The sequence below is a fragment of the Chitinophaga oryzae genome (assembly GCF_012516375.2).
Lineage (GTDB): Bacteria > Bacteroidota > Bacteroidia > Chitinophagales > Chitinophagaceae > Chitinophaga > Chitinophaga oryzae.
Genome location: NZ_CP051204.2, coordinates 1960603 through 2018273, shown reverse-complemented (window position 1 = coordinate 2018273; position 57671 = coordinate 1960603). Strand labels below are relative to the sequence as shown.

Annotated in this window: 49 protein-coding genes (1 of these 49 running past the window's edge); 19 read left to right on the top strand and 30 right to left on the bottom strand. The window is 51.8% G+C overall.

The window, feature by feature from the left end:
• The 3 genes in view from HF324_RS08375 to HF324_RS08365 are tightly spaced (at most 29 nt apart) and all read left to right on the top strand, a layout consistent with a single transcriptional unit that may run on beyond the window.
• Nucleotides 1-671, top strand: the 3' portion of a protein-coding gene (locus HF324_RS08375) for an efflux RND transporter periplasmic adaptor subunit (protein ID WP_168811333.1). Its footprint begins 415 nt before the window's first position; 671 of the gene's 1086 nt are visible here — the last part of the coding sequence; its start codon lies beyond the left edge, outside the window; its stop codon occupies nt 669-671.
• A 29-nt stretch (nt 672-700) separates the two neighbouring features.
• Nucleotides 701-3892 (top strand): efflux RND transporter permease subunit, encoded by a 3192-nt coding sequence (locus tag HF324_RS08370; RefSeq protein WP_168862275.1) that lies wholly within the window; start codon nt 701-703, stop codon nt 3890-3892.
• 5 nt (nt 3893-3897) lie between these two features.
• A complete protein-coding gene (locus tag HF324_RS08365) occupies nt 3898-5325 on the top strand; it encodes a TolC family protein (RefSeq protein WP_168862274.1) in 1428 nt (475 codons plus the stop codon).
• Nucleotides 5326-5386: 61 nt separating this feature from the next.
• Here HF324_RS08365 and HF324_RS08360 read toward each other — a convergent pair whose 3' ends face one another.
• The 12 genes from HF324_RS08360 to HF324_RS08305 form a co-directional block, all read right to left on the bottom strand.
• Nucleotides 5387-7024, bottom strand: a complete 1638-nt coding sequence (locus HF324_RS08360) for an FAD-dependent oxidoreductase (RefSeq protein WP_168862273.1) — start codon at nt 7022-7024, stop codon at nt 5387-5389.
• Entirely contained in the window at nt 6999-8498 is a 1500-nt protein-coding gene (locus HF324_RS08355; RefSeq protein WP_168862272.1) for a polyamine aminopropyltransferase, read from the bottom strand. The genes HF324_RS08360 and HF324_RS08355 overlap by 26 nt, the downstream gene beginning before the upstream one ends.
• 13 nt (nt 8499-8511) lie before the next feature.
• Nucleotides 8512-8727, bottom strand: coding sequence for a DUF350 domain-containing protein (locus HF324_RS08350; protein WP_168811324.1), 216 nt, complete (start codon nt 8725-8727; stop codon nt 8512-8514).
• Between the two features lie 9 nt (nt 8728-8736).
• Nucleotides 8737-8943, bottom strand: a complete 207-nt coding sequence (locus tag HF324_RS08345; protein WP_168811322.1) for a hypothetical protein — start codon at nt 8941-8943, stop codon at nt 8737-8739.
• An 11-nt stretch (nt 8944-8954) separates the two neighbouring features.
• Nucleotides 8955-10223 carry a DUF4178 domain-containing protein gene (locus tag HF324_RS08340; RefSeq protein WP_168862271.1) on the bottom strand — a complete coding sequence of 423 codons (1269 nt, stop codon included), beginning with the start codon at nt 10221-10223 and terminating at the stop codon, nt 8955-8957.
• Nucleotides 10224-10238: 15 nt separating this feature from the next.
• Nucleotides 10239-10592 (bottom strand): S-adenosylmethionine decarboxylase family protein, encoded by a 354-nt coding sequence (locus HF324_RS08335; protein WP_168811318.1) that lies wholly within the window; start codon nt 10590-10592, stop codon nt 10239-10241.
• 165 nt (nt 10593-10757) lie between these two features.
• Nucleotides 10758-11828 (bottom strand): ferritin-like domain-containing protein, encoded by a 1071-nt coding sequence (locus HF324_RS08330; RefSeq protein ID WP_168811316.1) that lies wholly within the window; start codon nt 11826-11828, stop codon nt 10758-10760.
• Nucleotides 11829-11853: 25 nt separating this feature from the next.
• The gene (locus HF324_RS08325; RefSeq protein ID WP_168862270.1) at nt 11854-13722 is read right to left on the bottom strand and encodes a GMC family oxidoreductase; all 1869 of its coding nucleotides are present in this window, start codon (nt 13720-13722) and stop codon (nt 11854-11856) included.
• 43 nt (nt 13723-13765) lie between these two features.
• A complete protein-coding gene (locus HF324_RS08320) occupies nt 13766-14242 on the bottom strand; it encodes a hypothetical protein (protein ID WP_168811314.1) in 477 nt (158 codons plus the stop codon).
• A 558-nt stretch (nt 14243-14800) separates the two neighbouring features.
• A complete protein-coding gene (locus HF324_RS08315) occupies nt 14801-16405 on the bottom strand; it encodes a T9SS type A sorting domain-containing protein (protein WP_168862269.1) in 1605 nt (534 codons plus the stop codon).
• Nucleotides 16405-17682, bottom strand: a complete 1278-nt coding sequence (locus tag HF324_RS08310) for an autotransporter outer membrane beta-barrel domain-containing protein (protein ID WP_168811310.1) — start codon at nt 17680-17682, stop codon at nt 16405-16407. The genes HF324_RS08315 and HF324_RS08310 overlap by 1 nt, the downstream gene beginning before the upstream one ends.
• Nucleotides 17683-17722: 40 nt before the next feature.
• On the bottom strand, nt 17723-19273 hold the full coding sequence (locus HF324_RS08305; RefSeq protein WP_168811308.1) for a phage tail-like protein: 1551 nt from the start codon (nt 19271-19273) through the stop codon (nt 17723-17725).
• A 762-nt stretch (nt 19274-20035) separates the two neighbouring features.
• Between HF324_RS08305 and HF324_RS08300 the strand changes: the two genes are divergently transcribed.
• The 5 genes from HF324_RS08300 (at nt 20036) to HF324_RS08280 (ending at nt 25462) form a co-directional block, all read left to right on the top strand.
• A complete protein-coding gene (locus HF324_RS08300) occupies nt 20036-20869 on the top strand; it encodes a M57 family metalloprotease (RefSeq protein ID WP_168811306.1) in 834 nt (277 codons plus the stop codon).
• Between the two features lie 260 nt (nt 20870-21129).
• Nucleotides 21130-22137 (top strand): bestrophin family protein, encoded by a 1008-nt coding sequence (locus tag HF324_RS08295; RefSeq protein WP_168811304.1) that lies wholly within the window; start codon nt 21130-21132, stop codon nt 22135-22137.
• 23 nt (nt 22138-22160) lie between these two features.
• Nucleotides 22161-23738 (top strand): Na+/H+ antiporter, encoded by a 1578-nt coding sequence (locus tag HF324_RS08290; RefSeq protein ID WP_168862268.1) that lies wholly within the window; start codon nt 22161-22163, stop codon nt 23736-23738.
• Entirely contained in the window at nt 23738-24781 is a 1044-nt protein-coding gene (locus HF324_RS08285; protein WP_168811300.1) for an MBL fold metallo-hydrolase, read from the top strand. Before HF324_RS08290 ends, HF324_RS08285 begins: the two co-directional genes overlap by 1 nt.
• Before the next feature lie 12 nt (nt 24782-24793).
• Nucleotides 24794-25462, top strand: coding sequence for an NAD-dependent epimerase/dehydratase family protein (locus HF324_RS08280; RefSeq protein ID WP_168811298.1), 669 nt, complete (start codon nt 24794-24796; stop codon nt 25460-25462).
• On the opposite strand, the gene HF324_RS08275 is transcribed toward HF324_RS08280, so the two are convergent.
• Nucleotides 25459-26223 (bottom strand): response regulator transcription factor, encoded by a 765-nt coding sequence (locus HF324_RS08275; protein ID WP_168862267.1) that lies wholly within the window; start codon nt 26221-26223, stop codon nt 25459-25461. The genes HF324_RS08280 and HF324_RS08275 overlap by 4 nt on opposite strands.
• An 89-nt stretch (nt 26224-26312) precedes the next feature.
• On the opposite strand from HF324_RS08275, the gene HF324_RS08270 reads away from it, so the two are divergent.
• Entirely contained in the window at nt 26313-26966 is a 654-nt protein-coding gene (locus HF324_RS08270; protein WP_168862266.1) for a DUF1349 domain-containing protein, read from the top strand.
• A gap of 76 nt (nt 26967-27042) precedes the next feature.
• Here HF324_RS08270 and HF324_RS08265 read toward each other — a convergent pair whose 3' ends face one another.
• The 7 genes from HF324_RS08265 to HF324_RS08235 form a co-directional block, all read right to left on the bottom strand.
• Nucleotides 27043-27420 carry a hypothetical protein gene (locus HF324_RS08265; protein ID WP_168811292.1) on the bottom strand — a complete coding sequence of 126 codons (378 nt, stop codon included), beginning with the start codon at nt 27418-27420 and terminating at the stop codon, nt 27043-27045.
• Nucleotides 27421-27665: 245 nt separating this feature from the next.
• Nucleotides 27666-28121, bottom strand: coding sequence for a hypothetical protein (locus tag HF324_RS08260; protein WP_168862265.1), 456 nt, complete (start codon nt 28119-28121; stop codon nt 27666-27668).
• A gap of 680 nt (nt 28122-28801) precedes the next feature.
• Nucleotides 28802-29188 (bottom strand): type VI secretion system tube protein TssD, encoded by a 387-nt coding sequence (gene tssD, locus HF324_RS08255; RefSeq protein WP_168811288.1) that lies wholly within the window; start codon nt 29186-29188, stop codon nt 28802-28804.
• Between the two features lie 163 nt (nt 29189-29351).
• Nucleotides 29352-29876: a type VI secretion system TssO gene (tssO, locus tag HF324_RS08250; RefSeq protein WP_168811286.1), complete on the bottom strand. Its 525-nt coding sequence runs from the start codon at nt 29874-29876 to the stop codon at nt 29352-29354.
• Between the two features lie 161 nt (nt 29877-30037).
• The gene (locus tag HF324_RS08245; protein ID WP_168811284.1) at nt 30038-31213 is read right to left on the bottom strand and encodes a hypothetical protein; all 1176 of its coding nucleotides are present in this window, start codon (nt 31211-31213) and stop codon (nt 30038-30040) included.
• A 10-nt stretch (nt 31214-31223) separates the two neighbouring features.
• Entirely contained in the window at nt 31224-32036 is an 813-nt protein-coding gene (locus HF324_RS08240; RefSeq protein ID WP_246269677.1) for a TssN family type VI secretion system protein, read from the bottom strand.
• A 151-nt stretch (nt 32037-32187) separates the two neighbouring features.
• A complete protein-coding gene (locus tag HF324_RS08235) occupies nt 32188-33144 on the bottom strand; it encodes a hypothetical protein (protein WP_168811280.1) in 957 nt (318 codons plus the stop codon).
• A gap of 227 nt (nt 33145-33371) precedes the next feature.
• Between HF324_RS08235 and HF324_RS08230 the strand changes: the two genes are divergently transcribed.
• From HF324_RS08230 to HF324_RS08220, 3 genes are read left to right on the top strand one after another with little or no spacing between them, the layout of a single operon-like run.
• Nucleotides 33372-34427 carry a PKD domain-containing protein gene (locus tag HF324_RS08230; RefSeq protein WP_168811278.1) on the top strand — a complete coding sequence of 352 codons (1056 nt, stop codon included), beginning with the start codon at nt 33372-33374 and terminating at the stop codon, nt 34425-34427.
• A gap of 9 nt (nt 34428-34436) precedes the next feature.
• A complete protein-coding gene (locus HF324_RS08225) occupies nt 34437-34868 on the top strand; it encodes a GPW/gp25 family protein (RefSeq protein WP_168811276.1) in 432 nt (143 codons plus the stop codon).
• A gap of 48 nt (nt 34869-34916) precedes the next feature.
• Nucleotides 34917-36749, top strand: a complete 1833-nt coding sequence (locus HF324_RS08220) for a type VI secretion system baseplate subunit TssF (protein WP_168811274.1) — start codon at nt 34917-34919, stop codon at nt 36747-36749.
• Here the strand turns inward: HF324_RS08220 and HF324_RS08215 are convergent.
• From HF324_RS08215 to HF324_RS08195, 5 genes are all read right to left on the bottom strand, one after another.
• Nucleotides 36659-37783, bottom strand: coding sequence for a lytic transglycosylase domain-containing protein (locus tag HF324_RS08215; RefSeq protein WP_168811272.1), 1125 nt, complete (start codon nt 37781-37783; stop codon nt 36659-36661). The two genes, HF324_RS08220 and HF324_RS08215, sit on opposite strands and share 91 nt — an antisense overlap.
• A gap of 11 nt (nt 37784-37794) precedes the next feature.
• Nucleotides 37795-38610 (bottom strand): hypothetical protein, encoded by an 816-nt coding sequence (locus tag HF324_RS08210; protein ID WP_168811271.1) that lies wholly within the window; start codon nt 38608-38610, stop codon nt 37795-37797.
• Nucleotides 38611-38860: 250 nt separating this feature from the next.
• Complete coding sequence (locus HF324_RS08205; RefSeq protein ID WP_168811269.1) at nt 38861-40243, bottom strand: DUF5458 family protein; 1383 nt, start codon at nt 40241-40243, stop codon at nt 38861-38863.
• A gap of 40 nt (nt 40244-40283) precedes the next feature.
• The gene (locus HF324_RS08200) at nt 40284-40730 is read right to left on the bottom strand and encodes a hypothetical protein (protein WP_168811267.1); all 447 of its coding nucleotides are present in this window, start codon (nt 40728-40730) and stop codon (nt 40284-40286) included.
• Nucleotides 40731-40810: 80 nt separating this feature from the next.
• On the bottom strand, nt 40811-43267 hold the full coding sequence (locus HF324_RS08195; RefSeq protein WP_168811265.1) for an AAA family ATPase: 2457 nt from the start codon (nt 43265-43267) through the stop codon (nt 40811-40813).
• A 662-nt stretch (nt 43268-43929) separates the two neighbouring features.
• On the opposite strand from HF324_RS08195, the gene tssD (HF324_RS08190) reads away from it, so the two are divergent.
• The 4 genes from tssD (HF324_RS08190) to HF324_RS08175 are packed head-to-tail and all read left to right on the top strand — an operon-like array spanning nt 43930 to nt 48183.
• Nucleotides 43930-44319: a type VI secretion system tube protein TssD gene (gene tssD / locus HF324_RS08190; protein WP_168811263.1), complete on the top strand. Its 390-nt coding sequence runs from the start codon at nt 43930-43932 to the stop codon at nt 44317-44319.
• A 3-nt stretch (nt 44320-44322) separates the two neighbouring features.
• The gene (locus HF324_RS08185) at nt 44323-44922 is read left to right on the top strand and encodes a hypothetical protein (RefSeq protein WP_168862264.1); all 600 of its coding nucleotides are present in this window, start codon (nt 44323-44325) and stop codon (nt 44920-44922) included.
• A gap of 46 nt (nt 44923-44968) precedes the next feature.
• On the top strand, nt 44969-46780 hold the full coding sequence (locus HF324_RS08180; protein WP_168811260.1) for a type VI secretion system Vgr family protein: 1812 nt from the start codon (nt 44969-44971) through the stop codon (nt 46778-46780).
• Nucleotides 46780-48183, top strand: a complete 1404-nt coding sequence (locus HF324_RS08175) for a hypothetical protein (protein ID WP_168862263.1) — start codon at nt 46780-46782, stop codon at nt 48181-48183. Before HF324_RS08180 ends, HF324_RS08175 begins: the two co-directional genes overlap by 1 nt.
• Before the next feature lie 4 nt (nt 48184-48187).
• Here HF324_RS08175 and HF324_RS08170 read toward each other — a convergent pair whose 3' ends face one another.
• The 3 genes from HF324_RS08170 to HF324_RS08160 all read right to left on the bottom strand — a co-directional run bounded on the left by HF324_RS08170 (nt 48188) and on the right by HF324_RS08160 (nt 51111).
• On the bottom strand, nt 48188-49231 hold the full coding sequence (locus tag HF324_RS08170) for a DUF3137 domain-containing protein (protein ID WP_168811256.1): 1044 nt from the start codon (nt 49229-49231) through the stop codon (nt 48188-48190).
• A 30-nt stretch (nt 49232-49261) separates the two neighbouring features.
• Nucleotides 49262-49780 (bottom strand): hypothetical protein, encoded by a 519-nt coding sequence (locus HF324_RS08165; protein ID WP_168811254.1) that lies wholly within the window; start codon nt 49778-49780, stop codon nt 49262-49264.
• 95 nt (nt 49781-49875) lie between these two features.
• Nucleotides 49876-51111, bottom strand: a complete 1236-nt coding sequence (locus HF324_RS08160) for a DUF6807 domain-containing protein (RefSeq protein WP_168862262.1) — start codon at nt 51109-51111, stop codon at nt 49876-49878.
• Between the two features lie 157 nt (nt 51112-51268).
• On the opposite strand from HF324_RS08160, the gene HF324_RS08155 reads away from it, so the two are divergent.
• Genes HF324_RS08155 through HF324_RS08145 form a run of 3 tightly spaced genes read left to right on the top strand, consistent with a single transcriptional unit; the run spans nt 51269 to nt 53755 of the window.
• Complete coding sequence (locus tag HF324_RS08155) at nt 51269-52795, top strand: C25 family cysteine peptidase (RefSeq protein WP_168811250.1); 1527 nt, start codon at nt 51269-51271, stop codon at nt 52793-52795.
• A complete protein-coding gene (locus tag HF324_RS08150) occupies nt 52782-53069 on the top strand; it encodes a hypothetical protein (RefSeq protein ID WP_168811248.1) in 288 nt (95 codons plus the stop codon). Before HF324_RS08155 ends, HF324_RS08150 begins: the two co-directional genes overlap by 14 nt.
• 59 nt (nt 53070-53128) lie before the next feature.
• Nucleotides 53129-53755, top strand: a complete 627-nt coding sequence (locus HF324_RS08145) for a conflict system bpX4 domain-containing protein (RefSeq protein WP_168862261.1) — start codon at nt 53129-53131, stop codon at nt 53753-53755.
• 41 nt (nt 53756-53796) lie between these two features.
• Here the strand turns inward: HF324_RS08145 and HF324_RS08140 are convergent, their stop codons facing one another.
• Both HF324_RS08140 and HF324_RS08135 read right to left on the bottom strand, forming a co-directional pair.
• Nucleotides 53797-54822 carry a dipeptide epimerase gene (locus HF324_RS08140; protein ID WP_168811244.1) on the bottom strand — a complete coding sequence of 342 codons (1026 nt, stop codon included), beginning with the start codon at nt 54820-54822 and terminating at the stop codon, nt 53797-53799.
• A 64-nt stretch (nt 54823-54886) separates the two neighbouring features.
• Nucleotides 54887-57535 carry a 4-alpha-glucanotransferase gene (locus HF324_RS08135; protein ID WP_168862260.1) on the bottom strand — a complete coding sequence of 883 codons (2649 nt, stop codon included), beginning with the start codon at nt 57533-57535 and terminating at the stop codon, nt 54887-54889.
• Nucleotides 57536-57671: the final 136 nt, after the last annotated feature.

The following is a 57671-nucleotide window of genomic DNA, read 5'->3' as shown; positions in this document are numbered from 1 at the left end:
CAAATGCAGAACTGGCCCTCGCCAAAGTACACCTCGGCTTCACCGATATCAGAGCGCCTTTCGACGGCATCGTTGACCGCCTGCACCTGAAACTGGGCAGCCTCGTGGGCGAAGGCGACCTGCTCACCACCCTCTCGGACAACAGCCATATGTGGGTGTATTTTAACGTGTCCGAACCGGAATACCTCGACTATCAGGCCAGCTTAAAGTCAAAAGGCGAAGTAAAAGTAAAACTGCTGATGGCCAACAAACAGGTATTCAAATACCCCGGCGTGGTGGAAACCATCGAAGGAGAGTTCAACAACGAAACCGGTAACATCGCCTTCAGGGCCAATTTTCCAAACCCCGACAAACTGCTGAGACACGGGGAAACGGGCAGCATCCTCATGGACGTGCCCCTCAAAAACGCTCTCATCATCCCCCAGAAAGCAACCATGGAGATCATGGATAAGAAATATGTCTTCGTAGTGGGCAAAGACAATGTGGTTACGCTGAAAGCCATCACCATCGGCGCTGAAATGCCCGACCTGTATGTAGTACAGGAAGGACTGGCCGAAAACGATAAAATACTGCTGGAAGGTTTACGGAAGGTGAAAGACAAAGACAAAATCACCTTCGACTATGAAGAACCGGCAAAGGTGATCTCTCACCTGAAGTTACCAACGGAATAACGTAAGCATCCACCTAAAGAAAAAGAGACATGTTTAATATATTCATGAAACGGCCCGTCTTTGCGATAGTGATATCCCTTGTCATTATCTTCATGGGCGTACTGGCCATCAATACCCTCCCTACCTCACAGTTCCCCTCCATTGCGCCGCCAAGGGTGATCGTGAGCGTAGCCTACCCGGGGGCCAGCGCAGACGTGCTGGTAAAATCCGTGCTCATCCCGCTGGAGAAGTCGGTCAACGGCGTTCCGGGCATGAAGTACATGACCTCCGACGCCACCAGCGCCGGTGAGGCCAACATACAAGTGGTCTTTGACCTCGGTACCGATCCCAATCAGGCCGTGGTGAACGTAAAGAACCGTATCGAACAGGTGACCAACCGTCTCCCCGAGCTGGTACAACGCGAAGGTATCGTAGTAAACATCCTCCAGCCCAACATGCTGATGTATGTGAACGTATACAGTAAAGATCCCAAAGCGGACGAAAATTTCCTGTATAACTACTCCAACGTAAACATCCTCCGTGAACTGAGCAGGGTGAAAGGCATCGGCAGCGCCCAGATCCTCGGTAGCCGCCAGTACGCTATGCGTATCTGGCTGAAGCCCGACAGGATGCGGGCCTACAACGTATCCACCGACGAAGTGATGGAAGCCCTCGGCAGCCAGAGCATCATCGGCTCCCCCGGCCGCCTCGGCCGCAGCGACGGTAAACGTTCGGAAGCCCTCGAATACGTGCTCACCTACCAGGGACGATATAATCAGCCCGAACAATATAAAGATGTCATCATCCGCGCCAACGCCAACGGCGAGATCCTCCGCCTGAAAGACATAGCAGACGTGGAACTGGGCAGCGAATTCTATGACATCTATTCCAATCTGAACAACCACCCGTCTTCGGCCATTGTACTGAAACAAACCTACGGCAGCAACGCCAGCGACGTTATCAGGGAAGTAAAAGCCAAACTGCAGGAAATGAAAGCCGATTTCCCGCCGGGCATGGACTACGAAATCAGCTACGACGTGTCCACCTTCCTCGACGCGTCCATCGAAAAAGTGATCCACACCCTCGGCGAAGCCTTTGTGCTGGTGGCAGTAGTGGTATTCCTCTTCCTCGGCGACTGGCGCTCTACGCTCATCCCCACCCTCGCGGTACCCGTATCGCTGGTGGGCGCCTTCTTCTTCATGCAGGTCTTCGGCCTCACCATCAACCTCATCACCCTGTTCGCCCTGGTACTGGCCATCGGTATCGTGGTGGACAACGCCATCGTGGTGATAGAAGCGGTGCACGCCAAAATGGAAGAAGAACACCTCTCCCCTTATGCAGCCACCAAAAAAGTACTGCATGAGATCAGCGGCGCCATCGTGGCCATCACCTTTGTAATGGCGGCGGTGTTTATCCCGGTGTCGTTCATGCCAGGCCCCGTAGGCATCTTCTACCGGCAGTTCGCCATCACCATGGCTACTTCCATCGTGCTATCCGGCGTGGTAGCCCTCACGCTCACCCCCGTGCTCTGCGCCATCCTGCTGAAAAACAACCACGGCCAGCCGAAGAAAAAAACGCCCATACAGTTTTTCCTCGACGCGTTCAACAACGGCTTCGAAAAACTTACCGGCCGCTACACCCGCCTGATGGAAAAAATCGTCAGCCGCAGGGTGATCACCTTCGGCGTCCTGCTGGCATTCGGCGCCGGCATCTTCGGCGTAAGCCAGGTGCTGCCATCCGGCTTTATCCCCAGCGAAGACCAGGGCATGATCTACGCTATCATCCAGACGCCCCCCGGCTCCACACTGGAACGCACCAACGATCTCGCCAAAAAAGTACAGGAAATCGCCGAACACGTGGAAGGCATACAGTCCGTTTCCGCGCTGGCAGGCTACGAAGTGCTCACAGAAGGCCGCGGCTCTAATGCCGGCACCTGCCTGATCAACCTCAAAGGCTGGTCTGAAAGGAAACATTCTGTCAACCAGATCATCGCTGAACTGGAAGAAAAATGTAAAGAGATACCCGGCGCCACCATCGAGTTCTTCGGTCCCCCCGCCGTACCTGGCTATGGCGCTGCCGGTGGCTTCTCCCTCCGCCTGCTGGATAAAACCAACAGCGATGATTACAAGGAGATGGAAAAAGTGAACGATGAATTTATGGCCGCGCTGAAACAACGCAAAGAGCTGACCGGCCTGTTCACCTTCTACAGCGCCAACTATCCGCAATATGAACTGCAGATAGACAACCAGGCAGCCATGCAGAAAGGCGTCTCTATCGGCAAAGCCATGGACAACCTCTCCATCCTCATCGGCAGTACCTACGAACTGGGCTTCATCCGCTTCGGCAACTTCCTGAAAGTATATGTGCAGGCCGCACCGGAATACCGCAGGCTGCCGGACGACCTGATGAACCTCTACGTAAAAAACAACCGGGATGAAATGGTGCCCTACTCCGCTTTCATGAGCATCAAAAAAACACACGGCCTCAATGAAATCACCCGGTACAATATGTACAACTCCTCCGCTATCCGCGGAGAGCCCGCAGCAGGCTACAGCAGCGGCGAAGCCATCAAAATCATCCAGGAAGTGGCCGCCAAAACACTACCGCATGGCTACGGCATCGACTGGGAAGGCCTCTCCAAAGATGAAGCAGGCCGCGGCAACGAAGCCCTGTACATCTTCCTGATCGTACTGTTCTTCGTATACCTGATCCTCGCCGCTCAGTATGAAAGCTTCGTACTGCCGCTGGCGGTAGTGCTCTCCCTGCCCGCCGGCGTATTCGGTTCCTTCTTCCTGATCAAACTGATGGGACTGTCCAACGATATCTACGCACAGGTAGGCCTGATCATGCTCGTAGGCCTGCTCGGTAAAAACGCCGTGCTGATCGTGGAATTCGCGGCACAGAAACACCGTTCCGGCGTACCCGTATTTGACGCAGCCATCGAAGGCGCCAAAACCCGTTTCCGCCCGATCCTGATGACCTCCCTCGCGTTTATCGCAGGGCTGATACCGCTGATCTTCGCCACCGGTCCGGGCGCTATCGGCAACCGCACCATCGGTGCCTCCTCGCTCGGCGGTATGCTGATAGGCACCATCTTCGGCGTTATCCTCATCCCGGGACTATATTACATATTCGGCACCATCGCCGCCAAACGCAAGCTGATCAAAGATGAAGATGAGAAACCGCTGACAGAACGCAAGATCATCATCATGGAAGAAGACAGCTTAAACCCAAGAAACTGATCATCATGCCAGGAAAAAAATCATATATAGGTATTATCTGCCTTTCCCTCACCTATGCGGCCTGTAAAGTGCCGGAGCTGACGGGAAAGACAGCCAGCAAAGAAGTGCCTGCCAGTTACAACAACACGCAGGACAGCACCAACACCGCACAGATAAGGTGGAAGGAATATTTTACCGACCCTCACCTGGCAGCGCTGATAGACACTGCGCTGAAGAATAACCAGGAACTGAATATCACCCTACAGGAGATAGAGATCGCCCGCAATGAAGTAAGGGCGAAAAAAGGCGAATACCTGCCTTCTGTAGGACTAAGGGCCGGCGCAGGGCTGGACAAGGTAGGCCGTTATACCAATATCGGCGCACTGGAAGAAACGACAGAAATCAAGCCGGGAAAAGAAATGCCCGACCCGCTGCCCGACTACCTGTTAGGGGTATACGCCAATTGGGAAGTAGACATCTGGCACAAACTGCACAACGCCAAAAAAGCAGCCGTGGCCCGCTACCTCTCTACCGTCGAAGGCCGCAACTTCGTCATCACCAACCTGGTGGCCGAAGTCGCCAACTCCTACTACGAGCTGCTGGCGCTGGACAACCAGCTGGAGATCGTGAAAAAGAACATGGAGATACAGCAGAACGCCCTCGATATCGTGAAGCTGGAGAAAGAAGCCACCCGTGTAACGGAACTGGCCGTACGTAAATTTGAAGCGGAAGTGCTGAAAACACAAAGCCTGCAATACGATATTCAGCAGAAAATCACCGAAACGGAGAACAGGATCAACTTCCTGCTGGCAAGGTATCCGCAGCCCGTCCCAAGAGACGGTCAACATTTCGATGAGCTGGTGCCCGCCTCTATCCATGCCGGCCTGCCCTCTCAACTGCTGGCCAACCGCCCGGACATCAAACAGGCGGAACTGGCCCTGGCAGCAGCGCAGCTGGATATCAAAGTCGCCAAAGCGCAGTTCTACCCATCGCTGGGCATCTCCGCCGCTTTTGGCTACAACGCTTTCAGCCCGGGATACCTGCTGAGAACACCGGAATCCATGCTGTACTCCGTGGCAGGGGAACTGGTAGCGCCGCTGGTCAACAGGAACGCGATAAAAGCCACCTACTATAGCGCCAACGCCAAACAGTTACAGGCGGTCTACAACTACGAACGCACCATCTTAAACGCGTATGTAGAGGTAGCCAACCAGCTGGCCAAAATCAACAACCTGGAGAAAAGCTACGACCTGAAATCCAGGCAGGTAGCAGCACTCACGCAGTCCATTACTATCTCCAACGACCTGTTTAAATCTGCAAGGGCCGACTATATGGAGGTGCTGATGACACAACGCGATGCACTGGAGTCAAAATTTGAACTCATCGAAACCAAAAAACAGCAGCTGAATGCGATGGTAAATATTTATCAGGCGCTCGGCGGCGGCTGGAACTGAGTATTTATCTGCATATCCATGACGCCCCGGGAAGCATACTGCTCCCGGGGCGCTTTATTGTTCAGCAACGCGCCAGCACAGCTTCCGCAGCCCTGTTGCCATGATAAAAAGCTTCTTCGAAAATAGAAATACCGCTGAGGTCAGCATGTGCGGTAAATACATTCGGATAGGGATATTGACGCGCCGCTTTTAATACAGCGCCGCTGATAAAGCCCGGGTAAGGCCTTATCATGCCGTGGCCCCACACCTGTATGTCTATCTGCCGGATCAACCGGTGGATGCCCTTGTGCGCCACTTCCAGTTCATCTGTGATCAGTTTCACCCAATGAGCATGGTCCAGCGCCAGTGCGTATTGCCGGGAAGCGACCGGCTCCAGGTGATCGAGCGGCAGGTACCAGGTGATGACCTGCTTTTTGGGAGCCGCTGTAGACAACGTCTGTTGTTGCGCATTGACATACCCCAGCGACCGCCCTTTATACACCACATTATCCCAGCTCAGCGGATAGCCGCTGGACGAGGGCACTTCGTCCAGCGTCACGTTGGCCACTAACCACGGAGAATATACGAAACCGGAGGCAGGCGCCATGTCCGGCAACAAACGATGCGCCACAAACTGCGGAATGGCCAGGATGCAATGGTCTGCTATTATGCGTTTAGCCCGGTGTTCCTTCACGTCATAATAATCCACGTATACCTTGTCGCCCGCAGGCGTTACACGGTACACCAGGCTGTTGGGTAACAACGCGTCTTTGCTGAATTGCAGCAGATGTTGAATCAGCCGCCCATTGCCCTGCGGCCATGTCAGCACCTGCGATGGCTCCGCATTTGCCGCCCTGCCTTTACGGCCGGCAAAATAGTGAATGCCGGCCCAGGCGCTGACAACGTCCGACGCAGCGCCATAGTCATCGCGGCAGCAATAGTCGATATACCAGTGCAGCTCTTCGGAAACATAACCCTGCTGCTGCATCCAGGCTTTCATGGTGAGCCGGTCGAGCGCGGTGAATTGCGGGTCCGTGGAGCTGCAGGCGACGGGAATATCAAAGGCAAACCGCTGATCGGCGCCCTTCACACCGCGCAAACGCTCCATCTCCGCCAGAAAACGCTGTATTTCAGCGGCCGTGTCGCTGGAAATACCCAGTTGAGGTATCAGTCCTTCCTGCCACCGGTGATGAATAAACAGCCGCTCCTCCGGATCAAAACAGAGGTCCGTTTCATTATACACCGGTACCCCGGCAGCATCGTAACCGGTAAGGATACCTGCTTCCTCCAGTAACGCCAGCAGTGGCTTGTTTTCCAGGTTAGGCAACGGCAGGTAATGCGCCCCCAGCGGATAAGCGGAATAGGTACTCTCTCCCCAGCCGGCGTTTCCGCCCACCCCGGGTTCCAGCTCCAGCACTTTGAATGGGATATTGTGCTGCCGCAGCTTCCGTGCGGCGGTGAGCCCGGCTACGCCGCTGCCGGCAATCACCGTATTCGTATGACCAACAACGGCAGGTTCAGGAAAACCGCCCTCACGCAAACGATGGCCCACGGCGGCAGACGCACCGTTTATCTTGCCTGTGATATGAGCGTATTTATCAGTCTTATTGGTACAGGCCAGGTACTGCCCGAGGGTCACCGTTCCTCCGGCCACCAGCGCCATGTACCGCAGGAAGTCTTTCCTGCTCAGTGGTTTACTCCTGGTATCTCCCCCATTCATCTTCAAAATATTGTACCAATACCTGGTTATTCAATTGATTGGGACGTACCTCCCTTTTATCCATATCTGCTGTAAACAACCGCATCTGCGGGAATACGCCCGCTGCAAAATAACGCAACCCTTCCGGTACGCTATCCTGTTGCTGATGCAGTGCGCCGGGAGAAGCCATCACATATCCCCACTCCCCGAAGGAAGGCACATAGGTGTGATAAGGGATCGTCTGATAGCCGCAGGCCCGCAGGGTGGTGTCTACACACCAGAAAGCGCGGGGAGCCACATAAGGAGACGTTGACTGTACTACCACTACGCTGTTATTATTGAGAGAACGCCGCAGGTGGCGGTAGAAAGCAGTGGTGTATAACTTCCCTACGGCATAGTTGCCCGGATCGGGGAAATCGATGATCACCACATCGTAAGGGTCTTTGTTCTCTTTGATCCACTGGAAAGCGTCTGCGTTGACGATTGACAGTTTGGGCGACTGCAGGGAGTGCGCGTTGAGTTTTGTCAGCAAGGTATTGCCTTTGAAAAGCCGCGTCATGGCCGGGTCCAGGTCTACCAGCGTAATATGCTCCACATCGGGGTACTTCAGCAACTCCCGGGCGGCCATGCCATCGCCACCGCCGAGGACCAGCGCCCGCTGACGGCGCCCGCTGTACATCATCACCGGGTGTACCAGCGCTTCGTGGTAACGGTACTCGTCTGATGAACTGAACTGCAGGTTGCCATTCAGATACAACCGCAGGTCCGATTTACCGCTGGTCAGTACAATCCGCTGATAGGGAGAAGTATGCGCAAAGATAACAGGGTCGCGGAAAGCCATCCCCTCCGCGAAACTCATAATAGCGTCTGCCTGAAAGAAAATACCTGCCAGGCAAACGATCACCGCTACCGCCTTTATCTTTAAATATGCCGCCCATTTGATTTCCTGCCGGAATTTTACCAGCACGATCAGCGCCACCAGTACATTGAGGATACCAAAGAAGCAGGATGTGCGGATGAGGCCCAGGTGAGGCACCAGGAGCAAGGGAAATACGATCGACGCCAGCAGCGCCCCGATATAATCGAAGGTAAACACCCTCGACACCAGGTCGCGGAACTCGTACCGGTTCTTCAGGATATTCATCAGCAACGGCAGCTCCAGCCCTACCAGCGTACCGGTAAGCCCTACCAGCAGGTACAGCACCAGCCGGAAAGACAACGCATGTTCAAACAACAGGAACAGCGCCGCGGAACTGATGCCGCCCACAAAGCCTACCAGTATCTCCAGCTGAATAAACCAGCTTAATAATTCCTTCTTAAAAAAGCGCGATAACCAAGCGCCTATCCCCATCGCAAACAGGTATACACCGATAATGGTGGAAAACTGCGTCACGGAATCACCCAGCAGGTAACTCGCCAGCGTGCCGGCCACCAGCTCGTAGATAAGCCCGCAGGTAGCGATGACAAATACCGAAAAAAGTAATAATACCTCCACTCGCTCCCGATGTTTAACCGTGAATCGCTGAACTGATAATAAGCCCCATCGCAATGATAAAGGCCCCTACCACGATCGCCAGCGCTACATTTTTGTTATGCACAATTTCTTTCCAGGCATTCTCCGGGGTGATCCGGTCCACCAGCCAGAAAGCCACGACCAGGATAATCACGCCCAGCAACGAATACACAATAGAGGCGAGGATGTACTTAAACTGCAATACTTCCATAAAAGGATGTTATTTATGATGAAAACGATTAATACCGCCATGTGACCGGCTGTTACGGCTTTCGCCGGGCTGCCATTTGTCGGTGCTGGTACAGTTGCAGATCCGGTAACCATAGTGGTTACTCAGCAGCAGTGCCGCCAGGAATAAAGTAAACAGGCAGATAAGCAATTTATCTCTCTGCCAAAATCCCTTCATTGTATGGATGATGGTGTTCATTGGTAGCAATGTTAAAGATTACTTCCCGCCCATCGGCGGGCTTCGAATGACCGGCGGATGGCCCATATAATAACGGCGACGATCGTCATCAGCACAGACAGCAGTACGGCATTCCACCAGGAAGGCACATCCCACCAGGCCGTCAGCCCGATGTTCACCGGCCGCCGGTCGTCGCCCTTGCTGAAGGTGGTCACAAAATGGTAGCTGCCCTCCGGAACGCTGCATACAAACTCTTTCTGCATACGGGAACCCTCGCTCCAGGACTCTCCCTCGGATACGCCGCTGTAAAATTCAGCGCCCACCACAAAGGCCGTTTCTTTTCCGGTTTGTTCGTTGACCAGGTTCACTTCCACTTCGCACCAGCTGTTATCCACATCCGTTTCCAGCTGCACCTCCAGGTTGGACGTTTTCCCTTCCAGCTTAAAAGAAGGAGACACCACCGGTTTACTGACATTGGCGGTATCCAGATAGATACGGTCGCTGAATACCGGTACCTTTTTGCTGTTAAAGGAATAGACCGTCTGAATGATAAGGGCGAGGATACAGAATACCAGCGTACCTTTCAGGAAACGCTGCGCATCCACGTTAAAGCGTGCAGGCTGGGCCGGCGCCACGCCTACAGGCGCAGGCAGGTATCCTCCTTTAAGGAATGATTGGCTGATTTCTTCCCGTTGTATATAGGTGCCGAGGTAATAATCCTTTTGCTGCTGATAGTCGGCCTCCCTCTCTTCCGCCAGCAGTTGCGGCGGACGGATAAACTCTTCACAGTGCTTCGACTTCTGCAGGTTGTCCAGCCAGTGGAACTCCCCCTCGGCATAGCGGTAGTTGGCCTTATAAGCGCTGAAACGCTCAAAGAAGCGATCATTCACCGTAAGACCGGTCGCCCCGCCTTTACTGGCCGGCTGCGGCAGCTGATGGTCCGGTAAAGGCTCCAGGAAATTCCAGTGGCCGTCGTAGCTGGACAAGTAAGCGAGCTGGTGGTCATTGTCCCGCAGCAGGGTATATTCAAACCAGCTATAGGGTGTATTCACTTCATACCGCTCCGCTACGGCGATCACCGTATAGGCATGACCGTTTAGCGTGCCACGCTGCCATGTCTGCAACTTAGGCTTCCCCTTGGGCCGGTGTAACTTATACGCCGCAAAAAGGCCCCGCGGACCGGCTTCAATCACGGTATGGCACTTGCCGCACACGTACATTTGTGTCTTTTCCGCGTCAAACAGGTGATGGTGCCGCTGGCAGGCAGGACAATTAAAGGAAGAAGGAAAGTGGTCGCTCATGAATGTATAGGGATTCTATCTTCTGATACAATGGGATTCCTGACGGTCGGCCATAAAAAAGCGTTGCAATGCTTCCATGATAGCCGCGGTGATGGTATCATTGTTTCTTCTGAAATTGGACAGGAACACATCGCAGGTACACAAACCGTACTCCGGCCATGTATGCACGGAGATGTGGGATTCTGTCAGGCAGTGGACCGCCGTATAGCCGCCGGTGGGGAAGTCATGTACCGTATTACCTACCTCCGTAAGTTCGTGGCGTTTGATCTGGGCATCGATAAACGTGCGCCAATGGCTGCTCTCCAATAACAAATCAGTTCTTTGGGTATACAATGTCGCTAACAGGTGTAATCCTGGTTGGTATTCCATATAGGTCCGTAAAAAATTCCAGCCGGCAAAGTAATACTATAAATTGAAATATCCTCGGACTGGCAAACGGCCCGGGTGCCTACAAGATAAAAAAAGGGAACCTCTTACGGTTCCCTGCAACCGGTAAACCCGGTCGTGGTTATGGATGTTACGCTTACTGAACCATTATTCTACATACTCAAAACTGGGCGCTGCGTATAAACCATTGCCCATGGGCACGTTCATCAGTCCCTGTGCGAGGTATTTAAGCTCATACATCATCAGTACCGCATCCTTCAGTTTTTCCCGCTTGCCGTTGGTGGTAAGGTGCAGCATCTGCAACATATCGCAATAACGCTTGTTGAACTGGTACATCATGTCCCACTCCTCGGTACCTTTTTTAAAATCTTTCATTTTGATGTTCTCTTTAATATTATGCACCTGTGTCCAGTCTACCGGGAACTTCTCTCCTGTAGGACCGCTTTTGGGTGTATCCGTAGGTTTATAATACTGCTCTTTGTAGATCTCATTGAAACGGAAGTAGTGAGCGTATTCCACTTCTTCGCCGAAAAGCTTATGATTGCTGTCTTCAATGGTATCGTCTATCCCTTCTCCCTGTCCTACGATTTCGGAGATGGCTTCTTCAGCGGTAGCGAGGTCGTACACTTCTATCAGTCCGCCTCCGCCGCCGTAAAACTGCTCGGGCCTGATTTGCAGGGAACGGTCTCCGGTAAAAATGTTCCCTTTGGCGCTCAGTCTTTTTAAGCCATCGACAATTGCTTCATAAAACTGGCCGATGGAAGCGTAGCGGTCCGACTGCGGTGGCGCATCTCTCCCGCCGGGCTTTTCTATTTTCAGGAATGTTTCTATGGCCGGCCGGGAGAACTTCTCCAGGTTCACCTTAAACGCCTCGTTGCTGTGCGGCAGGTAGGTAGGATATTCCGGGATAAATTTCGGAGACGATATATCCGGTTTTCCGCCGATGGCGTTGAGGATGTTGCAGGCCAGTATCATGTGCAGCATCTCTTCCATGACCACGCCTTTGATGACCCGGGAAGAGGCGTCGTTGGTGCGGTCGCGTATGGAGTATAGAGCATACAGGTAAGGCGGTATGGTGGAGTGTTCCAGTTCTATCGCCACCTGAAGGTGCTCTCGCAGTCCTTCTATTGTAGTGATGCTGTTAAACTCTTTGAGGGAGGGTTCCCCGCTTCGTATCAACCGGTGACGTACGCCGGAAATAAGTGTATTGGCTTCCATAAGGATGATGAATTAAGATGAGTGATTATTTGAGTGCCTTTAAAATGTTTTCCGCTGCGGCAAATGACAACGCCGCCAGCGTAAGCGTGGGGTTGGAAGTACCCAGCGTGGCCATATTGCCGGCGCCTACCAGGTACAGGTTCTGGTGGTCCCAGGCTTGCTGCTGGCTGTTGACCACAGAATTCTGTTTGGTGGTGCCCATACAATGCGTGCCTACCACATGGCCGGCGCCGCGGAACACAAACCCATCAACATAGTCGGGCTCGTCAGACGGGTAGTTGGTGAAATCCTGTACGCCCATACCGGCAAATATCTGGTCAGACACGCTTTTGGCGGCTTTAAAGGCTTTTAACGAGTAGTCGTCCACGTCATATTTGATGACCGGGCGGTAGTTACCGATATTATCCCGGTATTTGTCATCGATGGTGACGCGGTTAGTCTTCAGGGGCAACTGCTCACATTCGAAATGCAGCAACAGCTGCCTGGAGAGCGTATCGCCGATGTAGGTGCGCAGCTCTTTGCCAAACAGGTTGAGCGTAGACACGGCGTGGTCCAGGTCCGTATCCGGCGAACCGGTGGGCCAGCCCCAGCCCCAGTTGTCAATCGGCGATATCCAGGCGGCGTGTTTTTTTCTGAAATCGCCGTCGCGGAAAGTGGGAATATTGGTCGTGGAGCCCGGCCCTCTGAAAGGGAACACTTTATCTTTCATGAGTCCCCAGGTGAGCAGCACGGTATGGTCCATGAGGTTGCATCCTACCTGGCCGCTGGTTTTACAGGCTCCTGACGCCAGCAGTATTTTAGCATTTTCAATGGCGTTGGCTGCCAGCACGTATATTTTCCCTTTGGCTGTACCGCTCTTATAATCCTTACTGTCAGCATGCGGATACTGCTTATAGGACACGCCGGTGATATTACCGTTGCCCGTGTCAATGTGTATCTCAGTGGCTACCGCCTGGCTGAGCAGCGTCAGGTGTTCCTTTTTGGCGCTTTTCAGCGTTTTCAGCGCGTTGTATTTCGCCTGCACGGGGCAGATAGGCACGCAGCTGGCGTTGCCTTCACAGCGCTGACCGGAGTAAGGGTCCCAGATGGCGCCTACCGGCACGTATTCATCGCTCTCTTTGGCGAAAGGCTGCAATTCGAGCTTTTGTTTGGCAGCATTCCATGCAGTATTCGCATAACGGTATTTTTTGTTGGGCGTGGAGTTTCTGCCTTGCGGCGTGCTGGTGCACCAGGGCGTATATACGTCGCCGTTGAGCGATACTTTCAGGCCTTCCATGCCTTCTATAAAAGATTTATCGATGTAGCTCTGGGGAATTTTGAGCATGGGAAACACGTAGTCTTTACCGAAGAAGTTATTTCCCATATTCGGATACTTTTGTTCGCTTACATCGCAGGACACGCCTATTTCCCGTTCCGCCATTTCGTAGTAGGGTTTCAGGTATTCATAGTCGATAGGCCAGTCTACAGCCTGTCCGTATTTACTGTGCATTTTAAAGTCGTTGGGCAGCATACGCAGGCAGGTGCCCAGCCAGTGCAGGGTTGTACCGCCAGCGGCGCGGGCATAGTCGCTGGCAAAGGGTAATTTGCCTTCCTGTACAAAATACCCTTTTGTATCAGGCTTGCCGTTGATCTGTGTCATGTCCAGCACGTTGGGCGATTGCGCGTCTTTCACATTGGGGTAGGGCGCATTGGGTACTTTGGCCTGCGCCATAAAATAGGATTTCATATAATCCTGGTAATTTTTATAGGCGCCTTCTTCATCGAAAGCCATGCCCGCTTCCAGCCCGGCATCCAGCAACAGTACCTGTTTACCGGCCTGTGTCAGCATTTTGGCCACAATAGAACCGGCGATGCCGGAACCTACGATGACTACATCATATTCTTTGTTTTCCATAGTTGTGGGGGTTTAATGAGATGTATCCGTTTATACCTGATCGTTATGATACCATTGGCGCAATGCTCCAGGAGCCGAAGCCCGGCTGTTTGGAGCCCTGCGGATGGCTGCCCATGGCATTCCATATCAGTCCCTGCTGATAAGCTTCCGGCGTTATAAAGTGGTTATCATTTCCTTTGATGCCTTTGCCGTATTTCGCTACCCAGTCAGGCGGCAGCTGAAGCCAGGAGCCCCAGTACCACAGCTGGATAATGTTACGGGTGATGGGCCCGTATTGCAGGCTTGCCAGCAGCTGTTGCCTGATGGCGCGGTCCAGCGCCGGTTCTTTGCCGCCGGTGTCCTTTAGTATGCGGTCCGTCAGGGCCAGGTATTCGTCCGTCATCGCGGAGCCGATGATGCGGTGAAGGGCGTCCAGGTATAGCTGCGCCATCCCGGTGGCTAACAGGGCGACCCTGGTATAGCCGGTAAGCGGTACTGAGATGGCAAGGAATGCATCCAGCCCGGCAGTTGTTTTCTCCATAGAGTGCTATTTAGAGGGTTGAAATTTTCAGGGAGCAGGTATTTCGCAGGCTACCGGGCATGACTATCCCAATGGCTGCCTGTCATCAGCACATGACGTTACAACAACAGTAATGCATCATTATGCATCCGTCCATTCATAAGGGACAATCCTGTGAAAACATGTATGGTCCATGTGTTTACCATGGCAACAGAAAAAAGGGCTTCCTTCCTTAAAGATCTTTGTAGACATTTTATAGTCGAGCATTTGAGGGATTTACCTGGAATTATCTGAGGGCTTTATTTGATAACTGTTACGGCTATACTTGTGGCTATTGAGTCCTGGTTAATGGTGATGTATCCGGAATAGTAGTCGGTGCTAAATATAGAATAATTTTTCAAAACAAAGAAATTGATACATTTATAAATTGTCAGGATGCAGAACAATATTAAAAAACACAAAGCCTGTGGCGCTGCACAGGCTTTTGGGATTTGTTGTTTACGGAAAACCGGGTTTATCGTTTCTCCAAAGGCACGCCAGGCGATGGCTCCGCGCTACGCTGGTCACGCGCTTGTCTGACTAATGTACAATTTCCACTTTGGCGGTCACCACTTCACGGTTATCATCTTCAATGTCATAAAATGTCAGGATATATAATCCTGCAGGCAGGTCTGCTCTCGATATTAAAGTACTGTTGCTGCTGATGATGCGGCTGTCCCGTTCCCTGCCGGCTGCATCGTGCATCACCATGCGCAGCTGATGATGGATGCCTACCAGGTCAATCCGGAAATTGCCGCTATTGGGATTGGGGGATATATTGACCTGGATCAGCCACGGCACAGGCTTAACGGCGCTGTAAGATATCTTTCCGTCGCGGCCGAATATTTTAACCCGGTAATAAGTCCAGTTGTCATACGGATTATCATCCCGGTAATGGTAATCCAGCGGCCCTGTACTGTTGCCATTCAGGCTGTGCGGCGCCATTCGTGCCACGGTATAAAAACTGTCTTCCCTCTCCCGCCGCCGCTGTAATTCGTAATGGTCCAGGTTCCGTTCTTTGGTGGAACGCCAATGGGTCCCTACCCATTGTACCGTTTCCCGGTAGGCCTCAAAGAACAGCGCCACTTCGGAAGTCATATTTTTAAAGGCGGCTACCGACAGGAAGGTGTTGGTTTCACCGCCATCAGCGATCGTACGGCTGTTCATGTAGGAGTTACGCCGTTGCGTCCCGCTGGTGATCCTTCCGGGGCGTTCCGTTCCTGAAGGCTTTACGGTGTCCCATCCGCCGCCACTGCGGTAGCGGGTGACATAACTGCTGTCGCGGTTAAAAGAGAAATCACGGCCTTCATCTGCCTCCTGGTGCTGGAGCACGACGGTAACATCTTTCAATGCCGTCTGGCCTTCTTTCAGGTGCCAGGTTTTCAACACAAAGCCGGAGGCGTCCATATTGCCGGAAAGCGCGTACCGGTATACGCTGTCAAACACCCTGGCCTGTATGGTCTTTGCGCTGCTGCCATCGTTTTTCAACGCCATGGGAGCGTAACCTCCGGCAGCGGTACCAATGGGGAACACCACCATATCATCTGCTGTGCTGATCATCTCCCGGAACAGGAAGCCTCCGCCCGGCGCTGAACCTGTTACAATGAAAGACTTGTCTGAATAACCGGTAATGTCGCCGGGACTGCCGTCTCCCACCACCAGGTTCCAGCCGTTCAGCTGCAGATGTCCTGTTTCGAAATGCAGCCGGCTACGCACTTTCAGATCGCTGAGATCATCCAGGTACACATCGCCCGCATTACCGATGCTAAGGTTGGGGAAGCTGGCGCCGGTGCCTGCACTGGCGCTGTATCCCCCATATATATGCTGTGCTCCGCTATTAATACCTTTTACCTGCAAAAAGCGAAAAACACCGCCCGCCTGTTGCAGGTGAATACTGTCATATTCATTTTCATCCGGCAAAGCTGCACCATTGGCGTTCTCCCACCTGCTACCATAGAAATTTACCACGCTTCCCTTCAAAGATCCAAACCGTCCTTCATTCCGCACATCGCTAAAGATAGCGACAGTATCTTTTCCATGCACGCTGACATCGCCGCCCTGCGGCACATATACGCCTGTCTGCGCAAAGCATACATTCGCCCCGATGATGAGCCAGGCAGCCATATGGATGATATGTTTATGCATCAGGGATTGATAATGGTTACATCAAAGGTGATATTGCCCAGTTTCTGAGCACCGGCGGTACCCGCGCCACTGTTGATAATATTGACAGTGATAGTGTTGGCCGCACTTATAAAAGCGTAAGCAATGGCCAGTCCCTGCGGGAGCGCGCTCCTCGGGTTTACAATAACAGAAGCGTTGAGGCTGGCGCCGGTAACACTGGCTGTTTTCGTCAAACTACTGGTATTGGTAATATTGGTGGTGTTGTCCGACAGCGAAAAACTGGATTTGATCATGCTGCTCATGACGGTACCGCTGGCGCCCAGCTTGAAATTACCACTCACATCCAGCTTGGCTGACGGAGTGGAAGTGGCAATCCCCACTTCGCCGCTGGCATCTATCCGCATCACTTCATTGGTAGTGGCAATTCCCCCGTTGATAAATATCACGTTCTTGTTGCTGCTGGCATTACCGATCACAAAGTTGTTGCCAGTGGAATACAGGTAGGCTGTATTGGTGGTACCAATGATGGTAGCATTGCTGTACCCGCCGGAGTTAATGCCCATGTCGATGAAATTATTGGCGCTGTTGCCGTTGTTGGCATAGGCCACAATATCCGTTCTGGCGTTTTGGCCGCCATGGATATTCGTGATACTGAACTGCAGGTTGTTATTGATGTTGCCCTGCCCGCGTATCAGGTTATTGGAGGTGGATGTTCCTCCGTCTACCAGCAGCCGTTCCGGATTGGTGGCGTTGAAGGCGGAAGAACCAATGCCTACGCTTCCGGTGGTATTGATGCGCATTCTCTCGGTATTATTGGTGATAAACGGCAGGTCAAAAGCGGTGGTGGTACCAAGGTTTTGCGCGGCGGTCACCACGTTGCCTCCCAGCAGCCAGGATCCTCCCGCTGCCCCTGAGACTGAAATGGTGCCGGTGACGTTGTCATAGACAATCCCATTACCGGCACTAAAAAGGGACCGGACCTTGAGAAAAAAGCCTGTTATATCTGTAGTGTCAACAGCGAAAAGCGCTTTTCTCCAGGCGCCGCTGCTGCGTACGCGGAGACTCTTATCTCCCTGGTAAAAAAGGATGGAACCATCCGGCGCGGTGGTCAGCGGCGCCACCGCCGTATCAGGTATCCTGGTCAGCAACAAACCCTGTGACTGGCTTTCCAGTTCAAGCACAGATGATTTATTGATCACCGCAGGATTCTTGCCCAGCTTTAGCTGCTGCGCAACGGAAGACAGCGGAAGCAGCAACAGGAATATGATCCAACGGCACAAATGACTTGTACTTCCCATAACAGCTAGTTGAATGATGAAAGGAGCAGGAAAAAAATCACTACTTCTTAATCACATACCAGTCTGTGCCATCTGTCTGCAGCGTCACAAACGTCCAGTCGTTGTAGATAATGTAGTTACCGGAACCATCTATCGTTCCTCCGCTGGTGGAGATAGTAACCTCTTTATCAATTCCGCCGTTGCCGATTTTCTTGATGGTATAAATACGGCCGGCAATAGCGCCGGGGCTGGGAAGCGTGATGGTCAGCGCGCCGCCGGTGGCGTCAGCCAGTATCGTATTGTCACCGGCTGTGACGGTATAGCTGCTGGTTACTTTGGTGAGATTGGTAGCCATAGAGCCGTTTACCTGGAAACTCGAATTCGCTTTTGTGCCTTCAGCTACGCCCACTGCCAGCGAATCCCTGAAGCTCTTGTAACCGGCGAAGGTCTGCCCGCTGAGCGTGTTCACTACACCTCTGACGGTGGTGGCGGCATCCGGAATATTAATTACGATCTGCGTGGCCGAACTGCTGTCGATGTTGACATCGTTGACCGCGCCGGGACTTTTACCTGTCACCAGTGCTTTGAAGGCATTACTGTTCAGCAGTTTTTCCACTACGGTGCCGTCTGTACGCCGGATCAGCACATTGTTGCTGTCTGTTGGCGACGCATTGCCAATATTGGTCAGCAGCAGATTACCGTCAATAGTGGCCTGCTGTGCCACACGCAGGTTGTTCTGGAAGGTCTTGTTTCCACCGAACGTCTGATCTGCTGTGGAGACGCCGCCGGGGTTGGTGGCATCGGCGGCATGGAGCGTAAGCGTCCCGTTGCTGACGCTGATACCGTTAGCATCCGGCGTAACGGCAAACAGCGTGTGTAATATCTGGAAGCGTGCGGAGGAATCAAACCGCAGCCAGTCAGCATAAGACAACAGCCCCCGTGAGGTAGCCCCGTTGCCTGCTTGTGTGGGGATGTTAAAAGTATGTACCCCACCGGCCGAATTAATCGTAAAATCTTTACCTGCAGCACTGTCAACGGCAAACGTCTGTGCGGTGTCTCTTAATCCGTTCAGGGAGGCGATCGCATTGTTGAAAGCCGCAGCTGCCATCGTGCGCTGCAATACCTGGCCGGTAGAAGGCTCTATGACCAGCACCTGCAGCTGGTTAGTACCTGCCGGAACGGTCCCCGCTCCCATAGTGATACTGCCACCTGCTGTAAAACGCATCCGTTCGGTATTTCCGGTTTTGAAAATCAACGGCTGCTGATCGGTGGTACCTAAAAAATTCTTCGCGGAATCCATCCCCGCATTGCCGGTGATGTTCCAGCTGTTGACACTGTCCGCCGACATCCGTTGCCACTGGCCGTATTTCCGGATGAAGAGGCTGGCAGAATCCGTCACATAGATAATCATACCGTCCGGAGCGGTATTAAGCGGTGCAGCGGTAAGATTGGCACCGGGTATCCGCGGCAGCAAAAGCCCCTGCCGGGTACTCTCCAACTCAAGAATGGAGGACTTGTTGATCTGGCTGGGATTGGCGCCAACTTTCAGCTGTGCGAACGAAGCCGACAATCCAAAAAAGAACAACATCACTGTAAAAATCCAACACTTCATAACTCACATTTTAAAGATGAATCGTAAAAGGATAAAGAGAACAGCCCAGGGAGCCGCAAGAAAGAATAAAGAGGATAATGTTATGACGCAGGGAGGGCAGTACACTACCGGTAGCAATACGCGCCCGTATGCCATCATAAGCGAAAAGAAAACCTGAAACAGGTGGAGAAAATGATACGATGAATTGGCGCATTCCGTCCAACTATCGTGTTGTTTTCAAAGAGGTCTGAGTATCCGGTTATTTTTAAATTTTAGCTTTTATAATTAATGCTGCCGGCATTTACTACATGGAGATGTTTGGATGTATGTGATACTGAGTTAAAGTTAAGACAGGTTTTCACTGCCTGCGAAAACTTTTTGCCAATAATAAAAAGTAAATAGGGAAAGTACCAATTTGCCGGTTTAACGTATACAACCCTCCGCCAACATCCGGAAAACGGCGTTCTTCCGGTCCGGCATTAACGCCTCAAACACGCCACAGCATTGATAATCACGCAATACCTGCATTAACAAAATAATAACCAAACGAATTGTTAACGGCAGCCGGCGATCTTTCCGGCCGGGTGACGGGAATGCCTGTCTGAAATAAAAAAACAGGAGGTTGCAAATTTAATGCAGTGACACTTTTTAACTTCATTTTAACGAGAGCCCTTATACATATCTGTAGCGAGCAAAATCGATAGCCTAAATCAATGATAGCAACCAAAATCTGTCAACCTGCTTCAGACTTGATGTAAAACCCAAACCCTCAAAACCTGACAAATGAAAATTACTATTAAGCAGGCCGCCGGCCTTACTTTGATGGTTGCCATTCTCTCCGGAGTGGTATACTCCTGTAAAAGAGATAACAACCAGGATCTGGTTCAGCAGGAACAAAAAACTGTTTCTGATGAAACAAAGAAACAGATTGCCAGTCTCGGTTACAACACCGATAATATTCGGAATGTCGAAGGTGGTTATGTAGTGGAAGGTGATATCTACCTGACGCACGAATCGCTGAATTACAAACCCAATTCTCCTGTATTACGCATTGCCAACGATGAGCAATATCGTACCAACTGCCTGATCACGCCGCTGCCTAAGACCATCACTGTTTCTATCAGCGGTCTGCCGTCCGGCTACGTTACAGCGACTGATGTCGCTATCGGCCGTTACAACGCACTGGGCCTGCGGCTTAAATTTACCCGCGTATCCAGTGGCGGCCAGATCCAGATCCAATATGCCAGCCTTGGCGCCGGCGTTCTGGGTCAATCCGCTGGTTTCCCTAATTGCTCTACCGGTAATCCGGCAAGCCCGATTAAACTGAACTCCGATGCAAACGCACTGGGTAGCAATCCTAACCAAAATTACCTGGCTACTGTTATTGCCCATGAAATCGGTCATGCTATCGGTTTCAGGCACACCGACTACTTCAACCGCGCTTACAGCTGCGGTTCCGGCGGTAACGAAGGTTCTGCCGGCGTAGGTGCCGTTCACATCCCGGGTACTCCCACCGGTGGAGATCCCAACAGCTGGATGCTGGCTTGCATCCCCAACGGTGTAAACCGTCCTTTCAATGCTAATGACATCATTGCATTGAGATACCTGTATCAATAACCACAACACCAGCAGGCATGATAGGGTAACTGTCATGTATACACGGCATTTTCATCAGTTACAATATATATAAAGGTTTCTCCGCGAAATCTAAGGGCCGGCGTATTGCCGGCCCTTAGCGTTTTAACGTGCAGATGAGAAAATAAAACCCGCCGCTGTTCGTCTACTAAAATAAACACCGGCAAAAACGATTAAAAGTATTAAATTTAAAATATGTAAACTTAACCCAACCACTACGTAATTAAAAATTTGTTCGAGTAATGCACACCGGAAGACGCTATACTCCGCTGGAGTTTTTCAAATGGTCCTCACGAGACACCCTCTGGCTGCTTTTAATCGCCGCTGTACCCACTGCCCTGTACGCTGCAGGTCTTCATTTCATCGCACTGCCATGGCAGCCCATTGCCATCCTGGGCACCGCGCTGGCGTTTGTCGTCGGGTTTAAAAACAATGCCAGCTACGGCCGGATATGGGAAGCGCGACAGATATACGGCGCCATCATCAACGACAGCCGCACCTTCGCCTATACGCTCCGCGACGCGCTGGGCGGTAAACAGTCGGCAACGGTAAAGCACCTGTTTAACCGCCACTTCGCCTGGCTGACAACCCTGCGGTTCCAGCTGAGGGAACCCCGCAGCTGGGAAAACATGCAGAAACGCAGCAACAGGGAGTTCCTTTCCGGCAGGTATGCCATCCCCGAATGGGAAGGCAAAGTAGCCGACGAACTGGCGAAATACCTGACGGCCGACGAACTGCAGTATATCCTGGCGAAAAAGAATAAAGCCACCCAGCTGATGGCCATGCAATCTGAAACCCTGGCGGCGCTCAGAAACGAAGGACGTATCAACGACTTTCAGTGGATGGAACTGCAAAACAGCATCATCCGCTTCACCGACGATCAGGGAAAAGCGGAACGCATCAAAAACTTCCCCTATCCGAGGAACTTCGCCTCTGTCACCAGTTACATCCTTTTTATTTTTATCGTTTTATTACCTTTCGGCCTGTTAAGAGAATACAGCAAAATGGGGGATGGCACCTTCCTGGAAGGTTATACGATCTGGCTGAATATCGTTTTCTCGGCCGTGGTAACCTGGGCGTTCCATGTACTGGACTCCGTCGGAGAAAGTGCCGTTAATCCTTTTGAAGGAAGCGCCAACGATATTCCCATCACCCAGATCAGCCGGACCATAGAAATTGACATGCGGGACATGCTGGATGAAACCCATCTCCCGGAACCTATCGCCCCCCGAAACAATATTGTGCTCTAACAATCGTCATCATAAAAGTAAATATGCTCGAACACTTTCCATTTTATCTGGCCATCATTGTCTTGATAGTGCTACTAATTATGCTGGGCAACCGGATCAAGGTCGCCTACCCGGTACTGCTGGTACTGGCCGGACTGGCCATCAGCTTCATTCCCGGCATCCCTGTTCTCAAAATAGATCCGGAACTCATTTTCATTATATTCCTTCCTCCCCTGCTGTATGAAGCTGCCTGGGCCAACTCCTGGAAGGAGCTCTGGCACTGGCGCAGGATCATCGGCAGCTTCGCCTTCGTGGTGGTTTTCCTTACGGCTATCTCGGTAGCGCTGGTGTCCAACGCCTTCATCCCCGGCTTTTCGATCGCGCTCGGCTTTCTGCTGGGCGGTATCGTTTCACCGCCGGACGCGGTGAGCGCCAGTGCCATCCTGAAGTTCGTGAAAGTGCCCAAGAGAATGTCTTCCATCCTGGAAGGGGAAAGCCTGCTCAACGACGCCTCTTCCCTGATCATCATGCGGTTCGCCATGGTGGCGGTGGGGACCGGTCAGTTTGTACTGCACGAGGCCGCCCTCACTTTCGTATGGATGGTGGCCGGCGGCGTAGCCATCGGGCTGCTCATCGGGCTGGTCTTCCTCAAAGCACATAAATGGCTTCCTACCGACGTCAACATGGATATCATCCTCACCCTTGTCACACCGTACGCGATGTACATCGGCGCAGAAGAAGCCCACGCCTCCGGCGTCCTCGCCGTAGTAAGCGGCGGGCTCTTCCTCTCCTACCACCGTCACCGCTTTTTAAGCGGCTCCTCCCGCCTGAGAGGAGAAAATGTATGGCAAAGTCTGGTGTTCGTGCTGAACGGACTGGTGTTTATCCTTATCGGCCTGGACCTCCCGGAGATCACCAGCGCCTTAAAAGCGGAAGGCATCAGCTTCTACCAGGCTACAGGATACGGACTGCTGATCACCGCCACACTAATCGTAGGCAGGATGCTGGCCGGTTACGGCGCCCTCATCTTCACCAAGATAGCCAGCCATTTTATCACCGTGGCCGATAAAAACCCCGGCGCCAAAGCTCCGTTGATCATGGGGTGGACCGGCATGCGCGGTGTGGTGTCCCTCGCGGCAGCACTGTCTATCCCGGTAGCATTCGACAACGGTGTTCTCTTCCCGCAACGCAATCTCATACTGTATATCACCTTTATCGTTATCCTGGTAACACTGGTACTGCAGGGCCTGACCCTGCCTGCCCTGATCAGGAAAGTAAACCTGCCGGATTTTAACGACCACCTGCCGGAAGAAGAAACAGAAGCCATGATCCGGGAAGAACTGGCTAAAACATCCCTGACCTACCTGGAACAACACCATCCGGCAGATATGGAACAGAACTTCCACCTCCGCAAGCTGGTCACCGTATGGCAAAAACAACTCGAGTCCGACGACAACGCTGTCGTCCCGGAAAATGTCAAATCGATCTATAAAAATATCCTGGAACAACAACGCACCTTCCTGTTGGCCAGGAATAAAGCAGAACAACGAATAGACGAAGAAATCATCAGAAAATTCCTCCATCACATCGATCTGGAGGAAGAAAAATTAAACATGGGATAATGAAGAAAAAATATGGGCTGTCGCCCAATGCAGTACGGACAACGTTTTTCAATACACTATCCAACTATAAAAACGGACAGTTCCAAAACCAAATCCTTACACCGGCATTGGTAGAAGGACAAAATATGCTGAAAGTGCTCTGGCACTTTTTCGGTAAACATACCGATACCACACCCACCGCTCCAATCCCGTTTGTCAACACAGACATCAGGGGCCTTCCTCCGGAAGAAAACGTGTTAATCTGGTTTGGGCACAGCTCCTACTTTATCCAGGTAGATGGCCGGAAGCTATTGATAGATCCGATTTTCAGTGGTAACGCCTCGCCGGTAAGAGGCTCGGTAAAAGCCTTCCCCGGCTCCAACCACTACCAGGTAGCTGATTTGCCGGACATCGATCTGTTGCTGATTTCACATGACCACTGGGACCACCTGGATTATGAAACCATACAACAGCTGCAGCCCAAAGTAAGCAAAGTGATATGCGGCCTGGGAGTAGCGCAGCATTTTGAATACTGGGGCTGGGATAAAAATAAGCTGACAGAAAAAAACTGGTATGAAAGCGTCAACCCAATGGAAGGCTTCCACATTACGCTCACACCGGCCAGGCATTTTTCTGGCAGGCTTTTTAGCCGCAACATCTCCCTGTGGACATCTTACGTGCTGCAAACGCCCACCAAAAAACTTTTCCTTGGTGGCGACAGCGGTTACGGTCCCCAATTCAAAGAAATCGGCGAACGCTTCGGCCCTTTCGATCTGGCGGTCCTGGAATGCGGACAATACAACGAGCGGTGGCCTTACATCCACTCCCTTCCGGATGAAGTAGTGAAAGAAGCCGGGGAACTGAAAGCCGCGAATTTTATGCCGGTACATCATTCCAAATTTAAACTGGCGCAGCATCCCTGGTACGAGCCGTTGCACCAGGTGACCCTGCTGGCGGAAGCTGCACATATACCCGTCACCACCCCGAAAATCGGGGAAAAAGTAGCACTCGACGATCTCGGGAAAACCTGGGAAAAATGGTGGGAGCCTTTATCACAAAAATAACAGCCGTCTGCAATGAAACTGAAAGTAATTATCACCGGCGCTACCGGGATGGTGGGAGAAGGCGTCATGCAGGAATGCATCGCCAATCCCAAAGTGGAAAAAATCCTGCTGATCAACCGCAAACCCACAGGCGTGACACATCCTAAGGTCACAGAGGTCCTCCACAGCAATTTCAGCGATATCTCCCCTGTGTTGGACCAGCTGAAAGGGTACGACGCCTGCTACTTCTGCCTGGGCGTTTCTTCTGTAGGGATGAAAGAACCCGCCTACTACGCGGTCACCTATACGCTGACGCTGAACTTCGCCGGCGCCCTCGCCGCCGTGAACCCGGGCATGACGTTCGTGTATGTTTCGGGAGCGGGTACTGACAGTACCGAAAAAGGTAAACTGATGTGGGCGCGGGTGAAAGGCAAAACCGAAAATGACCTGACAAAACTCCCGTTTAAAGCGGTCTACAATTTCCGGCCGGCGTTCATGAAAGCTACCAAAGGGGCGAAGAACACCCCGTCGCTCTATAAGGTATTCAGTGTACTGTATTTCCTCAGGAGTATTTTTCCCAACTATTTCCTTACGCTGACAGAAGTAGGCAAAGCTATGATCAACGTTACGATCAACGGCTACGCCAGGCCTACCATCGAAGTACAAGACATTGCCCTGCTTGCCAAAGAACAGGCAGACTAGGGGATCAGTTTCAGCGACTCCGCCATCCTGCAGGCTTCCATGGAATTGGCTACATGCAGTTTCTCCAGAATATTCTGCCGGTGGCGGTGTACGGTGTTAACGCTGATCGAGAGCTGCACCGCAATGTCTTTGCTCTTTTTTCCTTTTTTGATCAGCATCAGCACGTCTTTCTCCCTGGCGGTCAGGATATCGTCCACCTGGTATTCATCGTCCCCGATCACATCGCCTGTGCGGGTATTGACGATCGAACCATGGTAAGCCGCTGCCTTGCCTGCTTCAAACGACAGGTTATAGAGGCACAGCGCCAGCCAGATACTGCCGTCTTCTGTACTCTGCACATAAAACATCCGATGCTGTACCGGGATATAAACACCCTGGTTGTTCTGCATACGGAGATAACTCACCAGCTGATAGTCGGTCCTTTCCGATACCGGCAAGCTTTTTAGCAGGTGGAAAAAACGCAGCTCCAGCGCATATTTATTGATCAGGTCTTCCTCCTTTATTTTCCGGAGGATGTCCTCTTCCCAGATAGACCCGATTTCCCTCATGCCCGCCGGCCCTTCAATACCGAGCGTGGTAGCGGCGCCGCCGGTATAGATATAACTTTTATTGGCTTTCAGATCGCTTAAAACGCTGATGGAATTTTCCATCTGTGCATACACCTGTGCAATCATCTGCGACCGGGAAAGCGTCACCGAGGCCCGGCTGTCGCCGAATGGCTGCTGTAACAGGTAGTCATTCAGTGTGTCGAGGAGGTTCATGATAAGCAAATATGGTTATTTTTAACCATTGTCCCTTCATCTGCAGGGATTTACCTTTGCGAAGGTATTTATTTTATATGGTTAATTATATGAAGAAACTTATACTGAGCGTAGGAATGATGTCAGTGTTGCATACGCTTTTTGCACAGTCACTGGAGAAAATGCAGTGGTTTAACGAGCCGGCCAAATGGGAAATAAAACAAAACGCCCTGTCCATGTTTGTTACCCCCCAAACCGATTACTGGCGTATATCGCACTATGGTTTTACGGTAGATGACGCCCCTTTTTACTACGCTACCTATGGCGGGGAGTTTGAAGCGAAAGTTAAGCTCACCGGCGATTACAAGGCGCGGTTTGACCAGATGGGACTGATGATCAGGATTGACCAGGAACATTATATTAAAACCGGTGTGGAGTTTTACGACGGGAAGTTTAACGTCAGCACCGTGGTCACCAACCAAACCAGTGACTGGAGCGTGCTGCCACTGGATAAAACGCCGCCGTTTATCTGGATCAAAGCCGTAAGAAGGCTGGACGCGGTGGAGATCTATTACTCCTATGACGATAAGACCTACGTCATGACGCGCAACGCTCCGCTGAAAGACAACCACCTCGTTATGATCGGCCTGATGGCCGCATCGCCTGACGGGAAGGGGTTCCAGGCCAAGTTCGAAAACTTCACCGTCACCCATCTGCCGGACCAGCGGAGAATTAACTGGCTTCAAAAAAATGCAGAGAAATAACAGGTGTACTGCCTGAAAAAAAAGCAGCCGGTGATATACCACACCGGCTGCTTTTTGCTGACTATTATGCGGAAACCTATCTCGTACAATCAGCTCCCCATATCCTGTTATCCCTGGTAAACCCGATCACCAGTTTATCTTTGGTGATAGTAATAACACCTGTTCCGGAGGAGCCTATATTCACCATCGTGTTATCATCCTTTTTCTCAAATTCAACACCGGTAAGATCCGGGATGCCATCAGAAAACCTGAAATCATAACGGGTACCAACCTTGGTAACAAATACACTCCCATCATCCTTGGATGTATTGGTGGTGCCGTCCTTATAACTGATCTTTCCTTTAAAGGTTCCGGCAAACACGTCTACATCAGCGGGGTCAGTATCTTTGCTACAGGCGGCAAACAGGAACGCGACCATCATTAGTGCGCCAACAATTTTCAGCATTGACTTCATAACATCTGTTTTGGTTAACCGGTATTTTGCAATTGACATACCAAGTCATCCAACCAGAACACAACTAATTGTTTTTAAGGTAGTTGCACTTTAAAAAGTGGCTCTTTCCTGCCCGCAGGCACCGGGTTATCTGATCCCCAAAGTGGGTAGACAAATCCTACAATCGTTCCCGCAAATGCTCCGCAGCGGCCAATTACAGGAAAACACAATCCATTAAACATTATAACGTTGACCAATATTTGTTTTTATGTTGTTGTGGCTATGCCCGTCATCTCAAGCGGAGCAAGGTCCGGCGCCACAAATGCCTTTCTGGCCTTAACAGAGAAAAGCAATGCATGACTGTAAAACCGTAGTGGCAGTTTTTGGTCTGTATAACGCGAACGTATAAACGAATTACAGGCAGCTTCCATGGATTTGTCTTCCTGTATTTGTAAAAAACAGTCCGCCAGCCATATCCAGAAGCAGGTAATGGTTTCGTGGTATCCGCCCTGGTCGGTATTAGGTGTTCCTACGGCTTCGTTGTAGCGGCGTATATGCAGCCGTGCCTTTTCGAGGGCTGTTGTTTTACTGTAAAGCAGATTATAGGCAACCGCTACGATAAGATGCGCTTCGTGTGTCCACGCAGCCCTGGGCAGCGTACAGGATTCAAACTGATACAGTAATCCGGAAATTTCTTCTGCTGTTAGTGAAGTGTAAGTCATGCAGAAATATACATTATTATATTTTTACTTCTGAATTCTTTTCTAAGCTATCGATCACGGTAACAAATAATTATCGCCATCTCCCTGTATATCTGCAACGGATATACGAAAACTATTTACAACAGTCTCTGTTTTCAGCGAATTTTCCGCTACGATTTCATACGTAAAACCGCGGCCGCCCAGACCTAACCAACCTCAGGTAAATAAAAAATCCGTTACCGTTGATCCGGCGAAGTAATATCCGGACAACATAACATCCATGGCTATGGATTCATTCCCGGAGGCAATACAGTTGTGATTTACGGACTGTGCTCCCGGAGGGTAAATAACTACATTACCAATGCAACAGTCATTGAACAATATCCTTAGGTGCCTTACGGGCCGGTAATTTACCGATTCTGATGGGAATGAAACCACAATTGAAAATGCAGCAATACAATGTGCCATGTTATCAGGTGTGCCATGTTATCGGGTACGTTGCGCATACATACAGCACCATCGGTTTTCGAATATTAACCGTAAACAAACTGCAACAATAACGCAGTAACCGTTTACTAACGCCACGCGGCGGGCCATCAGGATAAGATGGCGGGATATCCCCGGAACGGGACCCGCTGAGAAATATAAAGGGGCTCTCTTGCGAAAGCCCCTCCTGCTAAATCAATAATGTCTGGAGTTTATCACACCCATTCATTAACATGTTTTGCGTTACCCATGCTAATTTCACGGGCAGAGATGGTGAAAGTGATGACCATCGGGTTTTTGTTTTCGTAGTCGAAAGACTCTTCAAACTTCACCAGATAGCCTTCTTTAAATTCCAACGTTTTCAGTTTGGAATCGGTGTCTCTTTTGTAGAAAGTGATGGTGCCGTCTTTTCTTTCGAAATTGTTTACCATCCATTCAAAGAGCTCTGTTTTACCAGTAGACTCTACGGTCATTCTGATGCGTCCACCGCGAGTGATCGCTGAAGGGCGGCCTGTAGCATCTGTTTCCTGGCTGAGGTCGTAGGAGACATGTTGAACATTGTAGTTCTCTCCATTTACTGTAAAGACTGATTTGAAGGACATGTTGGGTTAATTTTTAAGGTTACAATAAAGAAAAATACCTATTAAAAAGGAAAAAGTATGAGCTTCAAATATAACCCCTTTTTTTGTTTCAGTCAATAATCCTAACTACTTTTTTTCCACGTTAACAAAAAAATTTTATGACCACAACAATATACCGGAATCGTTAGTGCGTACGGCTATTAAGCAACATCATCTGGCGGCAGTTATCAAGGTCCCTGCTTTTGCTTTCAAGTTTGCTGGTGAGGTCCAGCACCTGTTCTTTCAGCCCTGCGATATTCTGCTGTGCATTCTGTAATTCACGCAGCTGTTGTTTGGTTTGCTGCAATGAAAGGCAGGCCTGCACGATGTTATCATACAATGCATAATGTGTTACCACATCTTTTGGAATGGAATTCCGCATTTCCGCCAGTGAACCGGCGATGACCTGGTCCATGTAATTGGCGTTCTGGTTAGGGAGATTAATGGAGTCGAGGTTGTGTTTCACCTTGTCCAGCTTTTGCAGGAACTCCGCCTGAAACGCCTGTTCCTGGCGGAAAGCGGTCAACTCCTTGCGCAGAGACGCATTCTCCCTTGAAGGCACCTGGTAATTAAAGAAAATGGCCAATACGAACAATGCCACGGTGACCACAAAAAATAACAGGAACCATAGGAAGGAAGCTGTTCTCTCCTGCTTGTTTAATACTTGCATACGAATCTGAGCTTTAAGCTGTTACTGATTTTTAGATAAATTCAATACCGCAGATAGTTGCCGGCTTTGGCCATGGGCGCAGCTTCGGGCGAAACCCCATCACTACCCTGTTATGGGAAAAACGCCTAAAGCTGTCTGCCAAAAGCCTGCAACTAATATGATCAATCTGTAAAGAACCAACGTTTGGTTTTATGTTTACGCAGGTATTCTGAATCTTCCGCAGATTCTTCCTTCACAAAAATATTGCTGTCCTGTTTGCGGCCGATGTAATCCAGCCTGCTGAGGCTTTCGAAGAGCTTATTTACCGCACGTACAAACGGGATCATGGGTTGCAGGCATTCCCGCACGTCCAGATGTTTGTAACGGATGTTGGCGCAATTCACCATCAGGTTTTCCAGTTCGCCCTGCCGCAGTTCACACCATTCGGAAAGATAGTTGAGCAATTCTTCTTTACCGGCGCCGGCGCGCTGGTCAATGGCGTTTTTCATGGTGCGGGCCAGTCCTGCGATCACTTCCAGCATCTGTGCCGGCGGCTGGTTAAGCGCCAGCCAGCGGAACTGTGTGATGCGCGTACCGAGGAACTGCACCATTTTCTCCGTGATGTATAATACGACCAGCGCCAGATCATTATTCTGGTTACGGCCATAGATCTTCTGCACAATGTGTACGCCATACAATTCCATCTGCCCGAGGAACTGGTCCAGTTCGTGATACAGGTCCACCAGGGCCGGATGCGCACTCGCGATGCTGCAGGGCGGGATATAATCATCATCCATCTGCGGCCGTCCGTCCGCTACCGTTATCTTGGCCAGTACGGCCTGATAACTGCCCAACTGTCCCTGTGGCAGCTGGGAAGCCGGCAATACGTACAGGCTGTATTCAGGCGTGGCGTAAGGCAACCGCGGCGGATCTTCTTCCAGCAACGGCTCTCCGCTCGGCTGACGGTTAAACGGGTTTACCTGTATCAATACATAATAAGTGCTTTCTGTATGTTCCGGGTCCCAGGTGTAGGTCGCTTCCGGGAAGGTGGTGGCATAACGCAGTGAATGCACCGTATGTTCCGGTATCTCTATGCGGGCGCCGCCGGGCGTCACTGCCCTGCATTCCGTCAGTTTGATACGCCACAGGTGCTGATTGTCGGTCACAAACCAGCAACGCAGCGATTCCTTATGTTCCGCTTTGGGAGGCAACAAACCATAGTTCAGCGCGTTCACACTACAGGCAAGGGCATCTCTGATCTGGTCCAGCATGGCATTTTCCGTATCGATAAAATGCTGCTTCTTTATCTTCATCCCGTCGACCCAGTTGACGGGAAAGTGTTTTAATGGCTCTGCCATAATAATACGTTTAGGATAACATAATTCTGTTACAAATGATCACGCTGTTCTCTTTGATCCCATTCATAAACACTGCCTTTGCAGGGTCCAGTGTCTTGGCAGCGCCAAACCACCTCGGCTTCAGGTGGAACACCCAACCATAGGCCTGACCGTTATCGTCCACAAAATCAATCGGCGTATTTGGATAGCGGTCGTTGTAGTCATTGATAAAGTGATAAAAAAGGTCGCCCAGGTCCATTTTAATAGGCGTACGGGCCCTGAAATAGGTGCGGTTACGGTCACCCCTGCCCTTCTCCATTTCCAGCCCTATAACGATCAGGTCGCGCATATCCTCGTCACTCACATCCGGCACTTCCTTGTACATAGGATACTGCCACCATTTGTGCACCTTCACCGGGATAGCCATCATCCGCTCAAATGTCTTGTATACAAAAGTGGGCAATACAAATGAAAACATACTTGTGAGCATCGGGTAATAAAGGAAGGCGTCCTTGTCGAGAAAACGGTTTACCAGTACAAATCCGACACCGCCAAACAACCAGATCGCGACGATAAAGGCCAGCTCGGACCCCAGCGTGGTTTCATTGGCCCAGAAGCGGGTATACATAAAGTGACAGTGTAGTATCCCCAGGCCTAAAAACCATACCTGGTAAAAAAGATACTGGTCCATCAGGTTTTTGTGGGTAAACAGGAAAGGGATGGAACTAATCACGGCAAATACCAGCGTCATACATGCTAAATACCACAGTGCCTTCTTTTTAAAAAGACTGAAATTTTTAATGTATCTGCTGAGCAAAGCCACTATGATTGATCCTACGGCCATAACGCCGGCCAACATCAAATAGAATTTAGCGGTGTATCTCATAGCTCTTCCGGTATGTCAGGTTTTTCTTTTTTTGGGTTTTTAACATAACAGCGTTTTTACGCGTTAACAATGTTAACAAAAATAATTCCACATCAGCATAAAAAAGTGGCTACAGGAAAAAATTATATCCCATAAGCCCGTCTTCCACCTGCTGGTCGGACAGTGTCTTCTTCTTGTCGGCCGGATCAGGCACCAGTACCGTATTAATATCCATGTCAGCCGGGAAAAGATAACCGTAACAGGTTTCCAGCAGCTTCCCGTATGCCTGCCATGGCAAGTAGTCATATATGCGCTGGCGTTGCAGCGGCCCGATCGTCACCGTGGCGCGGGGCATGTCTGTATAAAATACCTGCCCCACCATGCTGTCTACCCCCAGCCGCCATTCGCCCAACGGCACACTGGCCTCTGTTCGTACAGCCTGCGGCGTATGGTCCACTTCAATTTCCACCTCCTGCTCCAGCACCAGCTGCAGACAAAGCCGGATCATGCGGTAATTGCCGGCAATACGATGCATATATGGCAGCAGTTTCACCAGCCTGTTGGCCGCCGCTCCCGGCAGCCCCGCGGGCAGGTCCCAGAACTGGCTGAACAACTGATCGGCATCTTTACCAAACACATCAAACAATAAATGTTTCTCCCGCTGCTCTAAAAATACCCGCTGCAGAAAAAACTCATTCTCCAATGGCTGAAAAAAACGCCGGGCCTGCAATTCCTCCTGCTGCTGCCGCTTGTAACGGGCAACCATATCCGCAGTGCCCCGCACTTTCCGCTGCTCCGAAAACTCGTGGAACAACCCCTCCGGCAACCGGTCATATATGCCGTCCCGTGACAGTGATAACAATACATAGGGCTGATATGGCTGGCTGTCATCCAGTTTTACATGTAGAATATCCTTATTAAATGACCGGGTAAACACATTCTGCAACTGCACCACCACTTCTTCCCTGCGTACCTGGTTGTCCAGCAACTCGCCCACCACCACTTCCGCCCTTACATCATAAGGGAATTCCGCAACGTGTGTTATAACATCTTCCAGGACGGCAGCCTTCTGGGCGTTGTTTACCATGAGGTGATGATTTTTAGGTTTTTCGGGTCTTTCGTTGTTAGCATAACTATCTAATCTCAACTGTTCTATGGTTTTTTCCGGGCTAACGATCTGCCCCAAAAATAATATATTGCGTTTATATGTGACTCAAATTCTGAAAAAAGAAAAAACGCCCCTGACACATAGGCAAGTTATCCAAAAAAACAGTAAAATTGTAAAATCTGAAATTGTAAAAACCTGAAAAATCAATGGCCCCCCGTAAACCCGAAAATGAACACAAGGTAAATTCGTTCAGACCCTTTGGTAAAATTGCCAGTCATGTTGACCCCATGGTACTGTGGACCTTCTTTGGCTTATTCCTGATCAGCGCCGTACTGCTTGCATTCCAGCTGGACACCCGGGAAGACTGCACTACCACCGATATCGTTCTCAGTAACAAACAACATACTTCCGGCAAGGCCTACACGGTGGGCCAGGTCATCACCTTCAACGCCGAAAGCAGCGATAAAAAAAGGACGGACTACGCCTGGGAATTCGGTGACTCCTCTGCCCGCCAGACCGGCGCACAGGTTTACCATTCCTTCAACAAACCCGGCAGCTATATGGTCACCCTCGTATCCGGCAAATGCGCCTGGAACAAGGAGATCATCATCATCGCCGCACCCGCTGCGCCTGCCGAAGCCCGCCCCGACATCTTCCCCGTCATCGACGGCCCCGGTGAAGTATTTGCCGGCAGACCCGTTACCTTCACCAACAAAACACCCGGCGCCCACACCTGGACATGGCGGCTCTTACAGGATAACGCGGAACCGCATTCAGGCGCTGCCGTTACCTACACCTTCTCCTCACCGGGCGAAAGGACCCTGTCCCTGATCGTCAATGGCGACACCGCCCACATGGTGATGAAACGCATCACGGTATTCCCGGCAAGACCACAGGCTGCAGACCCGGCGCCAGACCCGGGATTCGCCCCGCCGCCACCGCCGCCGCCAGCCCCGGAACCGGAAAAACCCAAAGGCCCCACCGCTCCCGCCGTGGCCGATGACGAATTCCTGTTCATGCTGTCGCAGGTGACCACCAAACAAAAAAGCGCCGCCGATTTCTCCAGGTACCTGTGCGACAACCTGTCGGCACGCGTACTGCTCAACGATAAGGAAACAGACAACTTTGCCCACTTCTGCTCACGCATATACGGCAAAAAGAAATTCAAAATAGAAAAAGTAAACCTGATCAAAGACGCCAACGGCTGCGTGAAAGAAATCAGGATCATGTACGACCGGAAAAAAGTACTGGGTATTTTTTAAACGATTCCCATGAAAGGAAAATATTATAAGCTGCCCATGGACTTCTCCCAGCTGCTGCAAAAAAAAGACATACCGGCTGTCAACCTGGAAGAATCCGTGGCGCAACATATTCACCTGCTGATCACTACCGTACTGGGGGAAAATAAAGACGACCCCCAGTATGGCTGTCAGTGGTGGGACAGTGATTTTGATATCAAAGCCTCCAACAACGAGGTAAAGGAACAAGTGGAATCCGCCGTTAAAACGGCCGTCACACGCTATGAAAAAAGACTGGCACAGATCCGCGTGGTAGCGGCCGTCAATCAGGAAGAGCTGATGCTGGCGCCGGCCCGCAAAATGAAAAAAAAGATAAGGGTCACCGTTAGCGGCACACTGGCCAAAAACAATAACCCCTTCCAGTACACCAGTTATTTCTATATCAGCCCGTTGTCCTACGATTAATTTGGGATTTAGAAATTTACTGCGCCTTTGCGCGAAACCATCCGACACATGAAAGAAAAAAAAGAAAGGATAAAAGACCGTATGCTGAAAACCGCTGCCCGCCTGTGGGGATACCCGGACGCGGAAGTGGAAACTTCTTTTGACCCCATCGTACAATTACTGCTGGAAGCCTGTGCCAGCGAACTGGAAAAAATATCCGGCGAAGTGGACGTGTCTCACGCACGCCTCGTGGAAAGGCTGGCGCAGATCATGATGCCGGAGCCTATCACCAGCAGCCAGCCTGCCTTCGGTATACTCCATGCTACGTCTACCGAAACCAGCGCCGACATTCAGGCAGATCATCAGTTCTATCATCATACCAAAGCCGGGCACAACAGTCAGGACCTCTTCTTCTCGCCGGTCACCACGCACCGCCTCTTTAAAGGCCATGTGCAATACCTCGGCATCGGCGCCAAACTATACGAAACAAGGGACAACTGGTTCAAAGAACAAATCCTCCAGGGACAAGCCCTGCCGGACGTACCATCCAACCACCTCTGGCTCGGACTGGCCATGGAAGATGCCAGCCTCAGTTATGAAGGCATGTCCTTCTTCTTTGACCTGCGCAATATCCACCAGCAGGAAATGTTCTACCACTACCTGCCACTGGCCCGCTTTTTTATCAACGACGCAGAGGTAACCGTAAAGGCCGGCTACCACCACAGCCGCCCGGCAGACGAAGAAGAAATAGAACGCATGGTGGAAGTAGCCGTAGATACCAACGCCCGCTACAGCCAGCATGTACTGCAGCGCTTCCGCAGACACTTCCTCACCATTACGGACAACCGCGTTCATAAAACAGGAAACGCCTCCCTCCCAGCCGCACTGGCCAGCCTCTTCGGACAGGATGCGGAGAAACTGCAGAAAGAAGTGCAATGGATACGCATCGAATTCCCGGAAGCGCTTCACCATACCCTGCTGGAAGACCTGTATTGCAGCATCAACTGCTTTCCCGTCATCAACAAAAAAAATAACGAACAGTCCCTGAAACTGAACCGTTACCTCAATATCATACCCCTGCAAACACCGGATATCTTCTTTGATATCAAAAGAGTGTACGACCTGGAGGGAACGGACTACTACGTCCGCAACTTCGCCACCGCCGGCCAGATGCAGGAAGGGGAACTGGTGGTGCGCAGCAGCGGCATCGGCCGCTTCGATACCCGCGAAGCCAAAGAAGTAATAGCCTATCTCATGGAAGTGATACGTGATGAAAGCTCGCTGTTCGAAGAAGTGAAAAACGACTATGTCACCAACCGCATGCGGGAATTGCACCAGCTGATCGCCTCCCTCGAAGAACAGCTGCAACCCGGCTCCAATAAAGGCAATATCCCCTATGTGATGGTGAAGCCGAAAGAAAATGCCGCTTACATCTTCATTGAATTTTACTCCACCAACGGTACAGCCGCCAATAACATCCGCATGGGCAGCAAACTGCTGGAATATGGCAGCATACAGACCAAACCGGGCAGCATCACGCTGCTGACCAATACACAGGGCGGCAAAGACCGGCTGAACATCGATGAGAAAATTAATCTCTACCGCTCACACCTGTTGTCGCACAACAGGATCGTGACGCCGGAAGACATCAAAGCATTATGCCGTACCATTTTTGGTAAAGAGTTGAAATCAAGCGGGGTCACCAAAGGCGTAAGCCTGCAACCTGGCGGCAATGCGGGCTATGTAAGGACGATGGACATCAAACTGCAACTGGTGCAGCCTATTGCCAGATACCCGTCTGCCAATCTGAATTATCTGAAAGAGGAATTACTGCTCCAGCTGGAAGAAAAATCTGCCAATACATTCCCATTCCGTGTATTCATCAACGATGTACTGATGTGAGACTCGGTACTCAGTAATTTTACTTCGCCGCCGGTCTTCAGCAGATCGAGCGGCACTCCCTTTTTGCCATCGGTGGCACAGAGCACCACGGTATTGCCAAAGCCAAGGTCCACATACACCCGGTTGCTGACAATCCATCCCTTGCCGGATAAACTGGCGTTACGGCCCACGTACACGCCGTTCGCCTGCATATTCTCCAGCATGTGAATACTGATCAGCTCTCCGTCACGGAAAGCGGCATTGATCTGCAAGCGGGCAGCATACACGCTGCTGGACTGTTTGGGCAAAGCCTTCTTCCCGATGGTGATGCGGATAGTGTTAAAATCGCGGATATTGCCCGGAGGTGGTATCTGCGGGTTGGCAAACACAGAACCTTTGCTGTCCCTTTTGGCAAACACGTTATAACCGAAGCCGGGAAGGTATAGTTCCGGGCTTTCGAACAATTGTTTGATAGCGATGATTTTGTAGATATACTGCGCCGTTTCATTATTCAGCATCAGCTGGTAATAATCACGGCTCCCCTGCCGGCGGATGTTTTTGGAGATGTTGCCCGCTCCGCAGTTGTAAGCGGCGGCGGCAAGCGTCCAGGACTGCAGCTGGTCGTGCAACATGCGTATGAGCCGGCAGGCGGCGTGGGTAGCCTTGATCAGGTGGTTGCGCTCATCGTAGTCGCCCGCGACGGTCAGCCCCAGTTCTGCGGCAGTACCCGGCATGATTTGCCATACCCCTTGTGCGCCTACCGGAGAAGTGGCATTGGTAAGCCCGCTCTCCACAATAGGCAGGTACTTAAAATCCAGCGGCACCTGGTATTGCTGAAGGATCGGTTCTATCACAGGGAAGTACATTTCCGCTTTGGAACGCAACACCGGCAGGTATCCCTGGTAACGGAGATTCCTTTTTATAACGTCCATGAGGCGGGACGATACAAAATCCCGTTCCATCGGCACCATCTCGCCGCAAAAGTCTATCTGCTGCGCCATTACCGGGATAGTAAAGAGGCAGACAAACAAACCTGTAAGATACCAGCGTCTCATGACACGTTTTCCTATTTTGTCAACATATACTTCGGCAATGTGCTGGCAGGTACATACAATACCAACTGCGGCCTGTTTTCCGCCGGTTCCAGTACAATGATGATCTCATCATCTTTTTTGAACGTTCTGGAAGGCACAACAAACACTTCTTCCGCTTCACCGCGGGCCTCAATGGTAGTGGGGCCTTTCTTGTATAACAGTGGCATGGTATGCAGCTCCGCAGTGTCTTTCTTTTCTTTGTGTATCAGCGTGGCCTTTACAAACTCGTAAGGTTCCTTGCTTTTGTTGCGGATGTGAAAACAGAAATAGTTCAGTGAACTGAGGGTCATCGCTTTGGCGTAACCGAGGCTGACACCGTCTACTTTCACTTCATGGTTGTGATTGACTTTACTGTCTTTTTTGAAGTCTTCCGCAAGGTCGCTGACAGTCACCGTGTCCACGCTGATCAGCGGCGCGCTTTCATCTTCCTCCGGTAGTTTGAACGTAGTGGCAGTGGTTTTACTGCCGGAGTCTTTGTCGCCATGCCGCGGTTCAGGCGTACCGGCAATCACCGGTTCCTTGCCGCCTGCCGGTTTCTTTGACAGCACGTACTTCAGTTTGGACAAGTCCGCATTCTCGCGGTACGCGAGGATCATGTAGTGAATATTGTCTCCTTCACGGACAATCAGGTTGGTAGGTCTGGGAGATGCTGTTACGGGTCTTACTACCGCCATATTACCGTCCACGATCCGGTAATCATAATCTGTGTTTTTTCCGTCACCGATCTGGAACGTAGTGATGGCGGACCCGCTCGTGATCAGGGTCGAAGCGCCTCTTTTTGTAAGCACGGTATCGGTTCTTCCGACTTGCTGTGCCATTACTGCGGGGGCCGTTCCAATTAACAAACAAAATAAAATACTGCGCACCGATTTCATAGTATTTACACTTAACAGTTGAGTTGGCTTCCAGGTTGTTTATCTACCTGAAAAACAACCGTAATAAAATTTATGTTGTGCCGCTGTGATCATCGTTGCACAAGGCTTGCTGCCGGTTGTTCAACGATGACCACTGCCAGCATATATCAGATGGATGACCTGTTTATTTATCCTGTTCATAGGTGGTGTCCCATTCAGCCGCATCATCTCCTTTCTGGCCTTCCATTTTGATCAGGAAGTTCTTGGCCGGGAAATAAGGCTTCAGGTGAATATCCAGGTGAATACGGTCTTTCTGTATCGGGTCCTGTTCGAAGCGGCGGATATTGAAATCTTCGATCAGTTTGTCAGGGCCGGTAATGCCGTCGAGGAAGCGGATGATCTGCTTCATGAGGTCTTTCCGTGTATTGGCGTTGAAGTTTTCGAAAGCGCGGCGGTTCAGGAAGTCCATCAGCACTTTGGTCACAAAGTCGAACACACGTACTACGGAGTAGGTCTGTAAGCCGAGGTTATCGCCATTGAACAGGGTTTTGGCGCTGAAGGCCATTACTTTGCCGTATTCTTTCACCATGGGTACGAGGCCCATTTTTTCGAGGCTGGCGATTTCGCTTTTCTTCAGTTCGAAACGCACGCCGTCCACTTCGTTCATGCCACCGAATTTTTTACCGGCGGTTACCTGCGACATCAGTGTTTTGTAGATTTTACCCGCCAGTGCGCCGGAGGGGGGAACGTAGAGGTTATCTTCTTCTCCCACTTCATCGAATTTACCACGGCCTACGAGCCAGTTGCAGGACATGATCACATTGGAGCGGTGTATTTCGCCACCGGTGAGGTTGGCCAGTTCAAACATCTCCATTACGTCGTCCGGAGCGTCGAGGTGGGCGAAGTCTGTCACCAGCATGGCTTTATTTTCATGGGCGATCTTGGCCCATTTTTCCAGCACCTTGTTGGAGCCGAGGTATCCCGGGATGACCAGCAGGCTGTAGTTATCGCGCAGATCGAGGCGGTCGTAGTTGGCCACCAGTTCCTCGCGGATGGCATCGATAAAGCGGGTATTATCGAGGTCTTTCAGTTGTTCGAGCTCCACGTTGATGAAAGAGATATTTTTCACCTTGTCGGACTCGGTATTTTTGAAGAACAGGGCAACGTTGCGGTAAGCCTGTTCCAGTTCGCGGGTTCCTTCCACTGCTTCGCCGAGGTTTTTGTTCAGCACCTGTTCCGCTTCGGCGGCGTGGTTATTACAGAACTCCACCATATCGGGGAGCTCTGTGGCTTCGGAGAGTACTTTTTCCCAGAGGGAGAGTGTTTTCCTTAGTTTATCCCTTTCCGATTTTTTGCCGGCTTCCGTGAGGAAGATGTTACGGCGTGCCTTACGGTCGGGGTTGAGGTTCTGGGCGCCTTCCACCGCCGCTTCAATAAGATCGAAGCCGCCGTATTTGGCCAGTTCCTCAATATTTTTGGTGAGGTTAACTTCCGGTTTGGCTGAAGGCTGTTGCCCCGCATTTTGCAGGTCCTGCAGCTCTTCCTGGTTTTTCTGTAATTCTGCCATAAGAAATGATATTATGTTCCGGGATAGGGGAACTGTTTAATTATTTTGTGTTCAGGTCTTTCAGCATGCTGCGGATAGCTCCCAGCATGGCCTGTCTTGCGTCCGGATCTGCCAGGGCCTGTTTCAGGATCTTGTTGGTCTTCAGGTTTTTCATGATTTTCAGGTACTGCTCTTTCTCAGTGGCGAGATCATTGAGGAAAGCGCTTTGTTCAGTGATACCTTTCACACCAAAATCGCCGAGGTGGTGGAACTGCAGTTTTTCCGGCACCGGGCGGCCTTCAGCGTCATGAAAACTTACATTTAAGCTGGGCTTGAAGTGTTCAAAAACGGCTTCCACGGAAGTAAGCCCTTCCACGATTTCAGGCTTTACAGGTGCTTGCTGGGTAAGCTTTTCAGCAAACAGCGTACGGTTATGCGATATTTCCGCAATGGCTTCATTGGCGTCCAGTTTGACTTCTGTGCCACCAATTCCGTAGTTGTCATTCATAACAAAACATTTTGAGATTTTCCAAATTAGCAAAGGTCCGGGCGATATGTTCCCCTGTCCCTTTTATTGTTTGAGGTTTTTTACTTGTTGATAGACCAATCCGGTTTATCGTCTTTCAGGTCGAGCGTGACAGTCATATCCTTGCTGAGGCTTCCGTCTATGATCATGCGTGACAGTGGCTTACGGAGCTGGCCCCGGATCACCTCCCGCAGCGGGCGGGCGCCGTAGCGGGGCGAATAGCCCATCATGGCGAGGTGTTGCCGGGCGGCCGGTGTAACCGTCAGCGTTATCTGCTGTTGTTGCAGCAGGTGCAGGAGATGTTGCAGATGGATATCGAATATCTTCTCTACGTTTTCCTGGCGGATAGGGCCGAAGGGAATGATCTCCGTGAGCCTTCCGAGGAACTCCGGCCTGAAGTGGCGGGTCATCAGTTCCATCAGTTGCTGCGACGGCGGGATCACGCCCTGCTCAAATGAAGCGGCGATGGCGTCGCTACCGATGTTGGAGGTAAAGAGCACCAGTGCGTTGGAGAAGTCTCCGGTTTTTCCCAGTCTGTCGTGTAATTTTCCTTCATCCATGATCTGTAAAAAGATATCAAATACAGACGGATGCGCTTTTTCTATTTCATCGAATAATACTACTGCGTAGGGTTGTTGCCGTATTTTGTTGACCAGCAGGCCGCCTTCTTCGTATCCCACATAGCCCGGAGGCGCGCCGTATAACAGGGCGGCGGCATGTTCCTCCTTGAACTCTGACATGTCGAAGCGGATCATGCAACGTTCGTCCTGGAACAAGAAGTCTGCCAGAGATTTGGCCAGCTCCGTTTTACCGGTGCCGGTAGGTCCCAGGAAGAAGAAAGAGCCGATAGGCTGCCCGGGCCTGCTGAGGCCTGAACGGGACTCCAGGATGGCGTCCGCAACGGCTTTCAGCGCATGGTCCTGTCCTACTACTCTTTTACGCAGGTGCAGGTCCATCGCTACGAGGCGTTCTCTTTCCTGTGACTGGATCTTGCCCAGCGGGATGCCGGTCATTCCTGCGATCATGGTAGCCAGGTCAACAGGGGTAACGGCTTTATGTTGTACAGACACTACGCCGGCCAGCTGGTCCAGCAGTTGTTGCAGGGCCTCCAGCAGCGCGGTGTTGTCCGTCAGTTTTGTCAGCTCAGTATCTACCTGCAATTTACCAGCCATCAGTGCGCCCAGCCTGTCAGTCAGTTGCCGGTAAAACCAGTGCAGGTCTTCGCTTTGTAAGTCTTCCTTACCACGCAGCGTTTCCAGTTCATCCCGAAGGGAGGCCAGCAGCGGCGCGCCGGTATCCTGCATGGCGCGGATAGCGGCCATGGTACGGTCCAGCAGGTTGATGGCGCTGTCGGGCAGGCAACGTTCCTTCAGGTATCGCCGGGAGAGGCGGATCGCCTCGCGGGTAGCTTCCTGGGGTACCTGCAACTGATAGAAGCTTTCATATACCGGAACTACGGCGGTCATCATACGCACGGCCTGTGTTTCATCAGGCTCTGCGAGGTTGATCGTTTCAAAACGGTGCCGCAGGATGGCGTCCGGCTCTATGAGTTTGCGGAAGCCTTCCGGTGTGGTAGTGCCGATCAGGATGATCTCTCCTTTGCCCAGCGCCGCTTTGATGACGTTGGCCATGCCGCCGCCGGACTGTTTATCGAGAAGGGTGTGAAGATTGTCGATGAAAAGGATATGCCTGCCTGTTTGTTTGAGCTGCTGGATGATCTGGAGAAGCCTGTCTTCCAGTTCATTTTTATAAGCGGCCCCGGCGATAAAGGCGCCGTAATCGAGGGCATACACATCGGACTGCTGTAACTGCAGGGGCACCTGCTTCTGCGCGATAGCGCGTGCCAGTCCCTCTATCAGGGAGGTCTTGCCTACGCCGCCGTCGCCGATCACCAGCACGCTGGCACGGTCTTTACGGGTAAGGACCTCCGAAAGAGCGCGTATATCGCCGTCTCTGCCGATTACCGGGTGATAGGTCTGCAACAGCTGCGGGTCTGTCATCCGGTACACATACTTCAGCGATGCCGGCTTGATGCCCGCTGCCGCAGTACTGCCGTTGACGTTATTTTCCGGCTTGCTGCGGCCCTGTTCGCTGGCGGCTATGAGCTGGTCACGCGTAAAGGGGAACGATTTCAGCTGCTCGTAGGAAAAGCCCACGCCGGGGGTACACAAGGCTATCAGCAGGCTCCAGGCGTCTGTTTCCGGCTTATCTGCTTCCTGGGCAACACTCAGCGCTTCCTGCAACACTACCGCAGCAGCATCGTCAGGTTCCGCCTCGTCTACGGTGCGGGAGGTACGGGGTAACTCATCCAGTCTTACGTCGGCCCACTCTTCCAGGTAATATACGTCGATGTTCATCTGGTGCAATACAGGCGCGAGCCCTACCTCCTTATGCATGGCTGCACGGAGCAGGTGCGCAGGGCTATACTGCACATGATGATGGTCTTTTGCAATTGCTTTCGCAATCCTGATGGCGGATTGCAGTTCAACGCTGAATATGGTCAATGTTGAAAGGGTCATTTGGATGATTCAAGGTTTTTCTGATCAAGTTAACAGTTACAACAACGCCGCTGCTTAACAAAAGCAGTTGGGTAAAGATACTGCGAAAACATTTACATAAAATTGAATCTGCAAGAAATTCTTACCGGAGGCTAACATTATCATTTTCATAAATATCTATTATGGGGGTAACCTATAACCGCATACGATCTTAAAGGACTTCAAAACACAATACCAGTATATATCCCGGAAGATCTACTGCTATCTTATCTCATTAAAACCAGCAATTATTTTAAACATAAAATTAATACATAAATTTTTTATTTGACAAAAAAAACCGGATGACACATAATCAATATATGCGGGATATAGGCAGCATTCCATACCAAACAGCTTAACAAATATCTGAATGCCAAAATCACAAAATCTCGAAATAATAGTTATTTTCGTGCCAACCTTTATTGAAAGAACAAACCTTTAAACACCCTTGAACAAATGACCCACAGGAAAGACCTTTTGCCCGGAAACTTGCGTCACCATTATCTTTCATAGGCATCACACAATTTACTGTTACAACACTAAGTCACAACGACCATATAAATTTCAGATATCACCTGTTATGCCTGTGTCTACCGCGTAGCAACAGGACAAACGGATTGTTAACACTAAAAAATTATTTTTTTATGTCTTTTAAGGCAGAACTGATCATAGGCGGAAAGTCAGCCAACGTGCTGGAATGTAACTACGGCTTTTCCCAGGGCACTGACGCCATCGGCAAACCAAGCACCATGCCCCGTGGCGGCACCATCTCCCTCGTGTTGGAATCGGCCCGGGATACGGACCTGGTGCAGTGGATGATCTCCCCGGAAGAAAAACGCGACGGCACCATCATTTTCAAACGCCGCGATCACGACTCCAGCCTTCGCACAGTGGAGTTCACCGAAGGCATCTGCGTACAGTTCCACGAAAGTTATCACCATTCCGGCGCCAGCCCCATGATCACCCATATCGTGATTTCGGCAAGGGAACTGAAAATCGGCAACGTCGCCTTTAAAAGAAAATGGGAGGATTAAACCATGCAGCATATCCCCGAAAATATTAAAGTAGCGGCCCGCTTTATTTTGCTGGCCCTGCAGCGTAGCCTGGCGGACCATGCGGAGCAACAGCAGCTGCATCAGGGACTGACCATCCTCACGTATCACCTGCCGGCGGTACTGCACAACGCGGGGCTCACCAAAACGCTGATACCGGCTTCACATATCCACTGCCAGCTGCAGAACAACCTGCTGGGCGTAGATGTGCAGGAAGTAGGCACGTTCCTGCTCGATATACAGCATGCCTGTATGATCACCTTTACACGGCCGGCGGAAGAAAAGAAATATGCAGCCGCGGACAGCCGTCCCCGTTACCCGTCCGGCACCCTTGCCGGAACAGGTTATCCGGCAGGCAGCTACGCCGCACGAGCGGTAGAGAAAACCGGCGTCGCAACAGACCCGCTAAAGGCATTCCGTTACGCTCCCGCGGTGGCCCATCTGCCCCGGCGATTTGACCCCAAACCCAGAGCAGCCACCGGGCAGCCTCATCAATATTTTATCCACCTGCATACAGATGATATCAATACCAATGATATCGACCTCCATCAGACCGGCGTGATCAGGATCAACCCGAAGGACTGACCCCGCACACACATTTTATTGATAAAAATTTTTAAACCTGAATACTATGGGCGACGATAAATTTCTGAATAAGTCAACAATAGGCATTGAAGGCTATGCCGGACCGGTAGAGTTTAAAAATGTGACACTGGAACAGGCTGTCGGCAGCCATCACTATTTCAGTTTCCTGTGGCGCCCCGGCAGCCTCAGCAGCAACCTTTCCTATCAGCAGGGCATCATCGAAAAATATATCGGCAAAGGGATCTCCATCAGCTTCGATAGTTTCCGCTTCAAAGGCCTGATCACCAGTATGGCTGTGATTGAAGAAGATGGCGCCGCCATCGGCTTCCAGGTATCAGGCGTCAGCCCCACCATCCTGCTGGACGATGTCCCCCAGAGCACTTCTTTCTACCAGAAATCATTGCAACAGGTAATACAGGGCGCCCTGCAGGACGCCGGCTCCGGCCTCCTGAAAACACAGGTGGTACCGGCACATAAAGGCACCCTCCCCTATTGCGTACAGTATAACGAGACAGACTTCAACTTCCTCGCCCGCATCGCCGCCCGTTACGGCGAATGGATGTATTACGACGGCAGCGCCCTCGTGATCGGCGACACCCAGAAAAACGAAGTGAAACTCACCAAAAATGTAACGCTCCATCAGCTGAAAACAGTAGCCGCCGTTACACCGCAACGATTCAACTACGTGTCGTACGATGTGATGAAAGCCGCCCCCCTCAGCGAAAAATCGCAAAAAGCCGACACCGGCTCCCATCCCCTGATGCACCTCTCTTCTGCAGCATCAGACGATCTGTACAGCTCCTCTTCCCAAAAACAAACGTTTGTACATCACGGTTATACACAGGATGAACTGAAACAGGTAAAGGAAGTACAGAACAAAGTCAACGCCGCTGCCTTTGTACGCGTGAGCGGTATCAGCGAACTGCCGGTGATGCCCGGCCAGCAGATCAGCATCGCCAGCGACAGCGGCCAAAGCGCCTACACCGTAATATCGGCTACTCACTATGCCGACACGCCCGGTAACTACCACTGTACTTTTACCGCCATACCGGCTGATGTAAAAGTCCCCCCCTACAGCAATCCCCACCTGGTGCCCAAAGCAGATATGCAAAGCGCCATCGTGAAAGACAATAACGACCCCGAAAAACTGGGCCGCGTGAGAGTGCAGTTCTTCTGGCAGCAACAAAACGATATGAGCCCGTGGATACGGCAGGCAGCACCCGCCGCCGGCGGTGGCACCGGTTTCCACTTCGTGCCGGAAATAGGTGAAGAAGTAGTGATCGGCTTCGAAGGCGGCAACGCTGAAATGCCTTTCGTCCTCGGCAGCAAATTCAATGGTAAATCCAAAAGCGGTTATGGCGACGCCCAGAACAACATGAAGGCCATCAAAACACGCAGCGGCAGCCTCATACAGCTGGACGACCAGTCCGGCAGCGTTACCGTGACCGACAAAAACGGCAGCACCATGATCATGGACGGATCCGGTAACATCACCGTGAAATCACAGACGCTCGTGACCGTGAAAACGGAAGATAAAATCGTGGTAGACGCTCCAAACAAAATAGAATTCATGTCAAAAGAAATTCACCTGAAAGGCACACAGAAAGTGGTCATCGGTGAAGGACCGGCGAAAGTCACGATAGACAACGAAGCCAACAAAATCACCAGCGACGCGGATAAAATAACCACTACCGCCGTTACCCTGCATGAACTGAAGAGCCTCGCCAACATGAAAATGAGCGCCCTCCATCACCAGACAGACGGCAGCACGGAAGTGATGATCAAAGGTACCTCCATTAAAGTAGACGGAGGCACCACAACAGATATTAAAGGAGGTATGGTAAACTTAAACTGCTGATGAACGAACACAATCCAATAGCACTGGAGATCAATAAAATTCAGGCATACTGGCGCAAGGCTGTCACCGGAAATGACGCGCTGCGCATGGTCCGCCTCATGATATTGCCCGAAGAGGCCAGGCTCTACGAAGGTTTTTTAAAACTGGAGTCGTCCCCTCACGGTCAACTGGAAGAAGTATTTGTTACACACCTCACCCCATTTGAAGACGAAGACACTTTCAGCGCCGCTATCATCAAAGACTGGCTGACAACTTATGATAACAGCACAGCGCTGCTACAGGAACTGGAAGCCAAAGACAGCGCATTGACATGGGACCCGGCGCCCTACCGCCAGCTGAACGCTTCCCTCCCGCAGGATAAACAACTGCTGCAACTCCTGCAGTCTTTCCGCGCAGCATTACCCGAACAACCCCGTACCCTGGTCCTGGCGCTGCTGCCATGGCAGGTAAGCGATACCCGCAGTTTTACCAGCTGGCTGACCCGCCTGCTCAAACTGGGCATCCCGGCAGGTGTGCGCATCGCCGTGGTAGACCATGTCGGCAAAGACTACCTGTTGATCAACGACCGCCCTTTCCCCGGGCAAGTCATTTCGTTTCATGTGCCGCTGCAACTGGCAGACGCGATCCAGCGCCTCGCCACCGCCGGCAATCCCAACGACCCGGAAATAGCGTATCGCAAATGCCTGTTCGAAATGGGCAATGCCGCTAAAGACAAAGACATCAAACGGCTGCATTACTGGGGAGAACGGATGCTGGAAGCCACGCAACGCAGCGGCTACAAAGGCCTCTTCGCTACGGCGCACCTTTCCTATGCCGGCATGTTGTTTAATTTCAAACGGGACCCCAAACTGCCTCAGCTATTGGAAAAAGCAACACGCATCGCCAAACAGGGACTGCAAACAGGCGACCAGGCCTGCCTCTCACTGCTGATACAGGCCTACGGCTACCAGGGCGCTTACGCACAGATACGGCGTAATTACGGACCTGCCATCGAATGGTTCCTGCAACAGGCAGCGCTGGCCGAACAACATCAATTCCTGGCACAGGCGGTAACTTCCTGGTACCAGGCAGTGGAACTGAGCCGCCGCAAAGACAGCAGCCGTTATCATACCCTGCTGGAAAAAGCCTATAAATGCGGTATCCCGATGACGGACGATGAAATCAGCTCTTCTGTATACAGCTTTCTTGCAGCGGATTATTACGATTACGCCTATACGAATAAACAACCGGCGCTTGTCAGTGAAATTGACGAACGTATGAGCCGCATCTTCGGTAAAAACTGGAAGGAAGAAGTGGATAAACTGAAAAAATCCAAAGTGAAATCTCTGATGCAGCCGCAACTGAGTGAAGAGGAAGAAGAAGACGCCGAAGAAACCGCTGACACCCCTGCGCAAAAACGATAATCGGTCAGGAACGCGAAAAGGCTATGGAGGTCCATATATTGCCGTTCTGCCGCAGATCGTCCACGATCTCCAGCAGGCCGGTGAAGTCCATGTAAAAATTGGTCAGCATCCGGCGGTCTGTCAGCGAATCCTGCAACCCTGCTTCGAAGTAGTCTTCTCCGTGACTGATGCCGATACAGATACGGTTGTTATAAAACGAAATAAACACCGGCGCCTGCGAACGCTCCTGCAGGCGGATAATTTTTTCCAGCAACGGCGCTGTCAGCAACTGCTGCGCCTCGTCTGTATCTTTGGCATAAGCCATGAAAAGCTTGTTGAACGCCGTATCGGAGGTGGTTACCTTTTTTCCGAGGTTCCAGGTTTCAATGTAATCCATGTCCGTCTGCGTGGCCGACGTGAGCTTTTCCATCATCGTGCTGCGCGGTATGATGTACACCGGCGTATTGAAATAGCGGGGAAACTGCGCCATGAAATAAGTGCCTTCAAAGATCACGTCAGCGCCCAATCCACGCAGGGTAACAGTAGGCATATGCGTTACTTTCAGGTCGCACCATTGAAAATTAAGGTCTCCTGTTTTACCGAATACCTGGTCATTACCAGTGATGTTATATTCCTGGCGTGAGAACAGTCCGCTTTCGGTGAACTCTTCATAGCTGGCATGGTTCAGCGGCTGATAGGTATAGGCCGGATCTATGAAGCGGATGATGGGTTGTATGACCTTGTTTTTAAAATCCTGTTTGTAATCCACCATTTCCTGCAGGCCTTTCTGCCTGGCCATGTAACGGCGCAACGCAAAGCTCAGTCCCAGCGTGCCCAGCATCCCGGCAACCAGCATCCAGATGACGGACATGCTGTTACCTGTGCTGTTTTCCTGCCGGGGGATGACGACCCACATCAGGAATGCAAAAAAAACGATGACCGGCACCACACCGAGGATACGCATCCGGCGTACCCAGGCCTGGCCGGCCTTGCGCTGGCTCTCCAGCTGTTGCAGCTGTGCTTCCAGTTGCTGGTCTACAAACGTGTTGAATTCGGCTAATGTTTTCATACTGGTATAACAGCCTCGCGGCATCGTTGTTTAATTGGCGGACCAGTTGGCGGAAGGGTTGCTTCCTGCGATGGCGCCGGCGCCGGTCCTGCTCACAAAAGCCCGGAAGGGTTGAACATTTTCTTCGGAAAGCGGCAGCTTGTAGGACTTCCGGCCGGGTCCCACCACCATGTGCGCATATTCCATGGGGAACAACCGTATACGGATGATGCGCAGCGGCAGGATCAGTTTATAATCAGTGTAGGTGTTCAAATTATTGACAGCCTCTCCTTTCCGCAGGCATTCCACGAACTCGTCAATTTTCTGCTGCCGTTTGTTGGCCTGAAAAAGCATAATAGCATAGGGTATCACCGGGCCGATGCCGATGAGGCCAAGCATCACGATCAGCAGCGGGGGGATGGCAGCGCTGCTTTTCATCACGGAGGTAAGCACCACTGCCAGTAACAGTAACGCCAGTATTTCCGCGGTGATCAGCGCCTGGAATATCTGCTTTTTATCTTTTTCATGAATGGCCGTCAACGTTGCCTTGAGGTCCTGTAGACTATTCATATGGTAGTTAGTTTTTCAATATCAGGAAATCCGGGGATGGGTCAACCTTATTCCGTGACGAAGTAAAGTAAAAAGCCTGACATCTCAAAATAGATCTATTCTTTGCGAACTACCGGCGGGAATGCAAAATCCTTCCAGGCAGCTTCCGCCGCTGCCGGCGTGAGGTCGCCGTCGTATACCATGACCCGGTAGGTCAACGTGTATTCGTTTTCGTTAGTAAGCGTCCAGGATTTCATTTTAGTAGGTGAATAGTTGAGCATCAGTTCGCCGCCTTCCATATTTTCGGGCCATACGCGGAGTGGTTCCGGCGAGTCGTAGTTGGCCGGCGCATTCATGATGAGGAGGCCTGCCTGCCCCTGCGGAGTGGTGCCGGTGATTTTCACCCAGCGGGCGCGGGTGCTGTCTGCGTCTTTGCGGGTTTTACCTTCGGAGGTGAGCACCTGGCTGGTGCCGGCGGTGAAAGACGGTGTGGTACGCAGGCCGAAACCACCGCCATAGCGGTATTGCAGGAGGGTGATCCCCTCGGCGGTTGCCGGTGTAAAACGGGAGGTAATATCCCACAGGCGGCGTTTACCGTTGTCCGTGGCCGGGTAGGCCTGTACCGTCCAGGTTTCATGGATCGCTGTTTTTTCCGTCCCGTCTTTCAGGAAGGCCACATGTTCCTGGCGGGCGCTGAAACCGCAGAAGGCGTTGCCGGAAGTCACCGCTTCCATTTTAACGAAACGTACTTTTCCTTCTTTTTTCTGCACGTTCCAGAAGTCCGTCACCCTTCCCTCGAAAGAAGTATGCGTCCACGGGTTCCAGATGCCCATATGATGACGGTGGCCGCCGCTGGGAAAGGCGTTGGTAAGAACGGCGCCGTTGGGCGCCCACAGGGGGTGGATAAAGGCGTTGCGACGGTATACCGTATCGCTGCCGGCCGGCGGTTCTACCATAGCATAGTTGTACTGCAGGATTTTCTGCGTGCCCTGCTGCAGCGTCAGTGCAGTATTATTGTCTGTGACTACCATCACCGGCGGTGCGGATAATTTTTTAGGGGCTTTTTTCAGTTCGTAAGACCTCTGGGCGCCTGCGGGGGTATGCCCTTCCAGTATCCACCAGAGGGCCCCGTTCGCCGCGGTAACGGGGACGGGCACACGTTTTTTCCCTGTCACCTCTTCCAGCAGCAGGTCTTCTGTATCTGCCGGCTGATCGAGCCGTATATGCACGATACTGTTATGGCGGTCGATGTCACCTGCCTGTACGGTATAGCGGGCAATCACCTGGGCAGAAGCAGGAAGGCCGGCCAGCAGGCCGCCAAGAAGGAAAATGGTCCGGATAGGTGTTCTCATGTGCAATCGTTTGCAACAAAATACTGTTTCCTTTTTCACTATGCAAGTACTTTGCGTAGCGGCGGCTTAATATTGTCTGTGGAAGCTTGCCGGTTATCCGTTTATTTTAATATTTTTAGCGCTTAATGAAAGATATATGGCAAGCCCTGCGATTCATATGTTGACGACGAAACTCATTATAACCAATAAAACGGCCTTACAGCAGAAGTATGGAGACCGGCATCAGGCCATATTGGACGACCTGAAAGCACTGCAGGCATTTGATGCGGGCAGGCAGTTGTCCACCCAACTGATTTTCCTGGATGATACCGCCCAGATGCAGGCCTGCCAGTCGGCCCCCGTCACAGACGCCAAAGATGAAGCCCAGCATAAAAAGGCAATAGATGACCTGTACCGTTTTTATTCTCCTGGCTATATCATGCTGGTAGGCGCCCAGGACATCATCCCTTTTCAGCGGTTGAAAAACCTCCTGAAAGACAATGATCCGGACAGCCTTATTCCCAGCGATCTGCCCTATGCGTGCGATACGCCGTACGATACAGACCCGGGCAGGTTCATTGCCCCGGTGCGGGTAGTAGGCCGCCTGCCGGACATACCGGGAGTAGCAGATCCCGCTTACCTGCGTTCGCTCATTAAAGACATCCTGGACACCACGCCGCAGCCGGTACAGGTATACAAACCTTATTTCTCCGCCAGCACGTTCGACTGGCAGGATTCTACGCAAAACAGCCTGCAGAACATATTCGGCGATAAAAGCAACCTGTTGATCTTTCCGGGCACCGATACGCTGGACGGCACCAACTGGTCCACCCAGATGATGCCCAAAACACATTTCATCAACTGCCACGGCGCCATTTATAATCCCGGCTACTACGGCCAGAAATTAACCAACTTTCCGCTGGCCATGCGCTCAGACACCATCACTGCCAAACTGAGCACCGGCACGGTAGTAGCGGCTGAATGCTGCTATGGCGGCCAGCTGTACGACCCGCAGAAAAATGCAGCGAAACTCATGAGCATGGCCAACAGCTACCTGCTGAATCATGCCATCGCTTTTGTGGGCGCCTCCAACATCGCCTACGGGCCGCCTACCGGGCAGGGGCTGGCAGACCTGCTTACCCAGTTCTTCCTGATCAACGTGCTCAATGGCGCCTCTACAGGCCGGGCGCTACTGGAAGCCCGTCAACGTTTTCTGCACGAAATGGGACCTACCCTCGACCCGTTCGAGCTGAAAACGGCCGCCCAGTTTTACCTGCTGGGAGACCCGTCGCTGCAGCCGGTGATCAACGACAGAGACCCCAGCACGGACGGCATCACCCAGGCATTTGTGAACAGCCTGCAGAACCGCCGTGACAACCTGGAAGCCCGGGGCAAAATGCTGGACGATTTTCTGTCCACCCCGGCGCACACGACAGAAACCCATGCCACCGATCCCGCGCTGGAGGCAGCCATGCATTCCCTGCTGGGAGAGAGACTGTTTACCACGCCCCCTCCTGCCAAAACATTTATCAGCCAGCGGAAAAGCCCGCTGGTAAGCGCTGCATCAGGTACTTCCATGCCATCTGTAAAATTTCATGTATTTTCGGAATCAGCAGTCAGCGGAGAGCGTACCAGCACCAAAGTGCTGGTCGTAAAAGAAAAAAACAATCAAATACTGGGCTACCGTGAATATGTCAGCAGATAATTATTCCGAAGAAAACAGCATCCGCCTTACCGGTCGACTGGTACTGCGGACTTTTGGCCAGCGCTCCAAAAGCGAGCACCTTGGCGTATACCTGGTGACCGATCAGGGCGACTATCTGATACGCCCCGCCGGCGCCAACCCTTTCATGAACAACCCGCTGATGAAACTGGCGGGCAAAACCATCACCGCCGAGGGATATATCGTAGATTATGTGTTCCTGGCCCGCTCCTGGAAAGAAGGTGAAGAAGATCCCCGACCGGATGCTGCTATTTAGTGGTTTTTTATTACTTTGGCATTTATGCATCCCGCACGCATAGATGACAACAGCAACCTATGAATCTATCCTCATTTATAACGACCCTGGTCCGCGACGGACAAGTGACTGTAGACACAGCGGTCCATGCTTTTTCCCCGGATGACCTGGCTGCCACCAGGAGCATACTACTGAATTATTATCAGCACGACCTTATCGATATGCCCGGTGAAGCGCCGGCCTTCGACAACGACACCGCCCTCTGGGCCGCCAGCTTTATTTATAGGGCGGCGCAACTCATCAGGTCCCGGCCATCCGGCAATAACGGCATTGAACAATGGCTGCCCAAACACGCCGGGGCAACAGGCCCGGAAGCCATATACTCTGCCGATCTCTGCCTGCGCTATCTGCCCGATCTGCTGAGCATCGCCAAAAAACTGGCGCCTGCAGACCCGCTGGTACAACGCCTCACGGAAACGGCCGCCCAATGGCCGTTCTCCTCCACAGGCATGAACATTTACCCCGCTGCGCCGGTGACAGCGATCACCGAACACCCGTCGCTGCTGCAGGCCTACACCGACCGCATCATCGCCAGCAAGGACACCGGCAGATGCAACGATCCGGTAGTGATGACCGCCGTCAAGGCCTCCCTCGGCAGCTATGCCGATCTGTTGTGGCCCGGGTTTCATGACAGCTTCCGGGACTAACTACCGCAGTATACTAACGGAATAGGATATACGCCATTTAATCAGACAGCGGACGTTTGCCGGAGCACCGCACCCACACCCGGCCTGTCGGCGTAAATGATACGGCCGTTGTCAATACGGATACCGTCCGCGGTGTCTTCAGCCAGTAATAACGGCCCGTCCATGTCGACATAATCCAGCAGGGGCAGCAGGTGCGCCACCGCAGAAGTGCCAACGGTGCTTTCGTTCATACTGCCGGTCATTACCTTCATGCCGCATTGCCTCGCTTCTTTGATCATACGCAGCGCCGGTGTGATACCACCGCATTTGGTGAGCTTGATATTGATACCATGGAAATAGCCATGGCAACGGGCCACATCCTGCTCTACGATGCAGCTTTCATCTGCAATGATGGGCAGCACGGATTGTTCAAAAACATTTTTCATCCCTTCGCGGTCTGCTGCCGGCATAGGTTGCTCGATGAACTCCACGCCCAGTGGTTTCATGGCGGCAGCATTCTGCAGGGTCTCTTCCACGCCCCAGGCACAGTTGGCATCTACCCGGAATACCGCGCTGGTATGCTTTCTCAGCTCCGTGATAATTTCAATATCTTCTTTGGTGCCGAGTTTTATTTTATAGATCGGCCAGGGGAATTCTTTTAATTTCTTCACCATATTGTCGATGGTGTCAATGCCGATGGTGTAGTCTGTCAGCGGGTTATGGGAGATGTTCAGGCCCCACACTTCATACAGCTTTTTATGCTGGCGTTTGGCGTACAGGTCCCATGCTGCCAGGTCCAGCGCGCAAAGTGCAAACATATTATCCTTCAGTAAGGGGAACATCTCCTGCCAGAAAGCCTCCGGCTTGTCCAGCGTATAGTTTTCAATGAACGGGCGGTGCGCGTTGATCGCCTCCATCAGCCGGGGAACCGTCATGTTGTAATAGGAGTTGTCGGCCGTTTCTCCGAGGCCGGACAGGCCGTCCTGTTGTAATTCCACTACCAGCAGGGGTTGTACGTCTTTTGATTTGCGTGAAATGGTAAACGTGTGGCGGAATTTCAGTTCAAAAGGATAAAGTGTGAGTTTCATTTTAAAAAAATTACGAATTACGAATTACGAATTACGAATGAAGGACTTCCTATCCCAAGGTCCATTACGGATTATGTCTTACAAATGCGCCCGCATTCGTAATTCGTAATTCGTAATTCGTAATTGAATCAGGGATTCGGTATCTCCAGTAATGTTGTGTCACTGCGGGAATATTGATCCTTTCCTTATCAGGATGCTGGTCGGAAATATAACCGGCTGCCGCCAGCAGGTCCTGTATTTGAAAGATACGCCACATGGCGTTAGCCTGCAAGTGCTGGTTGATAATTTCCTTTACCAGGGCGACATTGGCATGCAAAGGCGCCGGGGTGTTGTGTTTCAATACCTGTTGATAGTATTTCCGGGAGATGCCTGCGTTTTCTTCCCACCATCCTCTGAGGGTGCTCATATCGTGGGTGGCCGGGGTCAGCACGGACAGGTAGGGCGCCTCAAAGATAGCGGCGAAATCATACCCCGCCTGTTTGGGCATACGCTGCACTTCCAGTCCGAGGATGCCTTGCGCCTGCATCACGCCGGGCACACAATGCGGTACCATGCCCAGGTCCTCCCCACAGATCAGCATGCGGGTGGCTCTTCTGATCAGCGGCAGCTTATGCATGGCTTCCTTGCGCCAGCAACTCTCCTGGCGGACATAAAAGAAATGGTGGTACAGGTCCAGTAACCGTTGTTGGGTAACAGGGTCGAGTGCGGCAAAGGAGGTGGTGGACGCGAGGTCGTAGCGGGGATGATACATCACCCGTTCTCCCTGTGTGACCTTTATCAGCAACACATCTGCTATCAGGTGGAACAGGGCCGATTCCACCGCTTCCGGCAGTTGCAGCTCCCTGACCTTACGCTGGGTATCGCAATGCGGCTGGAGGGCATACCGCCCGTGGGGCAGTGCATAGAGGTAACGGTCTTTAATGATGCCGGCATAGCTGCCGAAGGTCTGGTCCAGTACCGCGTCCGTGATCCACGGCTGGCAGAAGCGCGCTTCGTCAAAAGGAATACCTTTCTGCAGCAGCTCTTCCCGGCTGAGGGGAATGGCAGGGTGAAAATACCCCAGCAGCCCCTGTACGGCCTGTTGCGGTATCTGCCAGATGCGGAAGAAACCAAGGATATGATCGATCCGGAAAGCATCGAAATAAACGGACATATGCCGGAGCCTTTGCTGCCACCATTCGCAGCCGTCGGCCATCATCTTCTTCCAGTTGTACGTGGGGAAGCCCCAATTCTGCCCTTCCGCGGTAAAGCTGTCGGGTGGCGCGCCGGCCTGCATATCGGAGTGGTAGAGGCCGGGGTTCATCCAGGCGTCTGCACTGTAACGGGAGATGCCGATAGGGATGTCTCCCTTCAGCGCTACCCCTTCGTTGCGCACCGCCGTTACGGCCTGCTGCAGCTGCAGATGCAGGTGGTACTGTACAAAAAACCAGAAGTGCGCGGCGGCTGCGGCGGCGCCGTCAGCTATCACCAGCTGGTTGATAGCCGTATAGTCGTATTGGTTATATTCCGGCCAGCGGGAAAAATCGCTGGTATGGTATTTATCCCGCAGGTAACAGAAAACGGCGTAAGGCAGCAGCCAGTGTTCGTTGGCGGCAAACCACTGCCAGTAAGCGCGTGTCTGCAGCTTCTCGCCTTCCTCTTCATAAAGCGCTTTGAGATAAGCTAGTTTATAAGACAGGACGGTTTCATAGTCGACCTCCTCTTTTTCGTTGAGCCACTGCCGTAAGGAATGAAACTGCCGTTGCAACGGGTGCGTAGCCGGCAGCAGGCCTACGTCCTGCAGGCGGATGTAAAGCGGATGCAGGGCAAAGGAGGAGATGGCGTTGTAGGGATAGGAATCGCGCCAGGTCCAGGTGCTGACGGTATCGTTGACCGGCAGCACCTGTATCAGCTGCAGACCGCCCTGCCGGGCCCATTGCGCCAGCGGTACGAGGTCTGCGAACTCACCGGTGCCAAAGCCTTCGTGACTGCGCAGGCTGAATACGGGCACGGACACGCCGGCGCCCTTCCAATGGGGATAGTCCAGCCGCACGAAGCCATCATGCAGAACAGTATGCTCACCGGTAGCGAAAACCGGCAGTTCCCGGTCAGGGCCGTTTTCGTAATATTCGAAAGTATGATTGTCAAGATCGTAAACCCCGTATTTGTACCGTACCGGTGTGGCACCGGCGGGCAGCTGCGGCGCTGCGGTAAACCAGCCCTGCGCATCGTATTGCAGCAAAAGGGGGGTTTTAATATTCCAGCTGCCCAATGAGGGAACATTCCCCAGGAGGCAGATGGTTTTACCGGCGGGCAGCAACGGCGCCTGTACGCGGAACTGGTGGGTGGCGGCGCGGCTGTCCGGCTGTTGAACCGGATGCCGGAAAAATACGCGGGTAAAAGGGGCTGTCTGCCAGGCGTTCTGCGGTTGACCGGCGTAGTTCCAGGTATCGGTGAACCGGTAGGCTTCCCGGGCCGGGTCGAGCAATATTTCCCGGACGCCGCCTTCATAGGTCACTTCTTCCAGTTCCCGGAGCAGGTATTGGTATTGGAGAACAAAGGGTTCCGTGGTGGTGATCCGGATAGTAGCGCTCCACCATTCGTCGTTTTCCCATTGCAGGCGGAGGGCCTGGTGTGGCACGTCGCTGCCCAGTGCGGGAATATTTCCCAGCAGGTAAACGTCCTGCCCGTAGTGGGTATGGTAACGAAGGTAAAAACGTATGGTCTGATGCATCTGTTCCCAGGCTAAGCGGGAACAAAATAAAGATATTTAGGGATTTATTGATTTATGATTTTTTGCTATTGGGGATAAACATAAAAAAGACCGAAGCAGGATATTTCACCTGCTCCGGTCTTTTTGTTTATTAATC

What these genes read in the sequence shown, in the direction of transcription:
- HF324_RS08370 (WP_168862275.1), top strand. Translation starts at nt 701, where the DNA reads ATGTTTAATATATTCATGAAACGGCCCGTCTTTGCGATAGTGATATCC.
- HF324_RS08365 (WP_168862274.1), top strand. Translation starts at nt 3,898, where the DNA reads ATGCCAGGAAAAAAATCATATATAGGTATTATCTGCCTTTCCCTCACC.
- HF324_RS08360 (WP_168862273.1), bottom strand. Translation starts at nt 7,024, where the DNA reads ATGAATGGGGGAGATACCAGGAGTAAACCACTGAGCAGGAAAGACTTC.
- HF324_RS08350 (WP_168811324.1), bottom strand. Translation starts at nt 8,727, where the DNA reads ATGGAAGTATTGCAGTTTAAGTACATCCTCGCCTCTATTGTGTATTCG.
- HF324_RS08345 (WP_168811322.1), bottom strand. Translation starts at nt 8,943, where the DNA reads ATGAACACCATCATCCATACAATGAAGGGATTTTGGCAGAGAGATAAA.
- HF324_RS08340 (WP_168862271.1), bottom strand. Translation starts at nt 10,223, where the DNA reads ATGAGCGACCACTTTCCTTCTTCCTTTAATTGTCCTGCCTGCCAGCGG.
- HF324_RS08335 (WP_168811318.1), bottom strand. Translation starts at nt 10,592, where the DNA reads ATGGAATACCAACCAGGATTACACCTGTTAGCGACATTGTATACCCAA.
- HF324_RS08330 (WP_168811316.1), bottom strand. Translation starts at nt 11,828, where the DNA reads ATGGAAGCCAATACACTTATTTCCGGCGTACGTCACCGGTTGATACGA.
- HF324_RS08325 (WP_168862270.1), bottom strand. Translation starts at nt 13,722, where the DNA reads ATGGAAAACAAAGAATATGATGTAGTCATCGTAGGTTCCGGCATCGCC.
- HF324_RS08320 (WP_168811314.1), bottom strand. Translation starts at nt 14,242, where the DNA reads ATGGAGAAAACAACTGCCGGGCTGGATGCATTCCTTGCCATCTCAGTA.
- HF324_RS08315 (WP_168862269.1), bottom strand. Translation starts at nt 16,405, where the DNA reads ATGCATAAACATATCATCCATATGGCTGCCTGGCTCATCATCGGGGCG.
- HF324_RS08310 (WP_168811310.1), bottom strand. Translation starts at nt 17,682, where the DNA reads ATGGGAAGTACAAGTCATTTGTGCCGTTGGATCATATTCCTGTTGCTG.
- HF324_RS08305 (WP_168811308.1), bottom strand. Translation starts at nt 19,273, where the DNA reads ATGAAGTGTTGGATTTTTACAGTGATGTTGTTCTTTTTTGGATTGTCG.
- HF324_RS08300 (WP_168811306.1), top strand. Translation starts at nt 20,036, where the DNA reads ATGAAAATTACTATTAAGCAGGCCGCCGGCCTTACTTTGATGGTTGCC.
- HF324_RS08295 (WP_168811304.1), top strand. Translation starts at nt 21,130, where the DNA reads ATGCACACCGGAAGACGCTATACTCCGCTGGAGTTTTTCAAATGGTCC.
- HF324_RS08290 (WP_168862268.1), top strand. Translation starts at nt 22,161, where the DNA reads ATGCTCGAACACTTTCCATTTTATCTGGCCATCATTGTCTTGATAGTG.
- HF324_RS08285 (WP_168811300.1), top strand. Translation starts at nt 23,738, where the DNA reads ATGAAGAAAAAATATGGGCTGTCGCCCAATGCAGTACGGACAACGTTT.
- HF324_RS08280 (WP_168811298.1), top strand. Translation starts at nt 24,794, where the DNA reads ATGAAACTGAAAGTAATTATCACCGGCGCTACCGGGATGGTGGGAGAA.
- HF324_RS08275 (WP_168862267.1), bottom strand. Translation starts at nt 26,223, where the DNA reads ATGAACCTCCTCGACACACTGAATGACTACCTGTTACAGCAGCCATTC.
- HF324_RS08270 (WP_168862266.1), top strand. Translation starts at nt 26,313, where the DNA reads ATGAAGAAACTTATACTGAGCGTAGGAATGATGTCAGTGTTGCATACG.
- HF324_RS08265 (WP_168811292.1), bottom strand. Translation starts at nt 27,420, where the DNA reads ATGAAGTCAATGCTGAAAATTGTTGGCGCACTAATGATGGTCGCGTTC.
- HF324_RS08260 (WP_168862265.1), bottom strand. Translation starts at nt 28,121, where the DNA reads ATGACTTACACTTCACTAACAGCAGAAGAAATTTCCGGATTACTGTAT.
- tssD (WP_168811288.1), bottom strand. Translation starts at nt 29,188, where the DNA reads ATGTCCTTCAAATCAGTCTTTACAGTAAATGGAGAGAACTACAATGTT.
- tssO (WP_168811286.1), bottom strand. Translation starts at nt 29,876, where the DNA reads ATGCAAGTATTAAACAAGCAGGAGAGAACAGCTTCCTTCCTATGGTTC.
- HF324_RS08245 (WP_168811284.1), bottom strand. Translation starts at nt 31,213, where the DNA reads ATGGCAGAGCCATTAAAACACTTTCCCGTCAACTGGGTCGACGGGATG.
- HF324_RS08240 (WP_246269677.1), bottom strand. Translation starts at nt 32,036, where the DNA reads ATGGCCGTAGGATCAATCATAGTGGCTTTGCTCAGCAGATACATTAAA.
- HF324_RS08235 (WP_168811280.1), bottom strand. Translation starts at nt 33,144, where the DNA reads ATGGTAAACAACGCCCAGAAGGCTGCCGTCCTGGAAGATGTTATAACA.
- HF324_RS08230 (WP_168811278.1), top strand. Translation starts at nt 33,372, where the DNA reads ATGGCCCCCCGTAAACCCGAAAATGAACACAAGGTAAATTCGTTCAGA.
- HF324_RS08225 (WP_168811276.1), top strand. Translation starts at nt 34,437, where the DNA reads ATGAAAGGAAAATATTATAAGCTGCCCATGGACTTCTCCCAGCTGCTG.
- HF324_RS08220 (WP_168811274.1), top strand. Translation starts at nt 34,917, where the DNA reads ATGAAAGAAAAAAAAGAAAGGATAAAAGACCGTATGCTGAAAACCGCT.
- HF324_RS08215 (WP_168811272.1), bottom strand. Translation starts at nt 37,783, where the DNA reads ATGAGACGCTGGTATCTTACAGGTTTGTTTGTCTGCCTCTTTACTATC.
- HF324_RS08205 (WP_168811269.1), bottom strand. Translation starts at nt 40,243, where the DNA reads ATGGCAGAATTACAGAAAAACCAGGAAGAGCTGCAGGACCTGCAAAAT.
- HF324_RS08200 (WP_168811267.1), bottom strand. Translation starts at nt 40,730, where the DNA reads ATGAATGACAACTACGGAATTGGTGGCACAGAAGTCAAACTGGACGCC.
- HF324_RS08195 (WP_168811265.1), bottom strand. Translation starts at nt 43,267, where the DNA reads ATGACCCTTTCAACATTGACCATATTCAGCGTTGAACTGCAATCCGCC.
- tssD (WP_168811263.1), top strand. Translation starts at nt 43,930, where the DNA reads ATGTCTTTTAAGGCAGAACTGATCATAGGCGGAAAGTCAGCCAACGTG.
- HF324_RS08185 (WP_168862264.1), top strand. Translation starts at nt 44,323, where the DNA reads ATGCAGCATATCCCCGAAAATATTAAAGTAGCGGCCCGCTTTATTTTG.
- HF324_RS08180 (WP_168811260.1), top strand. Translation starts at nt 44,969, where the DNA reads ATGGGCGACGATAAATTTCTGAATAAGTCAACAATAGGCATTGAAGGC.
- HF324_RS08175 (WP_168862263.1), top strand. Translation starts at nt 46,780, where the DNA reads ATGAACGAACACAATCCAATAGCACTGGAGATCAATAAAATTCAGGCA.
- HF324_RS08170 (WP_168811256.1), bottom strand. Translation starts at nt 49,231, where the DNA reads ATGAAAACATTAGCCGAATTCAACACGTTTGTAGACCAGCAACTGGAA.
- HF324_RS08165 (WP_168811254.1), bottom strand. Translation starts at nt 49,780, where the DNA reads ATGAATAGTCTACAGGACCTCAAGGCAACGTTGACGGCCATTCATGAA.
- HF324_RS08160 (WP_168862262.1), bottom strand. Translation starts at nt 51,111, where the DNA reads ATGAGAACACCTATCCGGACCATTTTCCTTCTTGGCGGCCTGCTGGCC.
- HF324_RS08155 (WP_168811250.1), top strand. Translation starts at nt 51,269, where the DNA reads ATGTTGACGACGAAACTCATTATAACCAATAAAACGGCCTTACAGCAG.
- HF324_RS08150 (WP_168811248.1), top strand. Translation starts at nt 52,782, where the DNA reads ATGTCAGCAGATAATTATTCCGAAGAAAACAGCATCCGCCTTACCGGT.
- HF324_RS08145 (WP_168862261.1), top strand. Translation starts at nt 53,129, where the DNA reads ATGAATCTATCCTCATTTATAACGACCCTGGTCCGCGACGGACAAGTG.
- HF324_RS08140 (WP_168811244.1), bottom strand. Translation starts at nt 54,822, where the DNA reads ATGAAACTCACACTTTATCCTTTTGAACTGAAATTCCGCCACACGTTT.
- HF324_RS08135 (WP_168862260.1), bottom strand. Translation starts at nt 57,535, where the DNA reads ATGCATCAGACCATACGTTTTTACCTTCGTTACCATACCCACTACGGG.